Here is a 57,671-nt window from a genome sequence, read left to right as displayed (position 1 = left end):
TTCGGTCAAAGAGAGGAACGCAGTAATTGCCAACGTGCTTCAAGATGACGTATTCGCCTCGGAAGACCGATGTTGGACATTCCGCCATGGCGATGTCCAGAACGGCCCGTAACAGCCTGCTGGCCATATCGGGGGTTCTGGTGCTCGCAATCGCGGGCTGTCAGAGTTCTTCCATGCATACGGCATTGAGTTCCATCGATCGTGCGCAGGGCTCTACTGAAAATATCAGATCACTTACAAGCGTGATCCAGAGCAATCCGCGCGACCCGGAAGCCTATAATGTGCGTGGCTCGGCCTATGGCAGGGCAGGGCGTTATCGTGACGCACTCAAGGATTTCGATCAGGCCATCGCGCTTAATCCGAATTTCTATCAGGCTTATGCAAATCGCGCGCTGGTTGATCGCTATATGGGCGACAGCGGCAAGGCGGTGCAGGATTATAGCCGCGCGATCCAGATCAATCCGCAATATGACGCCGCCTATATCGGGCGCGGGAATGTCTATCGGTTGGCAGGGCGTCTGGATCAGGCGCTCAGCGACTTCAATCAAGCGATTGCGTTGCAAACCACCGATGGGCGTGCTTATCACAATCGCGGCCTGATTTATCAGGCCAAGGGGGACCATCGGCGGGCCATAGAGGATTTCTCCAAGGCAGCTTCTCTCAACTCAAATGCCCCCGAACCCTATAATGGCCGCGGCATTTCCTATGTCGCTCTGGGTGATTATGATAATGCCTTTGACGATTTCAACACGGCCATCAATCTTGACAAGAACCTCGCGGAAAGCTGGGCTAATCAGGCGCTTGTCTATGAGCAGCGCGGCGACAAGGCCAAGGCGGCCAAATCCTATTCACGCGCAGTACAACTCGATCCGAAATATCAGCCGGCAAAGGATGGCCTGGCGCGTACGCGAGGTTGAGCATCCCTACAAATACAGGGACGCGACTTTCCTTTATTGCGGCCCGACATATAATATATCTTATGTCGCTCTTCGATCATATCGGCTTTCAAAGCAGAGATTTGCGCCGCAGCCTTTCATTCTATGAAACCTGCATGCCCAAGCTTGGACTGGCGGTCATTGCCCATTCTGACAAGGGGTTCTTTGTCAGCGGCGGCGAAAGGGCTCCGGTGCCTTTTCTATGGGTTCATGGGAAATCGAAAGCTGGTGACAACGCGAGTGATGCAAAGCCGGGAAATCGCCTGCATCTGATGTTCACCGCTGGAAGCCGTGAGGCTGTGGAAGCGTTCCACCATGCCGCCCTTGATAGCGGCGGCAGGGAAAGCGATGCGCCCTCCTATCAGGGCCCCCCGGAAATGGGGTATTTTGCCGCTCTCGTATTCGACCCGGACGGCAACACGTTGGAGGCTGGTTTTCGCCAAAGGCAGCGCTGAGGCTTTTACGCGCGTAGGTTACGTTTGTCGAGGCGGCTCACAAGGCGGTCTCCCGCCCACTGTATGCCGCACACCATGATGATAAGAATGATGACCACGGCGATCATCACATTCGTTTCAAAGCGTTGATAGCCATAGCGTATTGCAAGATCGCCAAGACCGCCCGCGCCAATAGCGCCTGCCATGGCTGATGCGCCGACCAGCGTGATGACAGTGACGGTAAAGCCTGCGACGAGGCCGGGCAGCGCTTCGGGGACCAGGACTTCACGGATGATCGTCCAGCGGTTTGCGCCCATTGAGCGGGCAGCCTCAACGAGGCCATTATCCACTTCGCGCAACGAGACTTCTGCTATACGGGCATAATAGGGAATTGCGGCGATGGAAAGCGGCACAATCGAAGCCCATGTGCCGATTGACGTGCCGACGATGAAGCGCGTGACCGGAATAAGCGCCACGAGCAGGATGATGAACGGCACGGAACGGAAACCGTTGATGAGCGCGCCGAGAATATTATTGACTGCGAGATTTTGCGCAAGGCCGCCCCGTTCCGTCAGGATCATGATGAGCGCCAGCGGCAGGCCGACCACAAGCGAGATCAGGCTTGAGAAGCCTGTCATGATGATAGTCTCCCAGAAGGAGCGCCAGAGAAGATCAAGCATTGCCTGAGACATAGCCGAGTACCTCCGTGGCGTCTGCATGGGTATTGATATAGCCGATTGCGGCATCGAGTTTTGCGGCATCGCGCGCGGGCAATGCCACGAACAAGGTGCCAACCGGCTCGCCTTGGATTGTGTCCATGCCGCCGTGGATCAGTTGCACGTCAAGGCCGGTCGCAGCCGTTATGCCGTTGAAGAAAGCGTTTTTGGCGGATTGGCCCGAAAGCTTGATTCTGAGGATGGCCCGATCGCTTCTTTCACTCATGAGCCGTTCGCGCCATGAGGCAGGCAATCCCGGCGTCAGAACATGCAGCAGGCTTTGCGTCACCGGCGCTTGCGGGTTGGCGAAAACTTTCCACACCGGGCCTTCTTCGGCGATGCCGCCATGGTCAAGCACGATTACACGATCCGCAATGCGGCGGATCACGTCCATTTCGTGGGTGATCAGCAGAATAGTGAGGTCAAGCTTGGTGTTGATGTCCTTGAGCAGCGCCAGAATAGATTGCGTGGTTTCGGGGTCGAGCGCCGACGTTGCTTCGTCGGAAAGCAGGACTGCAGGTTCGGCTGCCAAGGCGCGTGCAATGCCGACGCGCTGTTTCTGTCCGCCTGAAAGCTGCGCCGGATAATGGTCAGTCTTGTCGGAAAGCCCGACCAGTTCGAGCAGTTCTGCTACGCGTTTTTTGCGTTCTGTCCTCGGCAGCCCTGCGATTTTCAGCGGCAGGGCAATGTTCTGTGCCACGGTTTTTGCGGATAGCAGGTTGAAGTGCTGAAACACCATGCCGATGCGGCGGCGCACTGGTTGCAGGCTATTTTCCGTAAGGCCGGTGATTTCCTGGCCCTCAATGCGGATGGACCCCGCGTCCGGTTTTTCCAGACCGTTGATGCAGCGGATCAGCGTGGATTTACCCGCGCCGCTGCGGCCTATGATGCCTAAAATTTCACCCCGTGCCACTGAGAGCGAAATGCCGTCGACCGCCGCTGTCTGCCCGAACATTCGGCACACGTCTTTCATTTCGACTATGGGGCCGGAGGCTATGGTGGGCGGTTGACTGGTCACGGTTTTTCTTCTGCTTTAATGAACGACAATGCCTTTATGGCTCCTCAAAGCTGTTGCCAGATTATTCGAAAGCCATGGGGGATGCTTTTGGGCAATTTTTATACATCCGTCAACAAAAGCCGCGCCGGAAATACTTTCCGGCGCGGCCTCGCAAGCATTAAGGATGCTTAGTTCCAGGCTGGAATGCCGGTGCCCTTGTAGGCGCGCTCGAGTTCTGCCTTGACGGCATCGTTCTGGAATGAGGCGACGAGGTTTTTCACCCATTCTTTATCGGCGTCTTCAGTGCGCACGGCGATGAAGTTGTTATAGGGATTGTTTTCGTTGGATTCCCAGCCAATGGCATCCGCCTTTTCAAGGCCGGCTTTGGCAGCCCAGTCATTGTTGACGATGGCGGCGTCCAGATCGTCGACGGAACGGCCAACCACGCCGGCGTCGAGTTCCTTCACCTCAAGTTTCTTGGGATTTTCGACAATATGGATCGGCGTTGCGAGAATGCCTGCATCGGGGCTGAGCTTGATGAGGCCCTTCTCTTCGAGAACGCGTAGCGCACGCCCTTCGTTGGATGGATCATTCGGTATGCCCACGACCGCGCCTTCCGGGAGTTCATCAAGGCTTTTTACCTTGCGTGAATAGATTCCGATCGGCCAAACGGCAGTGTAGCCGGCGACGCTGATCTTATAGCCATGCTGCTTGATCTGCTCGTCCAGATAGGGTTTGTGCTGGAACGCGTTGGCATCGATCTCCTTGCGTTCCAATGCTTCATTCGGCTGATTATAGTCATTAAAGATCACGCGCTCAATGTTGAGGCCATGCTTCTTGCCTTCTTCGGCAACGACTTTCCAGACTTCTTCGTCTTCGCCGCCCATGATGCCGACCTTGATGGTCTTGTCTTCCGCATGGCCCGGCACAGCGGCAAAGCCGACAGTCAGTGCAGCCGCCGTGAACAGAGCGGCCTTCAGGCCAGCGCGGCGGGTCAGTGAGTAACGGGAAAGGACTGACGACATTTCTTTTTCCTTGCATATAGAGAGCTGCTGGCAGGCCCTGAAAACGGATCGATGAAATGATCTTGCCCCGGTTCCCACCCTGTTGCCGATAATTCCCGTTTATAAACCAAGAAACAAGGAAAATTATTTCGCAAACCGGAAAGTATTGAATGTCAAATTGCGCCAGCTATCGCCAGAAGGGATGGAAATTTCACGGGTCCGGCTTGATGAAAATCCTGTTCCTCCCAGGATAGCCGGTCTCAATAATTGTCTGCCAAAATCATCACTGCCGCTTTTTCGGCGATCATCAGTGTGGGCGAATTGGTGTTGCCGGAAGTGATTGACGGCATAATGGAAGCATCGGCCACACGCAGCCCCCGAATGCCGTTCACGCGCAGGCGAGGATCGACCACGGCGTCCGGATCGCTGCCCATCCGGCAGGTGCCGACAGGATGGAAAATTGTGGTGCCGATATCGCCCGCCGCTTTTTCCAGTTGCTCCTGAGTCTCGTAATCCGGGCCGGGTTTGAATTCCTCGGGTCGATATTTCTGCAAGGGCGCCTGCGCCACAATATGGCGGGTGAGGCGAATAGCATCGGCAGCAACGCGGCGGTCACTTGTCGTGGCAAGGTAGTTCGGCCTGATTGCCGGTTGGGTGCGATGATCCGGCGATGCGGCATGGATGGAGCCGCGACTGTCGGGCCGCAGGTTGCAGACGCTGGCGGTGAAGGCCGGGAAGGGGTGAACCGCATCGCCGAATTTTTCGAGGCTGAGGGGCTGTACGTGATATTGCAGATTGGCGGTTTCGTAGGCCGGATCGGAGCGGGTGAAAACGCCCAGCTGGCTGGGAGCCATCGACATGGGACCGGAACGGCGCAGAAAATATTCAAGCCCGATCATCGCTTTGCCGACAAGCTTGCTCGCTTTCTCGTTGAGCGTGGGGATGCCTGTGACTTTATAGGCGCAGCGTAATTGCAGATGATCTTGCAGGTTCTCGCCGATCTGATTGCGCTCCAGGATGACCGCGATTCCGGCCTGTTGCAATATGTCGCCACGGCCAATTCCCGAAAGTTCGAGAATATGGGGGGAGCCGACACTGCCTGCGGCAAGGATGACTTCGCGACGGGCCTTTAGCGTATGCGTCGTTCCGTTCTGGTCGAAAGTGACGCCGGTTGCGCGCAGGTCCTCAATCTCTATACGGCGCACATGCGCGCCCGTTTCCACGCGCAGGTTTTTGCGTGCAATCGCCGGGCGAAGAAAAGCTTTGGCGCTGTTCCAGCGAATGCCGCGCTTCTGGTTGACCTTGAAATAGGACACACCTTCATTGTCGCCGCGATTGAAATCATCAATGGCTGGAATGCCGGCCGAGACTGCTGCATCGCGGAAAGCATCGAGAATATCCCAATGCAGTCGTGCCGTTTCCACGCGCCATTCGCCGCCCGTGCCATGTAATTCATCGGCTCCGGCGTAATAATCCTCCGATTTCTTGAAGTAAGGCAGCACATCGCCCCAGCCCCAGCCTTCGCAGCCTGCTTGCCGCCAAAGATCATAGTCGCGGGCCTGCCCACGCATATAGATCATGCCATTGATTGAGGAACAGCCGCCCAGAACCTTGCCGCGCGGATAGCCGAGCGCCCGGCCATTGAGACCGGGTTCGGCCTCTGTCGTGAAGCACCAGTCGGTGCGTGGATTGCCGATGCAGTAAAGATAGCCGACGGGAATATGAATCCAGGCGTAATTGTCTTTTCCTCCCGCTTCCAGCAGCAATACGGAGTGGTTGGGGTCGGCGGAAAGGCGGTTTGCAAGGGCGCAGCCCGCCGTACCCGCGCCAACGATGATGTAATCGTAGGTGTCGGTCATAAGTCTATATCCAGTAAAAGCGGGACCGTATCGAGCGTGCGAGCGGCTCCCGGAATATGGGTTAGCCGAACAGTTTCCTTCCAAGCCGCGATGCGTAAATCTCCCCTATGATTCCTCTTCGGAAGAGGAGAACGCATGCCATGAAGATCAGGCCAGTAACGATCGTGACCGGGAAATCGGAGGTTGCGAGGTAGTTTTGCAATGCAACAACGAAAGCTGCGCCGATAATTGGTCCGATCAGCGTGCTGATGCCGCCCAGAAGGGTCATAAGGATCACTTCGCCCGACATCTGCCAGCCGACATCGGTGAGGGTTGCAAACTGGAAGACGAGCGCTTTCATGCCACCCGCCAGACCGGAAAGCGCCGCCGACATGACGAAGGCCGCCAGCTTGTAATGGTTGACCGAATAGCCGAGAGAAATGGCGCGGTTCTCGTTTTCGCGTACCGATTTCATAATCATGCCGAAGGGCGAATTGATAATCCGCCAGATGGCGAAAATGCCTAGAACGAACAGGGCGAGGATCAGATAATACATATTCATCGGCTGGTTGAGATCGATGAAGCCGAAGAGATAACCTCGCGGCACGCCCTGCAAGCCGTCTTCGCCGTGGGTGAAAGGTGCTTGCAGGCAGAAGAAAAAGAACATCTGTGCCAGCGCCAGCGTAATCATGGTCGAATAGATGCCCTGGCGGCGAATGGCGAGATAGCCAATGACGAGGCCGAGAACTCCCGCGGCCAGCACGCCCAGAATTATGCCGATTTCAGGCGGGACACCCCATTCCTTGACCGCATGGGCTGTGACATAAGCGGCACCGCCAAAGAAGGCTGCGTGGCCGAATGAGAGAATGCCGGTATAGCCAAGCAGCAGGTTGAAGGCTGAGGCGAAGAGCGCAAAGCACAGCATTTTCATCAGGAAGATCGGATAGACCGCGAAGGGTGCTGCGATCAGCCCGATCACGGCGATACCGAGGATGACTGCCGACAGGCTGTTAATTGCCGGTTTTTTTTCCTCATGTCTGGTGCCGGTGGTATTGAGTGCCGTATCAGCCATGTCAGGCCTCCTTCCCGAACAGTCCGGCGGGTCGAACCAGAAGGACGATGGCCATGATGACGAAGATGACGATACTGGAGGCTTCCGGGTAGAAAACCTTGGTCAGACCTTCGGCGAGACCCAGCAGATAGCCGGTGATGATGGCGCCCAGAATCGATCCCATACCGCCCACCACGACCACGGCGAAGACGACGATGATGATGTTGGATCCCATGAGAGGGCTGACCTGATAGATCGGGGCGGCCAGAATACCGGCAAAACCAGCGAGGGCCGCACCGAGTGCATAGGTGAAGGTTAAAAGCAGCGGCACATTGATGCCGAACGCCTTGACCAGCGTTGGGTTTTCGGTAGCTGCACGCAGATAGGCGCCCAGCTTGGTCTTTTCGATGAGCAGCCAGGTGCCAATGCAGACGATCAGTGACGCGACGACCACCCAGCCGCGATAATTGGGTAGGAACATGAAACCGAGATTATGACCGCCCGCCAGCGAAGAGGGTACCGCATAGGGTTGGCCTGCGGCCCCATAATAATAGCGGAACGTACCTTCGATCACCAGCGCGAGACCGAAGGTGAACAGCAGGCCATAGAGTGGATCGAGATTGTAAAGCCTTGCGAGCGTGAGGCGCTCGATAATGGCGCTGCCCAGCCCGACGACAATCGGCGCGAGAATGAGCGCGGGCCAATAGCCGATGTTGAACCAGCTCAAAAGCAGATAGCCAACAAATGCGCCCAGCATATATTGCGCGCCATGGGCAAAATTGATGATGCGCAAAAGGCCAAAAATGATCGCAAGGCCAAGGCTCAATATTGCATAGAACGAGCCATTGATGAGACCGACAAGCAATTGCCCGAGCAGGGCCTGTACGGGAATGCCAAAGATCATCGTCATATCAAACCCCCAGCGCCTGGTTGAGCGCCGCCATGCGGACCGACAATTCTTCGGTTGGGAAACTCTCAGTCACCACGCCATGGTCCATGAGATAGAAGCGGTCGGCGACCTTCGCGGCAAAACGAAAGTTCTGCTCGACCAGAAGAACGGTCATGCCGCGCTTTTTAAGTTCCACCAGCACATCGCCGATCCTCTGGATGATGACGGGAGCAAGTCCTTCTGTCGGCTCGTCCAGCAGCAGCACCTTGACTCCGGTGCGCAGAACCCGCGCAATGGCGAGCATCTGTTGTTCACCGCCCGAAAGCTTTGTGCCGGGGCTGTTGCGCCGTTCATAAAGGTTGGGGAACAGGTCGTAAATTTCATCGAGCGTCATGCCTCCCTTTGAAACGACGGGCGGCAGGAGGAGGTTTTCATGCACGTTGAGCGTCGCGAATATCCCGCGTTCTTCCGGTACGAAGCCAAGCCCTGCATGGGCAATACGATGCAGGGGCAGATGTAGAATGTCGTGTCCGCCCAGCGTGATGGAGCCGCTGCGCTTGCGGATGATGCCTATGATGGCGCGCAGGGTCGTGGTCTTGCCCACGCCATTACGCCCGACGAGCGTGATTGTTTCTCCCGGCCAGATATCGAGATCAACACCATGCAGAGCGTGGCTTTCGCCATACCAGGCATTGAGCCCGCGCACCGATAGGAGTGGTTGGCCTTTATTCATGTTCAGTTCCCATATAGGCGATGCGCACGCGCTCATCCTGCGAGACGGTTGCATAATCGCCCGAGGCGAGAATCTCGCCGCGTTGCAGCACCGTGACGTGATGAGCGATATCGGCCACCACTTTGAGATTATGTTCCACCATCAGCACTGCGCGGTTGCGTGCCACATCGGAAATGAGCATGGCGATGGTGCGTACATCCTCGCTGCCCATGCCAGCCATGGGTTCATCCAGCAGCAGTACCTTGGGATCAAGCGCCAGCGTGGTGGCGATCTCCAGCGCGCGTTTACGGCCATAGGAAAGATCGGCGGCCTGCATATGGCGGGCATCGGCGAGGCCCACTCGCTCCAGAAGCTCAACGGCTTTCACATCCAGCCGGTCAAGCGCCGAAAGCGAGCGCCAGAACTGTGTGGCCAGGTCGTTCGTTCGTTGCAGCGCGATCTTGACGTTTTCGAGCACCGTCAGATGCGGGAAGGTGGCCGAGATCTGAAACGAACGGACAAGGCCCATCCGCGCCACTCTGGCCGGGTCGATTCTGGTAATGTTTTCGCCCAGAAACGTGATTTCCCCGCTGGTGGGTTGCAGGAATTTGGTGAGCAGATTGAAGACAGTCGTCTTTCCAGCCCCGTTTGGCCCGATCAGTGCATGGACCTGCGCGTGTTCAACATCCAGATCGACATTCTTGACAGCATCGAAGCCGCCAAAAGATTTGCCAAGTCCGCGCGCCGAAAGAACCACCTGTGCAGGTGGAGGAGCGGTGTGCGGCCCTGCTTCATGCAGAGCCGCCTTATGTGCTATTGCCGCGTTCATACGTCCGGCCTTATTGGCTGACCAGCGGGCAACCGCTTTCTTCAGGCTTGATATATGCGTCATCGCCGGAGATGGTCGCCAGAACCTTGTAATAATCCCACGGTGCCTTGCTCTCGTCGGGCTTCTTGACTTCCATCAGGTAGAGGTCCGTAATCATGCGCCCATTGGGGGTGACTTTGCCGGAGCGCGCGAAGACGTCTTCGACCGGCATTTCATGCATCTTCTTTGCAACGGCTTCGGTTTCATCCGTGCCTGCTTCCTTGATGGCCTTCAAATATTGCGTGACGGCGGAATAGGTGCCGGCCTGAATCATATTGGGCATACGACCGGTGCGATCAAAAAAGCGTTTGGCGAATTCGCGCGATTGATCGTCACGGTCCCAATAAAAGGATTCGGTCAGGGTCAGGCCCTGCGCTGCCTGAAGGCCCAGCCCGTGCACTTCAGAGAGGGTGAAGAGAAGGGCTGCCAGACGCTGGCCTCCGGCGACAATGCCGAATTCCGCAGCCTGCTTGATGGCGTTCGACGTGTCGAGACCGGCATTGGCGAGGCCCACGACTTTGGCGCCGGAAGCCTGTGCCTGCAACAGGAATGAAGAATAGTCGGTCGTCCCCAGCGGGTGGCGCACTGCGCCGAGAACCTTGCCGCCCTTGGATTCGACGAATTTCGATGTCTGTTCTTCGAGCGAATAGCCGAAGGCATAATCGGCGGTGAGGAAGAACCAGCTGTCGCCGCCCTGTTCGACCATCGCGCCTCCCGTACCGACCGCCAGAGCATGGGTGTCATAGGCCCAGTGGAAGCCGTAAGGCGTACATTGCTTGCCGGTCAGTTCGGTCGTTGCCGCGCCGGTATTGATGGTGATCTTTTTCTTGTCCTTGGATAGTGCCTGCACTGCGAGACCGACCGAAGACGTGGTCAATTCCATGATCGAATCGACCTGTTCGGTATCGTACCACTGCCGCGCAATATTGGACGCGACATCGGGCTTATTCTGATGATCTGCGGTGATGATCTCAATCGGCGCATCAAGCACCGTTCCGCCGAAATCCTCAGCGGCCATTTTTGCGGCCTCATAGGACCACTTACCGCCAAAATCAGCATAGACTCCCGACTGGTCGTTCAGAATGCCGATCTTGACCTTGCCATCCGAAATTTCTGCTGCTGACGATATGGCGGTTGCCGCAAAAAGTGCTGCCGTTGCAAGTGCGAGACATTTCATAAATTTTCCTCCCGGTAATTTTTTATCGCTGACACGTAAAACGTGCAGCGCCTTCCTGTGAAATTCAGTCTCCGCCTGACGCCCGGGACTTCCTCCTGCCGAGCATTTCAGAAGAAGCGTAGCATTGACAAATGCGTACAAGAATAACAATTTTTGAACACAGTCTGTGCGGAAATGTACAGGTTTACGGAGGAGGAAAAGAAAACCGTGCGGCAATTTACCTGGGACGACCTGCAATATTTTCTGGCGGTTGCGCGGACGGGCCAGCTTTCGAGTGCTGCCCGGCAATTGCGAACCAGCCATGTAACCGTGCTGCGCCGCATTGACCGGCTGGAGCAGGCGCTGGCGACGAAGCTCTTCGAGCGTAATCCGCGCGGTTATCTTCTGACCCCGATGGGAGAGCGGCTTGTGGGGCCTGCGGAAGTCATGGAACGGGAAGCCATGAAGTTCCGAACCGAGGCCACTGGCAATCTCTTGGCCCTTTCCGGGGTCGTGCGGTTATCGACGCTTGAAGGATTCGGCAATTTTTTTCTGGGCGAACGCCTGCCACTGCTGGCGCAGACCTATCCCGGCCTGTCCGTGGAAGTGGTGACGATCCAGCAGATTATGTCACTGTCAAAGCGCGAGGCGGAGTTGTCCATTACGTTGCATATGCCGCGAACGGGGCCATATCATAGTGAGAAGATCACGCCCTACCGACTTTTCATTTATGGGCATTGCGATTATCTCGCGCGCCATCCGCCCATCCGCTCGCGCGAGGACATGCTGGGACACCCGTTCATCGGCTATATCGACGACATGGTGTTTACGCCGGGCCTCGATTATATGCGCGAAATCCTGCCTGGACAGCGTTGTAACTATCAAAGCTCCAGCATTCATGCACAGTTGCATGCAACATTGGCGGGCTATGGCCTTTGCGTCCTGCCCTATTTCATTGCAGGCAAATATCCCGATCTCGTACCGGTTCTGCCTACAGAATTGCACCTTCTGCGCGAGTACTGGATGAGCTGCCATGTGGACGTCATGGCTGCGCCGCGCATAAGGGTAATCAGTGATTTCATGATACAGGCGGTGCGAGATTCTTCTTCGGCGTTTCTCGCGGAAGAGCTTTTGTAGTCCTTTGTCCTGCGCTTAGTACATATGACCGTAATAGGCGAATACGCAGCTTGTGGCCAATGCCAAAAAGCCGAAGCCGATTATCCATAAATTAAGAGATCTCAAGCCGTTTCCCCCGCTATAATTGGCGGGTGTTATCTTCGACTTGCAGTGGAATGTCTACCCTAAATTGTCTTGCCGGAAGAAATACACCCGGACACAGAAAAGAAATTTCTTCCTATTCTATTGTTTTAAATTATTTTTTCCCTTTCGCTTCTGCATGACGTTTATCTTCGATGAGAGTTGTAGAGAATGTAAACCCCGGTTTTTGCCGGGGTTTACATATCAGCGCTGCTTTGCAAGCCCTTGTTCGCGCATCTGGCTCAAGGTCATTTTGGGTGAAAGCGCTTCGGGGTCGATGCAGATTTCGATGAGGCCGGGCTTGCCGGATTTTTCGCAACGCTCAAAGGCGCTCGCGAAATCGGCAGTTTTTTCCACCGTTTCGCCATGGAGGCCATAGGCGCGCGCAAGGGCGGCGAAATCCGGGTTTGCAAGGCCGGTGCCGGAAACGCGGCCCGGATAGGTTCGCTCCTGATGCATGCGGATCGTGCCATACATGCCGTTATTGACCACGATGAAAATGGCGTTCGCGCCATATTGCGCAGCAGTCGCAAGTTCCTGGCCGTTCATGAGGAAGCAGCCATCGCCGGCAAAGGCCACGACCGCACGTTCAGGCGCGGTCAGTTTTGCCGCGACCGCCGCCGGTACGCCATAACCCATGGAGCCATTGGTCGGGGCCAATTGGCTGCGATAGGTGCGATATTGATAGAAGCGGTGCGGCCATGCGGAATAGTTGCCCGCGCCATTGGTGATGATGGCGTCGGCAGGCAGATGCGCGCGCAACCATTCCATGATCTCGCCCATCTGGACTGCACCGGGAATGGCGGACGTCTGCATATTGTCGCGATAATCGGCATTGGCGCTTTCGGCCCAATCCTTCCAGCGGGGGCTGGTGATCGGCGCAAGCGGCGCCGCAGCCTTGGCGAAGGCGGGCATACTGGCATTGATGGGGATATCGGCATGATAAACGCGCCCCAGTTCTTCTGCGCCGGAATGGATATGGACAAGCTTCTGTTTGGGAACCGGAATATCGATCAGTTCATAGCCTTGCGTGGTCATTTCGCCCAGACGCGCACCGACGACGACAAGTAGGTCGGCGTCTTTAACGCGGCCAGCCAGTTTCGGGCTGATCGATGTGCCCATCTCGCCGGCATACAGTGGATGGGCATTGTCGAAAATATCCTGACAGCGGAAGGAGGCTGCGACCGGAAGCGACATGTTTTCTGCAAATTTTTGCAGATCGCGGGCTGCATCCGCTGTCCAGCCGCCGCCGCCGACAATCATCAGCGGGCGCTCGGCTTGTTCGACGAGGACTTTCATCTGCTGCAACTGGTCTGCGCCCGGATGCATCTCGACCTGCTTATAGGCGGGGGCATCGCTGACTGTAGAGTGATCGGTGAGCATGTCTTCAGGCAGGGCAATCACCACAGGACCGGGACGGCCATTGACGGCGCGGTGGAATGCCTGGCTGACCAGTTCGGGGATGCGTGCGACGTCATCGATCTGCACCACCCATTTGGCCATCTGGCCATACATGCGGCGATAGTCGACTTCCTGAAAAGCTTCACGCTCGACCTGATCGCTGGCGACCTGGCCGATGAAGAGCAGCATCGGCGTGGAATCTTGAAAGGCGGTATGAACGCCGACCGAAGCATTGGTCGCGCCGGGCCCGCGCGTGACGAAGCAGATACCGGGCTTTCCGGTCAGTTTGCCATAAGCGTCGGCCATATAGGCAGCGCCGCCTTCCTGACGGCAGACAATGAGGTCGATCTCATCGCTTACGTCGTGAAAAGCATCGAGTGCGGCGAGATAGCTCTCGCCGGGTACGCAAAAAACGCGATCCACGCCATGGATGCGCAGCGCATCCACCAATATCTGGCCTCCGGTGCGCATATTGCCGTTTCTTGTCATCTTGTGCATTCCTGTTTTCAATCCCCCTGACGGCAGCGCCGCCGCTTCAAGCTGGTTTATTCCCCGTCACAGCGCTTCGAGCGCTACTGCGGTGGCTTCGCCGCCGCCGATACAGATGGAAGCCATGCCGCGTTTGAGGCCGTTCTGTTGCATGGCATGAAGCAGCGTGGTGACGATGCGTGTGCCGGAGCAGCCGATCGGATGGCCAACCGCGCAAGCTCCGCCGTGAATGTTGACCTTATCGGCCGGCAGATCAAGTTCGCGCATCGCGGCCATGACGACCACGGCAAAAGCTTCATTGATTTCAAAAAGGTCGATATCGCTCGCAGCCCATCCCGTTTTCTCGAAAAGCTTGGTCATGGCGGCAACCGGGGCGGTGGTGAACCATGCGGGCTGTTGCGCGTGGCTTGAATGACCGCGGATGATTGCAAGCGGCTCGGCACCAATCTTTTCAGCGGTGGAAAGCCGCATCAGCGTGATTGCCGCAGCTCCATCGGAAATGGAAGAGGAATTGGCTGCCGTAACTGTACCACTCTCGCGGAAGGCAGGCTTGAGCAAGGGGATTTTTTCGGGCTTGGCGCGGGTCGGCTGTTCGTCGCGGTCGAGATCGCCGATAGGGATCATTTCGTTGCGGAACCGGCCTTGCTCGGTGGCCTTGAGCGCGCGCGAAAGGGAGCGTAATGCAAATTCATCCTGCTGCTCGCGGGCGAACTGATAGTGCTGCGCGGTTTCTTCCGCGAAAGTTCCCATGGCGCGGCCCTTGTCATAGGCGTCTTCGAGGCCGTCAAGGAACATATGATCGTAAATCTGCCCATGTCCGGCCCGATAGCCGCCGCGCGCCTTATCGAGGAGGTAAGGGGCATTGGTCATACTTTCCATGCCGCCCGCAACCACGATATTCGCGCTTCCGGCAGCAATGAGATCAGTTCCGAACATGATAGTTTTCATACCGGAACCGCAGACCTTGTTCACCGTGGAGCAGGGAGTATCGATCGGAAGGCCCGCATGAATCGCGGCCTGTCGGGCGGGGGCCTGGCCAAGTCCTGCGGGCAACACGCAGCCCATGATGACTTCATCGATCTGGTCGGGGGTGAGTTTTGCCCGCGCGACCGCGTGCCTGATGGCAACCGCGCCGAGCGCCGTTGCGGCTTCGGATTTGAGTGCGCCCTGAAAACTGCCGATCGGCGTGCGGACCGCGCTGGCGATCACAACGGGATCTTTTGTTTCCGTCATGTGTTTACTCCTCCGGTAAAACATACCGATAACAGCATAGCGGACAGAATGAATACAGCTTAAACATGATGAACAAAGCTAATGAACTCATGTCGTGGGGGTATGGAGAGAGAAATGAGCGACAAGAAAACCGGCAATAGGCTGATAGGCATTGGCGGCTGGGCCTATGAGCCGTGGGACAAGAGCTTTTATCCTGAAAAACTCTCCAAGAAGCGGCAGCTCGAATATGCATCCGGCAAGCTGGCCTCCATTGAGGTCAACAGCACCTATTACGGGCCGCAAAAGCCGCAGACTTTTGCGCGATGGCGCGACGAGACACCAGACGGTTTTGTCTTTTCGCTCAAGGCACCGCGCTTTTCGACAAATCGCCGCGTGCTTGCGGAAGCGGGTGAGGGAATCGAGCGTTTCATGACCGGCGGGCTGATGGAGTTGAAGGACAAGCTCGGTGTCATCAACTGGCAGTTCATGGCGACAAAGAAATTTGATCCTGACGATTTTGAAGCTTTTCTCAAGCTTTTGCCCAAAAGCATTGAGGGACGTGCAGTCCGCCATGCGGTGGAGGTGCGCCATGAAAGTTTCGGCTCACCCGAGTTCATTGCGCTGCTACGCGAACATGAAGTGGCAATGGTTATTGCGGGTGATAGTAAATTTCCGCAATTTGCCGACATGACGGCGTCCTTTGCCTATCTGCGCATCATGGGCACAAAGGAAAGCGAACCGCTCGGCTATAGTGACAAGCAACTGGATCAATGGGCCGGATGTGTCAGGTCTATTAGTGCAGGAGATGCGCCGGAAGGGTTGAAGACGGTAACGCCGCCCGTTTCGGATAATGTTGCGCGCGATGTCTATCTTTATGTCATCAGCGGCTATAAGGCGCATAACCCGCACGCGGCGATGGCCTTGATCGATCGGCTGAAATAATGCCTCGTGGCGACTGATTAATGTCAACTGAGTCGCCCGGGTCTGTAATGAGCCAATCTGATCTTTCCGCCGTTGAAGCTTTTGTCCGCACCATTCCGCAGCAATATAAGGGACCGGGCGGCGCGGTAGCAGTGGTGAAGGATGGCGAAGTGGTCCTGCGTCATGCATGGGGCTATGCCGATCTGGCGGCGCGCACGCCGATGACGGCGCAGACGCGAATGCCGATCTGTTCAATCAGCAAGCAGTTCACCTGCGCGGTCCTGCTGGATGCTATCGGTGCGCCGGAGGAACTGGATGATGCGCTGGCGGCTTATCTGGACAGATTTGTCGATGAACTCCCGAGTGTGCGTGACCTTTGCAACAATCAGTCTGGCCTTCGAGATTACTGGGCGCTGACGGTTCTGTGCGGCGCCGATCCGCAAGGCGTGTTCTTGCCGGAAGAGGCGCAAAGCCTGCTGCGGCGCTTGCAAACCACGCATTTTGCCCCCGGAACGCATTACTCCTACTCCAATGGCAATTTCCGTATTCTGGCTGATCTGATCGAGCAGCATACGGGCCGGTCGCTGGTTGAGCTTCTATCCGAGCGTATTTTTGCGCCTGCGGAGATGAAAACAGCGGAACTGATCCCCGACACTGCGCTGTTTACCGAATGCACCGGCTATGAAGGCGATACGCTGCGCGGCTTTCTGCCCGCCATAAACCGGATTCATTGGGCGGGGGATGCCGGTATTTGCGCTTCACTCGATGACATGATCGCCTGGGAGTGGTTTATCGATGCCACGCGCGATGAGGAGAATGGGATTTACCGGCGATTGAGCGGCCCACAAACTTTTCGGGACGGTATGCCCGCGTCCTATGGCTTCGGCCTGAAATTCGAGCAGGCTGGCGACGCCCGGCTGACCGGTCATGGCGGGGCGCTGCGCGGCTGGCGCTGCCAGCGCTGGCATTGCGCGGACGAACGCATATCGACCATCGCCATGTTCAATTTTGAAGGCGGAGCCTCCGATGCTGCGCTGAAAATGATGAAGATCGCTCTTGGGACAAAGTGCGATGAAGTGCATCGGGCCGAGGCCGATGCGGGCTGGTTCGGCTCGTGGCTGGATGAGAAAACCGGGCTGGTTTTGACACTGGACGATGCCGGACGGGGACAAATCAGGGCGCGGTTCGGCACCAGTCCTGAAACTCTGGATGTGACTGGCAAGGACATGGCTGGTTCGGAACTCACCCGAATCAGACGCAAGGGCGATCTGATTTACCTGGAGCGCGAAAGCGAGAACCTGAAACTCGACATGAAGCGCCTTGCTGGTGATGTGCGGCAGGATATTGCAGGGCGCTATCATTGCAGCGAGCTTGAGACCGATCTCCTTCTGGTAGCGCAGGGGGGAGCATTCTACGGAGCGTTTGAAGGTTTTTTAGGCAAAAGCGATATGCATCCGCTTTACAGCGCCGGTCCGGATGTCTGGCTGCTGCCGGTTCAGCGTTCGATGGACGCACCCTCTCCCGGCGAATGGAAGCTTGTATTCCATCGCAACGAGGCTGGCGAAATTACAGGATTGAAGCTAGGTTGCTGGCTTGCACGCAATATGGATTATGTAAAAATCGCTTGAATTGACTGGTTTTGGGCGATCTTATGCGCGTGGCGCGTGGCGCGTGGCGCTTTTAGGAGGTTTGATGTTACGTCTGGTACAGTTTCGCGATGAGAGCGGTGAAGCGCGTGTGGCCGCGTGTGGGGACGATGGCGTTGCCCATGTCGTAAAGAATGCTGCGACAACTTATGAGCTGGCTATGGCCGCGATCACCGCCGGCATCAGCCTCGCCGAACAGGTAGCACGCAACGGCAAGGGCGAAACTGTCGATCTGGATGCAGCGATTGCCTCTGGCCGTGTCGGCCTGCCTGTCACCCATGGCGATCCGGCCCATATGATCGTCGCCGGTACGGGGCTGACCCATCTGGGTTCCGCTGATGGCCGCGACAAGATGCACAAGGCGGCACAGGCTGCTGAAAAGCCGACTGATTCCATGCGCATGTTCCTGATGGGGGTTGAGGGCGGCAAGCCCAAGCCCGGCGAAACCGGCGTGCAGCCGGAATGGTTCTACAAGGGCGATGGCTCGGCGCTGGTCGCAACGGGCGAAGAATTTCTCTCGCCGTCATTTGCGGAGGATGGCGGCGAGGAGCCGGAACTGGCCGGCATCTATCTGATCGGCCCTGACGGGACGCCTTTCCGGCTGGGTTTCTGCCTTGCCAACGAGTTTTCCGACCATGTGACGGAAAAGCAGAATTATCTCTGGCTGGCCCATTCCAAACTGCGGCAGGCATCGCTTGGGGCGGAGCTTTATGTCGGTGAACTGCCTGAACATGTGGAAGGTGTCTCGCGCATCCGCCGCGGTGACGAGGTGATTTTTGAGAAGCCGTTCCTTTCGGGCGAGGCAAACATGTCGCACACCATCGCCAATCTGGAACACCATCATTTCAAATACGAACTCTTCCGCCGTCCGGGCGATATTCATGTCCATTTCTTCGGGACGGCGACACTGTCCTTCTCCGAAGGGGTGAAGACCGGGCCAGGCGACCAGTTCGAGATTTCCGCAAACCCGTTCCATTATCCGCTTATCAACCGGCTCGGACAGGCGGCAGAGGAAAAGATCGTCATACGCGCATTGTAATGGCAACAATCAGGCACCGGGGCCATCATATGGCGGTCCCTTACCCAACAGGACGCTGATATGAACAAGCCCGTTTCTCCAAAACTGCCAAAACTGCGCTCGCGCGCATGGTTCGATAATCCGGATAATGTCGATATGACTGCGCTCTATCTGGAGCGCTATATGAATTACGGTCTCAGCCAGGAAGAGCTGCAATCAGGCCGTCCGATCATTGGCATTGCGCAAACGGGTTCAGATCTTTCGCCCTGTAACCGTCATCATCTGGAACTGGCCAAACGGGTGCGCGAAGGCGTGCGCGAGGCAGGCGGCATCGTTATCGAATTTCCGGTCCATCCCATTCAGGAAACCGGCAAGCGGCCGACCGCCGGGCTTGACCGCAATCTTGCCTATCTGGGCCTCGTGGAAGTGCTTTATGGCTATCCGCTTGATGGCGTCGTGCTTACCATCGGCTGTGACAAGACTACGCCCGCCTGCCTGATGGCAGCCGCTACGGTCAATATTCCAGCCATCGCGCTTTCGGTCGGGCCGATGCTCAATGGCTGGTTCCGGGGCGAGCGCACAGGGTCAGGCACCATCGTCTGGAAAGCGCGCGAGCTGCTTGCCAAGGGCGAGATCGATTATCAGGGCTTCGTCAAGCTGGTCGCTTCTTCAGCCCCCTCTACCGGCTATTGCAATACGATGGGCACGGCTACGACCATGAATTCGCTGGCCGAAGCGCTGGGCATGCAACTGCCGGGGTCGGCGGCGATTCCGGCTCCGTATCGCGACCGTCAGGAAATAGCTTATCTTACCGGACGCCGCATTGTCGAAATGGTGCATGAAGATCTGAAGCCTTCCGATATTCTAACCAAAGAAGCCTTCATCAATGCGGTTAGGGTCAATTCCGCCATTGGCGGCTCGACCAATGCGCCGATCCATCTCAATGCGCTGGCGCGGCATGTGGGTGTCGAACTGACAGTTGATGACTGGCAGAAATATGGCGAGGAAATTCCGCTTCTCGTCAATCTTCAGCCGGCGGGCGAGTATCTTGGCGAGGATTATTATCATGCGGGCGGCGTGCCTGCGGTGGTCAATCAATTGATGGGGCAGGGCCTCATCAACGAAGATGCCATCACCGTCAACGGCAAGACGATCGGCGAAAACTGCAAGGCGGCGACCATCGAAGATCATAACGTCATCAAGACTTATGACCAGCCCTTGAAGAAACATGCCGGTTTCCGTGTTTTGCGCGGCAATCTTTTCTCCTCGGCGATCATGAAACTCAGTGTCATTTCGCAAGAGTTTCGCGAGCGCTATCTTTCCGATGTGAAAGACCCCGATGCCTTTGAGGGCAAGGCAGTGGTGTTCGACGGACCGGAAGACTATCATGAGCGCATCGACGATCCGACGCTTGAGATCGACGAGCACACGGTGCTTTTCATGCGTGGCGCGGGTCCGATCGGCTATCCGGGGGCAGCGGAAGTCGTCAATATGCGCGCGCCGGACTATCTTCTGAAAAGGGGTATCACGTCGCTGCCCTGCATCGGCGATGGCCGCCAGTCCGGCACGTCCGGTTCGCCCTCCATCCTCAACGCTTCGCCCGAAGCCGCTGCGGGAGGCGGTCTGGCACTGCTTAAAACCGGCGACCGGGTACGGATCGATATTGGTCGCGGCACGGCGGATATTCTGATTTCGGACGAGGAACTGGCCGCACGCCGCATGGAGCTGGAAGCTGCTGGTGGCTTTAAATATCCTGAAAGCCAGACGCCGTGGCAGGAAATCCAGCGTGCCGTGGTTGGCCAGATGGAGACCGGCGCGGTGCTGGAAAATGCGGTTAAATATCAGGATATTGCGCATCTTCGCGGGTTGCCGCGCGACAATCACTAAACAAAATTCGCGGCACCGCTGTCGTTTCAGATGGCGGTGCGTCGCGCATAATCGAGATAGATTTCGCCTAGCCGCTTCGCTACCAGACCGGGCTTTCCGTCATTCACCGGCTTGCCGTCGATCTGCGTTACGGGCGTGACAAAAGAACTGGCGCTGGTGAGGAACGCTTCCTTGGCCGCATAAGCCTCATCAAGCGTAAAAGCGCGCTCTTCCAGCTTTATGCCGGTTTCGGTAATGAGTTGCAGCAGGGAATGACGGGTGCAGCCGGGCAGGACCAGATTGCTGTTCGGGCGCGTGACGATCACATCATCTCGCGTGAGTATATAAGCCGTCGAGGATGCACCTTCGGTGACATAGCCGTCCTCGATCATCCAGGCTTCCTCGCAGCCGGCATTTTTGGCGATTTCCTTGGCCCGCGCCTGAGGCAGGAGGCAGACGGTCTTGATGTCGCGGCGCTTCCAGCGCAAATCGTCCAGCGAAAGCACACTTATGCCGGTTGTCATTTGCGGCTTGCCGACAAGATTTTTCGACTGAGTAAAGAGAATGATTGAAGGCCGTACGTCGTTCTGAGCGACGAAATCGCGGTCGCGCCCGTCGCCGCGTGTTACCTGAAGATAGATGAGACCTTCGGTCAGGTCATTGCGGCGGATCAACTCATGTTCGATGGTGACGAGTTCTTCTTCGCTCCAGGGGATGGAAATGCCGATTTCGCCAGTGGAGCGGCGCAGGCGCGCCATATGGGCGGGGCTGTCCACCAGCTTGCCGTCCAGAACGGCGGTAACTTCGTAAATTCCGTCGCCAAACAGAAAACCGCGGTCGAAGATGGAAATGCGTGCGTCGCGTGCGGCGATATATTCGCCATTCACATAGGTAATGCGGCTTTCGATATCATGAGAAGAAACGGACATGATGGGTTAATCCTGAAATGAAAGGCTGTGCAGACCATTACTGCCTCCATATGAGCGCAGCAATGGAAAGGAACAGTTAATTTCATCTGCCGTTTCAAATCCGGCCCACGATTCGCGAGCCGGAATGGCCATCAGGCTCAAGGTTTTACAGTCAGTTGGCCGGTCATGTCGGGATGGAAACGGCAGTAATAATTGACTGTCTGGGCGGAGTCGAGCACCTGCTTAGTGACCTTTTTTGCTGGCAGCAGAATGTCCCATCCTCCCTTCACGGTCGCACTGTGCTGCATGGGATCCTTATTGTTCCACTCGATCACATCACCCACATTTGCTTCGATATTCTGAGGGGAGAAGCTGAGATTTTCGATTGTAATCTGGATCGTTTTCGCTTCTGCCGGGGCGAGGCCGATCAATAGCCCGGCCAGTATTAGAAAAGACCGAATATTGCGCATCGAATTGCTCCTATTTCAAAGATGCGGCGATATGCTCGGCATGTTGCTGGTGGCTCTGAAACAGTTTCAGGCCGGTTTCGAGCAAGGTTTTCAATTCGGCATTGCTGGCGGAGGGAATGAGCGTCGTTTCAAGCGCTTCATTGACCTGCCTATGATAGGCGACCTCGTTGTCGACATAGGCCTTGTCGAATGCCGCGCCATCAAGCTTGCCCAGCTTTGTCAGTTCCTCGGACGCTGTTTTCGACAGGGTCTTGCTAGTGTCATTGTCTTCCGGCGTGACGTTGAGCTTTTTGAGAAGATCGAGCGCCTGCTGGTTGACGGCCTCATGGTCGCGCACCATGGTTTCGGCGAATTCGCGCACCGTCTTGTTCTTGGTTTTTTCAAGCGCCTGTTTGGCGGCCGTTACGTCAAGGGCGCCGGCCGTATAGGCGATATGCGCGATTGCCGGATCGTGCAGCTTTCCATCCTGGGCCTGTGCAAACGACAGGCTCGCGCAGAGGCAAATTGCTGCCAATGATATGATTGAACGCCTGGACATGAAACTCTCCCTTGATTGCTATCGGATGGCGGAAGCCGCTCCGGTTGTTTTCGCGTATCTTCCGACGCAAAGCGCTTCGCACTTTTGCTGGAATGCTTATTGGATGCGGGAGAGCAGAAAAGGTTCCGGTTCAGAGAGATATATTCAGGCGCTCAAAAACGGCGGCTATGATCCGCTCGCAGCGCTTGCCGGCAAAAGGAAAAGCATCGAGCAGCACGGGGCCGATTTTTTCATCGAGCTGCTTGCGTATGAGATAACGGGCGCGGTGAAGCCTGGTTTTCACGGTTTCGGGGCGCAGGGCGAGAAGTTCGGCGGTCTCGTCCACACTCAGCCCTTCTATGACGCGCGCGATGAAGACGAGGCGGAAAGTCTCCGGCAGATTGTCTGTGGCCCGCTCGATAAGCTGCAATATTTCTCGCTGGGCCAGCCTATGTTCCGGATTGTCGCTATTCATATTGACTGGAAACTGAATCACATTTGTTGAGAGGGCGTCGGATGCGGATTTGAGAAATTTTTGCGTTCGTTTGTTCTTTCGCAGCCGTCCGAGGGCCTCATTGATGGCAATGCGCGAAAGCCAGGTCGTCAGGCTGGATTGGCCGCGAAAACGCTCAAGGCTTCTGAAGGCCAGAAGATAGGTTTCCTGAACCACATCTTCTGCTTCGGCCTCATTGCCGACGATACCCCGCGCCAGACGATACAGCCTGCGATTATTGGTCTGCATGATTTTTCTCAGCGCCTGCGCGTCATGCATGATCGCGCAGCGGGCGAGAGCGATGTCGTCCTGAAAGAGAAGGGAAGCGGCTGGATCCGCCAGTTTAGCGCACATGACTTATATCCCTATGAAGCTTCCATGGCCTGTAATTTTCCATGGAGTGCATTGGATGTCTGCGAGATAAAAAGGTTCCCGAAAAAGGGAATTTTATCATAGCGCAACCACATCACATCCGGTAGGGCGGTCCATCTATGCCTTTATATAGATATAAAATTGCCGCCGCAGGGGAAGCGCGGCGGCAAGGTGAGCATGATCGGGTGGCGATCAGGCTACGCGTTTGAGAGCATCGCCAAGAATGGAAACGATCGTATCGATCTGCTCCTTTTCGATGATAAGCGGCGGCGACAGGGCGATGACATCGCCGGTGACGCGGATCAGAAGGCCCTTCTTGAAGCAGTCGACAAAGACGTCGTAGGCGCGCGCGCCCGGTGTGCCGTCACGCGATGAAAGCTCGATTGCGCCGACAAGGCCGAGGTTGCGAATATCGATGACGTTCGACATGCCCTTAAGCGAGTGCAATGCTTCCTGCCAATGATCCGCCAGCGCAGCTCCGCGGGTCAGAAGACCATCTTCGGCATAGATTTCAAGCGTTGCCAGCCCGGCGGCGCAAGCGACCGGATGGCCGGAATAGGTATAGCCATGGAACAGTTCAATGGCGTTTTCCGGTCCGGTCATCAGGCCATCATGCACCTTGCGGTTTGCAAAGACGGCGCCCATCGGGATCGCACCATTGGTCAGACCTTTGGCAGCGGTGATGAGATCGGGAACCACGCCGAAATAATCGACCGCGAATGGCGTGCCCAGACGGCCAAAACCGGTGATCACTTCATCGAAAATAAGCAGGATGCCGTGCTTGTCTGCGGTTGCACGCAGGCGCTCAAGATAGCCCTTGGGCGGCAGAATCACGCCAGCCGAACCCGACATCGGCTCGACGATGACCGCTGCGATTTTTTCCGCACCGTGAAGCTGGACGAGACGTTCGAGATCGTCGGCCAGTTCGATGCCGTGCGCGGGCAGGCCCTTGGAAAAGGCGTTGCGTTCAATATCGAGCGTATGGCGCAGATGGTCCGCAGGAATTTGCGGGAAGGCACGGCGGTTATTGACCAGACCGCCGACAGAAATGCCGCCGAAGCCAACGCCGTGATAGCCTTTTTCACGGCCTAGCACCATCGTGCGGGTGCCTTGTCCGATGGCGCGCTGATAGGCAATGGCGATTTTGAGCGCTGTATCGACCGATTCCGAACCAGAGTTGGTGAAAAATACGCGGTCAAGCTTTGCATCGGGACCGCCCGGCGCGATAGCCGCGAGCTTTTCGGCAAAGTCGAAGGCGACATTATGGCCCATTTGGAAGGTGGGTGCGAAATCCAGCGTCGAAATCTGGCGCTCGACCGCTTCCGTGATCCGCTTGTGGCCATGGCCGGCATTGCAGCACCAAAGACCTGCCGTGCCGTCAAGAACCTGATTGCCATCGACATCGGTGTAATACATGCCCGACGCGCTGGCGAGCATGCGCGGAGCGGCCTTGAATTGCCGATTGGCCGTAAACGGCATCCAGAAGTTTTCAAGGCTGGGCGCATTGGTTCTGGTAAGCATTTGTTCCTCCTGTTTCCAAGCAGGAGGGCACGCTTTCCGCAAAGCAACAAGTCCTTTTCTTCTCTATATTAACCCATTGAAATCATGTCGATGGTTCTTAAAAGTTATGCTATATCAAACATCATAAACAGCAGGGAGATGGCTCGATGAATGTCGACATAGGAGGGCGGCTTCGTTATGTCCGTTTGCGGCAGAATCTGTCACAGCGGGAGCTTGCCAAACGAGCGGGCGTCACCAACTCGACCATATCCTTGATCGAAGCCAATCAGTCCAATCCATCCGTGGGGGCATTAAAGCGTATTCTGGATGGGATTCCTATCGGTATGGCCGAGTTTTTCGCGCTCGAGCCCGATGCGCCGCACAAGGTATTCTATCAGGCGGAAGAGCTGGTGGAAATCGGAAAAGGGCCGATTTCCTACCGACAGGTGGGCGACCATCTGTTTGCGCGGGCGTTGCAAATTCTGAAAGAACGCTATGAACCCGGATCCGATACCGGCAAGGTGCTGCTCATGCATGAAGGTGAGGAGGGCGGCATCGTCATCGCGGGGCGTATCGAAGTGACTGTCGGCAGCGAGCGGCGCATTCTTGGGCCCGGAGACGCATATTATTTCTCAAGCAAGCTGCCGCATCGTTTCCGCTGTGTCGGGCCGGTGGCTTGCGAAGTCGTCAGCGCCTGCACGCCTCCGAGTTTCTAATATGAATAGTTATTCAATGACCTGAATCGCTTTGCTGCGAAAGCGATTCAGGTCCTGATTCTTTATAACATTATTCGTAACGCGAAATGCCCAGATCGTCGGCGCGAATATCGGGTGTATTACCTGATACGAGATCGGCCAGCAGCTTGCCGGAGCCGCAGGCCATGGTCCAGCCGAGCGTGCCGTGTCCGGCATTGATGTAAACATTGTCGTGGCGGGTCGCGCCGACGATTGGCGTGGAATCCGGCGTCATCGGGCGCAGGCCCGACCAGAAGGTTGCGGCCTTGAGATCGCCGCCGGGGAACAGATCGCTCACCGAAAGATCGAGCGTGGCGCGGCGCGCGGCGGGCAGATCCTTGGTGAAGCCGGACACTTCCGCCATGCCACCGACGCGGATGCGGTCGCCAAGCCGGGTGATTGCGATCTTGTAGCTTTCATCCATGACGGTCGAGACGGGCGCGCGCGCTTCATCGATAATCGGCGCGGTAAGCGAATAGCCCTTGACCGGATAAATCGGCGCATTGAGGCCGAGCGACTTCACCAAAGCAGGCGTGTAGCTGCCGAGCGCTATAACATAACGGTCAGAAGTGATTATGCCTTCCGATGTCTCGACGCCCGAAACCTTGCCGCCCGTCATGAGCAATGATTTTATATCGACGCCGAAGCGGAATTTCACGCCCAGACCTTCGGCGATTTTCGCAAGCGCATTGGTGAATTTGAAGCAGTCGCCGGTTTCGTCATTGGGCAGGCGCAGGCCACCCACGAATTTATCCCGGACGCGCGCAAGCGCAGGTTCCACCTTGATGCAGCCTTCGGGGTCGAGCACTTCAAAGGGCACGCCGTCCTGCCGCAGCACTTCGACGTCCTTGCCGATGCCATCAAGCTGGTATTGCTCACGGAAAAGCTGCAGCGTTCCCTGCGTACGCTGGTCATATTCGATGCCCGTATCCGCCCGCAGCGCAATCAGGCAATCGCGGCTATATTCGGAAATACGTACCATGCGGGACTTGTTGACCTTGTAGCGGCCTTCCGTGCAATTGGCGAGCATCTGCAAAAGCCATGCATATTGCTTGGGGTCCGTGGTCAGGCGCAGGACGAGCGGCGCATGTTTTTGAAACAGCCATTTGGCGGCTTTCAGCGGAATGCCGGGCGCTGCCCATGGCGAGGCATAACCGGGCGAAACCTGGCCGGCATTGGCAAAGCTGGTTTCAAGTCCGGGAGCTTCCTCGCGGTCGATGACAGTCACTTCATGGCCAAGCTTCGCCAGATAATATGCCGTCGTTACACCGATAACGCCGCTGCCCAATACGGTAATCTGCATTTTCGCCTCTGTTGTTACGATTGCCGGTCGGCGGTGCTTCTATCCACATAGATGCGAGCATAACGGTCGCCGAGCGCAGTCAGGATTTCGTAGGGTATGGTGTCGCAATCGCGGGCTACATCTTCAAGCCGCTGATGCGGCCCGATCAATTCCACGAGACTGCCGAGCTTTAGCGTATCTTCGGGCAGCGCCGTCACGTCGAGAGTGATCGAATCCATCGAAACGCGCCCGACGACAGGCAGGCGCGTATCGCCGAAAAATGCGCAGCCCTTATTGCTCAGCGAGCGGAACCAGCCATCGGCATAGCCCACCGCAATGGTGGCGATCCGCATGGGTCGGGGGGCGATAAAGGTGCCGCCATAACCGATGGCAGCGCCCTCATCAACATCGCGCACTTGAATGACGCGCGCTGAAAGAGTGAGCACGGGCCGGATCGGATTTTCGAAATCGTGCCTGGGGGCCGGGCCGACGCCGTATAGGGCGACGCCGGGCCGGGCGAGATCGAAATAGTAAGTCTTTTCAAGAAAGCAGCCGCCGGAATTGGAAAAAGCCACGGGAAGCTTTGGCAGACGGGCGAGCGCCGCCGTCAGCGTTGCAAGTTGCGCGGCATTGGCGGGATTTTCCGGCTCGTCGCCGCTGGCCAGATGGCTGATGACGAATTTAATGTCGATCCCGTCGAGCAGTGAGGGTTCATCGATGATCCGGTCCAGCTCCTTGGCTGAAAGGCCAAGACGGGCCATGCCGGTATCAATCTGCAACAGGGCAGGCAGCTTGCTGCCAATAGTTCTCGCCAGCCTGGCCCAGTTTTCGATCTGTTCAAGCGAATTGAGGACAGGCAGCAGGTTCTCGCGCGCGCAGGCAGCCTCGCTGCCGGGCTGAAGGCCGTTGAGCACGTAGATGGTCGCGTCAGGGTTGAGATGAGGCTTGAGTGCTATGGCTTCGCCCAGATGCGCGACGAAGAAATCGCGGCATCCCGCTTCATAGAAAGCAGGGGCGACGCGGCTGGCGCCAAGGCCATAAGCGTTCGCCTTCACTACGGCTGCGGCGCGCGTGGGGGCAATTCGCTGTGTTATGACAGAATAATTATGGCGCAGGGCGGCGAGGTCGATGGTCAATACGCCACCCGCTGCCAGATCGCGTTCGGTTTGGGAAAAATGTAGCGACATCTCAACCATTTCCACTGCATTAACCGGTTTCGTACGGTGGAACTGGAATTATGCTCCCTTTCCTCCCTCAATCATGTGACTTCGTCTTCATAGCGATGATTGCCTGCTCCACGAAGTGATGGGGCTATATTAGTCGAATACTATTCGAATGTTTTTGCTATTTTTCGTTAATTATGCGAATTTTGGCAAGAAATACGCACATTTTAGCTTTTTGGTTGAATAATCTGCATGGCGACACTCGATAATATCGACCGGAATATAATCCGCTATCTGCGCCGAGAAGGGCGCATGACCAACAGCCAGCTTGCCGCCGAGGTCGGGCTGTCGCAGTCCGCATGCCTGCGACGAGTGCAGATATTGGAAGAAAGCGGCGTCATTCGTGGCTACACCGCCATCGTTGGTTCGTCGGGCGGCGATGAACGGCTGGCTGCAATCGTCCGCATCACGCTAGACAGGCAGACGGAAGAATATCTCAACCGTTTTGAAGAAGCCGTGCGCAGGCACCCGGAAGTGCAGGAGTGCTATCTGATGACGGGCGACGCCGATTATATCCTGCGTGTCGAGGCGGAGGATGCGGCTTCCTATGAAATCATTCATAAGGAGATCCTGTCGCGCCTGCCCGGCGTGGCGCGCATTCATTCGAGCTTCGCTATCCGTACAGTGCTGTTATCGAAAGCGCCGGTGTCGCGGGCTTGAAATGCAAAAGACCCGGATGATCCGGGCCTTTTCAGAATAGGAAGATATTTTAACGGAACTCGTAGCGAAGACCCGCGCGAACCGTGTGCATGTTGAAGCCATTATCCTTTGCCTGCGTACCGGTTGCGCCGGGACCTTCGCCCCAGGCGGTGTGGCTGGCGCGGTCCATCGCATCATAGCCATAGGCCTTGCCGCCATTGATGCGCAGATAGCGATAGCCGACATCCAGCTTGAGTTGCTCGGTCAGATCGTAGCTCACGCCCGCCATGAGCGCCATTGCGAAGCGCCAGCTATCGAGACCTTCCTTGTCGCTTCGATAGGGATCGGTGCAAACCGAGCATATCTCGCTGGTCTTCCACGTATCGTAGTTGACATAAGCCGCACCGAGACCGGCACCCAGATAAGGCGTGAAGCTGCCCATCTTGGGAAGATCGATATAGGCATTAGCCATGGCTGTCCAGATGTTTGCTGTCGAATTGTCCTCGTAATGGCAGTCGTCAACTACGGGATTCAAGCCATGCTGGTGGCTTTTGACATAGCTGGTGCAGTTGGTGCGCCCATTGATGCCCGCCCGGAAGAAATCCAGCGTGGCGTCGGCACGGAACATATCATTGAAGCGATAGCCCACACCTACACCGTAATTTGCACCGCCTTTGAGCTTAAAGTCGTCGTAGTGCAATGTATCATCGATACCGCGATAAGGCGCGCCGGCAATGTTCCAGAAATTCCAGTTGCCATCCGTGCTGGATTTGAACGAATAGCCGATATCGCCGCGTATGTACCAGCCGGAAGAATTGAGCAGTGGCGGTGCGATTGCAACCGGCTCTTCGAAGATAATGTCGGCGGCCTGCGTGGCAGATGCACTGAATAATGCAGCGCAAGTCATGAGCGCCACGGCGGAAATATACTTCATCTCATTCCACTCCAACCGTCAATAGAACGAATTTTGTTCATGTAGCGAGGATGGTAAATGAATATGCTTAAATTACAGTTACTTTAAATAAGTATTTACTAACATAATTCTGTTTTGTGCATTTCCGGACGCAAGATCGCTTCACATTTTTGCAGGAAATGCTCTAAAAGAAACCCGGCGGGGCCGGGTTCCTTGAAGTTCTCAGAGATCGACCGAATGAAGGATCGACTGGTCGATATCGTTGATGTCGCGTTTTCCGCAGAGCGCCATGGTGATGTCGAGTTCCCGGCGGATGATGTCAAGCGCTAGCGTGACACCGTCCTTGCCCATGGCGCCCAGTCCATAAAGGAAGGGACGCCCGATGAAGACGCCCTGTGCGCCGAGCGCACGGGCTTTCAGCACATCCTGTCCCGAACGAATGCCGCCATCCATATGGATCTCGATTTTGTCGCCGACCGCATCCACGATGGGCTTGAGCATCGAGATTGATGATGGTGCGCCATCGAGCTGACGACCTCCATGATTGGAAACGATGATCGCATCTGCGCCGGCTTTTGCGGCCATTCTGGCGTCTTCTGTGTCAAGAATGCCTTTGAGGATGAGCTTGCCACCCCATTGCTCCTTGATCCACTCCACATCTTTCCAGTTGAGTTGCGGATCAAACTGTTCGGCGGTCCACGAGGCGAGCGAAGATAAGTCGGTTACGTTTTTGGCGTGGCCGGCAATATTCCGGAAGGTACGGCGCTGCGTGCCGAGCATTCCCATGCACCAGCCGGGGCGCGTCGCCATCTGCCAGATGTGTTTGGGTGTGAACTTGGGAGGCGTGGAGAGCCCGTTGCGCAAATCCTTGTGGCGCTGGCCGAGGATTTGCAGGTCAAGCGTCAGCACCAATGCCGAGCATCCTGCTACCTTCGCCCGGCCAATGAGGCTTTTTATGAAATCACGATCCTTCATAACATAGAGCTGAAACCAGAAGGGCTTTTTGGTGACGGAGGCGACGTCCTCGATTGAACAGATGCTCATGGTCGAAAGCGTGAACGGAACTCCAAACGCTTCGGCGGCCTGTGCGGCGAGCATTTCGCCGTCCGCATGCTGCATGCCTGTGAGGCCGGTTGGCGCAAGGGCAACAGGCATCGTAACCTTCTCGCCGATCATCGTCGATTCAAGTGAGCGATTGGTCATATCGACCAGGATGCGCTGGCGCAGCTTGATCTTTTTGAAGTCGCCCTCGTTAGCCCGGTATGTTGATTCCGTCCATGCGCCTGAATCCGCATAATCGAAGAACATTTTCGGGACACGGCGCCGGGCAAGCCGCTTCAAATCGGCGATCTCAAGAATATCGGGCATTCTTCACCCCTTGTGGTCAGTTTTCTTTACCATTCGCATGACGGATCGCGCGGCTGAAATCAAGAGCGAAGGGGCAATGGATGATAAATGGTTTGCGCTTAATTGAAGCATTGGGCGATTGAGCCTATGCTGCCAGCCTGACGGATTTGAAGAATAATGCGGTAGGGTGACGAGATGAGCAAGGGTTCCAAAACCGGATTTATCGGCAAGCGCTCCAGAGCTGCTGGCGGATGGGGCGCGTTGAAAAGCAGTGGCAAGCAATTGCTTGCCAGCGGCGCGCCATTATCGAGCGCGCGCACCATGCTCAAGGCCAATCAGCCGGATGGCTTCGATTGTCCCGGTTGTGCATGGGGCGATCCTGAGCATGGTTCCTCGTTCGAGTTTTGCGAGAATGGTGTTAAGGCTGTGGCCTGGGAAGCCACGGAAAGGCGAACGACACCGGCATTTTTCACCGACCACACTGTTTCTGAATTGCGCTCCTGGACCGATTACGACCTCGAACATAGTGGCCGTTTAACTCACCCGATGCGTTACAATCGGGAAGCCGATAAATATGAAACCGTGGAATGGGACGAGGCTTTCAGTGCCATTGGCGATATTCTGAAAAGCTTCGACACTCCGGATCGGACTGAATTCTATACGTCGGGGCGAGCCTCCAACGAGGCGGCTTTTCTCTATCAGTTATTTGTGCGGGCCTATGGTACGAATAATTTTCCTGATTGCTCCAATATGTGCCACGAAGCCAGCGGCGTCGCGCTCAAGCAGTCAATTGGCGTGGGCAAGGGTACTGTGCTTCTGGAGGATTTCGAGCAGGCCGACGCAATTTTCGTGGTGGGTCAGAATCCGGGTACCAACCATCCCCGCATGCTGGGCGATCTGCGTCGTGCGGCGGAACGCGGCGCGCATATCGTGGTTTTCAACCCGGTTCGCGAGCGCGGGCTGGAACGGTTTGCGGACCCGCAGAACAAGCTCGAAATGCTGCATGGCGGCAGCGAAGCCGTTGCCAGCGAATATTACCAGCCGCGTCTTGGCGGCGACCTCGCTGCATTTCGCGGCATGTCAAAGGCGGTCTTTGCCGCCGATGATGCAGCGCTTGCGTCGGGCAACCCCTCGGTGTTGGATCGGAAGTTTCTGGCCGAACATACGGCGGAATTCGAGGCCTACCGGCGGGCGGTGGACGACACTTCCTGGGAAGAGATCGAAGACCAGTCGGGCCTGACGCGGCAAGAACTGGAACGCGCTGCGCGCATTTACATGCAGGCGCGCCGGGTCATATGCACTTGGGCAATGGGCATCACGCAGCATCGCCACTCGGTTATCATGATCCGCGAGATTACCAATTTCATGCTGCTACGCGGCAATATTGGCAGGCCCGGCGCCGGTCTTTGCCCTGTGCGCGGTCATTCCAACGTGCAGGGCGATCGCACGGTTGGCATTAATGAGCGTCCGCCAGCGGCGTTTCTCGACGCGCTGGAAAAGGAATTCGGCTTTAAGGTTCCGCGCGAGCCGGGGCATAATGTGCTTGGCGCAATCGGCGCCATGCTGGATGGATCGGCCAAAGCCTTTATCGGGCTGGGTGGCAATTTTGCCCGCGCCACGCCCGATAGCCCGATGATTTCCAAGGCGCTTTCAGGCCAGAGACTGACAGTGCATATTGCGACCAAGCTCAATCATTCGCATCTGGTGCCGGGGGAGGATTCCTTCATCCTGCCCTGTCTTGGACGCACAGAGATTGATCTGAATTCCAAAGGCGTCGCGCAGATCGTGACCGTGGAGGATTCGATGAGCATGGTGCACGGATCGGGCGGTATAAATCCGCCGGCCTCAGTGCATCTGCGCTCGGAAGTGGCGATCGTTGCTGGTATCGCACAGGCTACTCTCGGGCCGAAGCCGGTCGATTGGCTTGCACTGGCCGACGATTATGATCTTATTCGCGAGCATATTGCGCGCGTTTTGCCGGATTTTTACGATTATAATCGCCGTGTGCGGATTCCGCGTGGCTTCCACTTGCGCAACAGCGCACGCGAACTCGAATGGGCGACACCAAAGGCCAAAGCCACTTTCTGGACCGGCGCGATGCCGGAAGCGGTCGAGCACCAGCAGGCGCGCGATAAACCAGGGCGCTATGTCTTGCAGACTTTCCGTAGCCATGACCAGTATAATACGACGATTTACGGCATGGACGACCGCTATCGCGGCGTCTACGGCGAACGGCAGGTCGTGTTCATGAATGCGGCCGATATGGCGGATATCGGCGTCGAGGCTGGCGACCGGACGGATGTTATCGGTGAATTCGAAGATGGCGTGGAGCGTGTGGCGCGCAATTTCCGCTTCGTACCCTATGATATTCCGCGCGGTTGCATCGCTGGTTATTATCCGGAAATGAATGTCTTGGTGCCGCTGGGCAGCGCGGGGGATGAAAGTTATACACCGACGTCAAAATCGGTCATCGTATCCTTCCGGCCTGTGCAAAAGACAGCGGCCTGATGGAAGAAGCTGAATATATGGCGCTGGTTGATCTGCTTGAGGCCGCGTCGGGAAAAATCTCCCGGCTGGGGGCAGGAATTATAGCGGCTCTTGCACTGGACATTGCGTCCGACAGCCGCAGTTTCGCGCGACTCCTGGGCGTTGCTCACGCTCTCGTTCTGCGAGAAGTCGCTCTGCTTGGCGAAGAAGGCAGTTATATCGCTATCAGACAACGCGACGCGCGGACACAACGTATACGCTATGAATTGAGTAGGGCTGGCGAGCGGCTTCTTGAAGAGGCGGGGTAATAAGCATATCCTCCGGAAGGGAAGTGCTTTGGGGTAAGTTGTTTTGATTGCTTGGAATTTTTAAGGGGCAATCGTGATTCATTATGTCTTGAATACATGCTTTCCCCGCAAGTCTTTTGGTTGCATTCTGCTGGTAATTAAACCAGAGAGAATCATGTTAATGGCGACTGGGTTGCATCTCTTTATGTTGCGGGTGGGAAAGTGTGTGCTTTGGTGCGCGATGACTGTCCTGTTGCTGTGTATTCCGGCGCGCGCGGAGTCTCTCAATATTGTCCCTGTCGCTGTGATGGAGAGCAAGTTCGGTGATTATCAGCCGAAACTGACACTATCGGGTTTCATTGCCGCACGTTCTCTCGTCAATACATCGTTCCGTATCAACGGGCAGGTGGTGGAGCGCATGGTAGAAGTTGGCCAGCATGTCGAAAAGGGACAATTGCTGGCACGACTCGATAATCTTGAGCAGCGAGCGAATATGCGTGTAGCGCAGGCATCGCAGGATGCAGCGCGCGCCCAGATCGTGCAGGCGCAGGCCAGTTTTGGGCGCCAGAAGGCGTTGCTGGCACAGGGCTTCACGACCCGCAGCCAGTATGATCAGGCGGAGCAGATACTACGTACCGCGCAAAGCGGGCTTACCAATGCCCAAAGCCAGCTTGGCAATGCGCGTGACGAACTTTCCTATACCGAACTGCATGCGCCGGTATCCGGTGTTGTCACGGCGCGCAATATCGAAACCGGTCAGATCGTGCAGGCCGCGCAAACAGCATTTTCGATCGCTGAGGATGGCTCGCGCGATGCGATTTTCGACGTGCAGGAAACGCTCGTCAGTCACGCCAGAATCGGCATGGGTGTAACTTTGGGCCTGCTGGCAGACGGAGCGATAAAGGTGGACGGCAGAATCCGCGAAATCTCGCCGGTGGTGGACGCGCAGACCGGCACGGTCCGCGTCAAGGTCGGCGTTGCCGAAACGCCTGTCCTGATGGCGCTTGGTGCCACGGTGACGGGTACGGTCCATATGGATCGGCAGAAGGTCATGATCGTACCGTGGAGTGCAATGACATCGGATTATGGACGCACGGCGGTATGGCGCGTGGCAAAGGATACCCATGTGGCAACGCTCGTGCCGGTGAGGGTTCTGGCTTATGAGAACGAGCGGGTCATCATCGTAGCCGGGCTTGACGAGGGAGAGCTTATCGTAACCCAGGGCGCGCAGATGCTGCGCTCGGGCGAGCCGACCGAGATCGTGCGGGGTCCGCGAGAGGCGGGCAGCCAATGAAGCGGGTGATTTCATTATGGCGGTGGTGCGCCGTTCTGGCCGCGCTCACGATGCTGGCCGCATGCGGCAAGGAGCAGGAAGCTGTTGCCGAAGTTGAGCCTGTTCGTCCGGTCCTCTATGTCATAGTCGCGCCTGAGCCGGTAAAGCAGGCGGGTTTTGCCGGGACAATCGAGCCGCGCTATTCGACCGATCTGGCTTTCCGGGTGCTCGGACGCATCATCGCTCGTCCAGTGAATGCCGGCGATCTGGTCAAGGAGGGCGATATGGTAGCCATGCTCGATCCTTCCGCGCTCGATCTTGCGGTGCAATCGGCCAAGGCCGATCTTGCCAGCGCCGAAGCGCAATATGCCAATGCGTCGGGGAGCGAAGAGCGTCAGCGCATCCTGCTCAAAGGCAGCAATATCTCTCAGGCCAATTATGACGCGGCAAGGCAGGCGCGCGATAGCGCGCATGCCAATCTGGAAAAGGCTCAGGCCGGATTGCGCAAGGCTCAAAACCAGCGTAGCTACGCTATTTTGAGCCCGGATTATGATGGTGTTGTGTCTGCGATCAATGCCGAAGTCGGGCAGGTGGTTGCCGCAGGGCAGGCTGTGATGACCGTTGCAAGGCCGGATATTCGTGAAGCGGTGATCGATATACCCGACAGCATGACCGAATATTTCGTGGCCGGAACGCCGTTCAATGTCCAGTTGCAGGCAGACTCCACGGTCACGGGTCATGGGCAAGTGCGTGAGGTTGCGCCACAGGCGGATGCGCAGACGCGAACGCGGCGTGTGCGTATTGCGCTCGATAATGCACCAGAAGGCTTCAGGCTTGGCGCGACCATTAAGGCAGTATTGGCTATACCCGAAAAGGACAATGTGCTGCTGCCTATGCAGGCTTTGCTTGAAAAGGACGGCAAGGCGGCGATCTGGGTCATCGATCCGAAAACGCAGACTGTAAAACTACGGGATATTCAGGTTATCGAGCAACGAGGCGATAGTTTTGTCGCTGGCGATGTAGAGGTCGGCAGCTATGTGGCGGTAGCTGGAGTTCACGAGCTTGAGGAAGGGCAGAAAGTCCGCCTGGATGTGAAAGGAAGCAGCCTGTGAAAAAGGGTTTCAACCTGTCCGACTGGGCTTTGAATCACCGGTCGTTGGTTTGGTATTTCATGCTTGTCTTTCTGGTGGCTGGTTTTGTGTCCTATCTGGATCTGGGTCGCGCGGAAGATCCGGAATTTACTGTCAAGACGATGGTGGTCCAGGCCAACTGGCCCGGCGCGTCCATTGATGAAACAACAAATCAGGTGACTGACCGGATTGAGAAGAAGCTCGAAGAACTCGATATGCTCGACTATACGCGCAGCATAACGACGGCGGGCAAGTCGATTGTCTTCGTATTTCTCAAGAATACGGTTCGCAAGGAACAGGTAACGAAAGCCTGGATCGACGTGCGCCACATGCTTGACGATATCAGGCCAAATCTGCCGGAAGGTGTTTATGGCCCCTATTATAATGACAAGTTCGGCGATGTTTTCGGTAATATCTATGCATTTTCCGCCGATGGGCTGTCGATGCGGCAGTTGCGCGATTATGCGGAGGATGTGCGCACCAAAATCCTGACGATACCCAATGCAGGCAAGGTGGAACTGATTGGCGCGCAGGACGAGGCGATCTATCTGGAGTTTTCTACCCGACAGGTAGCAGCGCTCGGCCTCGACCAGCAGGCGATCCTCAAAGCCTTGCAAGACCAGAATGCCATCACGCCTTCGGGAGTTGTGCAGGCGGGGCCGGAACGTATCAGTGTGCGCGTGAGCGGTCAGTTCAATTCGGAAGAGGATCTGCGTGCCGTCAATCTGCGTGTGAACGATCGCTTCTTCCGCCTCTCGGATGTCGCCGCCATCACACGCGGTTATGCCGACCCACCCGTATCGTTATTTCGGGTCAACGGCCGTAATGCGATCGGGTTGGGCATTGGCATGAAGCCAAACGGCAATCTGCTCGACTTCGGGCAGGCGCTGGACAAGATGATGCAGCAGGTGACAGCGGAACTGCCGGTGGGGCTTGATGTGTTCAAAGTGGCGGATCAGCCGGAAGTGGTTCAGGATGCTGTCTCCGGCTTCACAAGGGCGCTGTTTGAGGCGGTAGCCATCGTTCTGGCGGTCAGTTTCATCAGCCTTGGGCTGCGAGCGGGCTTTGTCGTGTCGCTTTCGATTCCGCTCGTTCTGGCGATCACCTTCCTTGCGATGTCGCTCATGGATATTTCGCTGCAACGGGTTTCTCTAGGGGCGCTTATCATTGCGCTGGGACTTCTGGTGGACGATGCGATGATCGCGGTTGAGATGATGGTCGCCCGGCTGGAGCAGGGCGATCCCATCAACACGGCAGCCACCTATGTCTATTCGCATACCGCATTTCCCATGCTGACCGGAACGCTGGTCACTATTGCCGGCTTCATTCCTATCGGCCTGAATTCAAGCCAGGCGGGCGAATATACCTATACGTTATTCGTGGTCATTGCCGTGTCGCTGATTGTGTCCTGGGTGGTGGCTGTGCTGTTCGCTCCGCTGCTCGGCGTCACGGTGCTGCCGAAGACGATGAAGCATCATACGGAAAAACGCAGCCGTTTCTTCGAGGCATTCTCGCGGACATTGCTTCTGGCGATGCGGCATAAATGGATCACCATCGTCACGACGATTGCGCTGTTTGCTGTTTCGGTTTTCGGTATGGGTTTTATCGAGCAGCAGTTCTTTCCTGAATCGGACCGACCGGAACTCGTACTGGATTGGACCCTGCCGCAGAACAGCTCCATTGCCGAAACCAGGGCGCAGATGGAGCAGTTTGAAGAAACAATGCTCAAGGATAATCCTGATGTGGAACATTGGAGCACCTATATCGGGCAGGGTGCCATCCGCTTTGTGCTTTCCTTCGATGTCCAGCCAGCCAATCCTTATTTCGGTCAGATGGTGGTGGTTGCAAAGGATGTGGCGGCGCGCGACCGCTTGAAAGAAAAATTCAAAACGGTTTTTCGCAAGGATTATGTCGGTATCGACGTCTATATGAAATTCCTTGAACTTGGACCGCCGGTGGGGCGTCCGGTGCAATATCGTATCGCCGGCCCCGATATCCAGAAGCTGCGCGGTATCGCGCAGGATTTCGCCGGCATCATGAGCGCGGACACGCGCCTTGGTGTCGTGAACTATAACTGGAACGAGCCGGGCCGGGTTATCCGTGTCGACGTGATGCAGGACAAGGCGCGCAAGCTCGGCATATCTTCAAAGGATATTGCGACGACGCTGAACGGAGTCGTGGGGGGCATCCCCATTACGCAGGTGCGCGATTCGATCTACCTGATCGATGTGATCGTGCGTGCGCAGAAGCATGAGCGCGATTCCATCGATACATTGCAGAGCCTGCAAATTGCAACTGGCAGCGGTACGTCTGTTCCACTCGTAGCGATTGCCAATTTCCGCTACGAACTGGAACAGCCGGTGATCTACCGCCGGTCCCGCATTCCAACGATAACGGTTGGAGCCGGCATTATCGACACAACCATGCCCGCTACGATCGTCAAGGATATCGAACCATCGGTGGCAATGTTCGCCGATAAACTGCCTGCTGGCTACTCCATCAAGACCGCCGGAACAGTTGAAGAAAGCAGCAAGAGCCAAGGCCCGATTGCTGCCGTCGTTCCACTGATGCTGTTCGTCATGGCGACGATACTCATGCTGCAATTGCAGAGTTTCCAGCGGCTGTTCCTCGTGGTGGCTGTGGCACCACTGGGCCTGATCGGTGTGGTGGCGGCGCTGCTTCCGAGCGGCAAGCCGCTTGGTTTTGTCGCCATATTGGGCGTGCTGGCGCTGGTCGGGATACTCATCCGTAACTCCGTTATTCTGATCGTTCAGATCGAGGAACATATAAGGGAAGGAATGAAACCGTGGGACGCGGTTGTCATTGCCAGCCAGCATCGCATGAGACCGATTGCGCTGACGGCGGCTGCGGCAAGCCTGGCGCTGATTCCGATTGCGCGCGAGGTATTCTGGGGCCCGATGGCTTATGCCATGATGGGAGGTATCATTGCCGGTACGGCCATCACCTTGCTGTTTCTGCCAGCGCTCTATGTGGCATGGTTCCGTATCAAGGAGCCTCAACCCGATGAGGCCACGGTGTAGTATGAAAGACAAGACCGCAATCACAGGCGCGCGCATTTTCGATGGCGAACGGTTCCATGATGCAAGCGCGCTTATGTTCAGCGAGGGCCGGGTCGAGGCGATCGTGCCGGAAACAGCCATTGGCAAAGGCTATGATGTGCTGCGGCTTGACGGCGGTGTCCTGGCTCCGGGCTTTATCGACGCGCAGGTCAATGGCGGTGGCGGATTCATGCTCAACGATCTGCCCACGCCCGAGACAATGTTTGCGATGGCGCAAGCGCATCGTAAATATGGCACGACGGGTCTCCTGCCTACGCTGATTACCGATACGGGGCCGGTTCGGGACCGGACCATTGAAGCAGCGGTCGAGGCCGTGAAAACAGATAATGGCATCATTGGCCTGCATCTGGAGGGACCGCATCTGGCGCCTGCGCGTAAAGGTGCGCATCTGGCAGAATTGATGCGGCCTGTCGATGAGGCTGATATTGCGCTTTATATCCATACGGTCGAACAGATTGGCACATTGCTTCTCACGATCGCAGCGGAACAGGTGACACCGGAACAGGTGCGCCGTCTGTCTGACGCGGGAGTGATCGTCAGTATCGGCCACAGTGATGCGACGGCGGAACAGGCAATCAAACTGTTCGATGCGGGCGCGCGCAGTGTGACGCATCTTTTCAATGCGATGAGCCAGATCGGCCATCGCGCGCCGGGACTGGCCGGGGCTGCGCTCGATCATCCGGGTGTCTGGTGCGGTATTATTGCCGATGGCCATCATGTCGATCCGATGGTGCTGCGGCTTGCGCTGCGTGCCAAACGCGGCGGTGCGCATCTGTTCTTCGTCACTGACGCCATGGCGCTGGTCGGCTCCGATACGGCAGGTTTTCAAATCAATGGCCGTTCGGTCCTGCGCGTTCCGGGTGGTGTTTGTTCCAAGCTGATACTTTCGGACGGCACTATTGCCGGTTCCGATCTCGATATGGCATCCGCCGTGCGTTTCGGGGTTGCCGAACTGGAACTGACGCTCCCCGAAGCCGTGCGAATGGCAAGCCTTTATCCGGCGCGGTATCTGCGCCTTGAGGACCGCGGCCTGTTGCGATCCGGGATGCGGATGGACGCGGTGCATCTCGATGATGGTCTGTTTGTCAGGGCGACGTGGCTTTCGGGAGCGAAACAGGCCGCCTGCTAAGAAAAGCCGGACATTTTCCTAATTTGGGTATCTTTCTTGCAATCCAACTTGATAGCGCAATCCGGTCAGTGCATTACGCATTCTGGCATGGCTGGCGCCGCGTCGTGCAGTAGAAAGCGCAATGTGGTTGTGCCTGCGAAATAGAGGAAGTCCGATGCATAACTTTGTCCTGACCGTCACCTGCAAGTCCACGCGCGGTATTGTCGCCGCCATTTCCGGTTATCTGGCCGGGAAAGGTTGCAATATTGTCGACAGCGCCCAGTTTGACGATCTGGATACGGGCCGCTTTTTCATGCGCGTCAGTTTCATTTCCGAAGAGGGGGTGGCGCTGGATGTCCTGCGCGAAGGTTTTACACCTGTCGCAGCTCCCTTCGAGATGGAATTCGATTTCCATGACAGTGCCCATCGCACCAAGACGCTTTTGATGGTGTCACGCTTCGGGCATTGCCTCAACGATCTGCTCTATCGCTGGAAGATCGGCGCACTGCCCATTGATATCGTCGGTGTGGTGTCTAATCATTTCGATTACCAGAAGGTCGTGGTGAACCACGATATTCCATTTCATCATATCGCCGTGACCAAGGCCAACAAGCCGGAAGCCGAGCAGCGGCTACTGGATATCGTCGACCAAACAGATACGGAACTGGTGGTGCTGGCGCGTTACATGCAGGTTCTCTCCGACCAGCTTTGCCAGAAAATGTCGGGTCGCATCATCAATATACATCACTCTTTCCTGCCGTCCTTCAAGGGTGCCAATCCCTATAAGCAAGCCTATGAGCGCGGCGTGAAACTGATTGGCGCGACAGCCCATTACGTCACCGCCGATCTTGATGAAGGCCCGATTATCGAGCAGGATGTTGCGCGCGTCACCCATGCGCAGAGCGCTGCCGATTATGTTTCCATCGGTCGCGACGTCGAAGCGCAGGTGCTCGCGCGTGCCGTCCATGCTCATATTCACCATCGCTCATTCGTCAATGGCAATCGGACGGTCGTATTTCCCGCTTCACCCGGTTCGTTCGCCTCCGAACGCATGGGCTGAAATAGCGGTCACAAAAAAACCCCGCAGATCGCGGGGTTTTTCTTTGGTCTTATGACGATCAATCAATGTCGAAGGATACGCCCTGAGCGAGCGGCAGGGCCTTGGAATAGTTGATTGTATTGGTTGCGCGGCGCATATAGCCCTTCCACGCATCCGAGCCTGATTCACGACCGCCGCCCGTTTCTTTTTCTCCGCCGAACGCGCCGCCGATTTCAGCGCCGGAAGTACCGATATTGACATTGGCTATGCCGCAGTCCGAACCTTCAACCGACAGGAAACGCTCCGCTTCCTGAAGGTTAAGAGTGAAGATAGAGGATGAAAGACCCGCGCCAACAGCATTGTGTTGCGCCAGAACGTCATCAAAATTGGAATATTTCATAACGTAGAGAATTGGCGCGAAGGTTTCTTCGAGAACAGGGCCTTCCTGCTTTGGCATTTCCACGATGGCCGGGCGCACATAATAGGCGTTTTCATAGCCGGCATCAACGCGCTCGCCGCCCTGAACCTTGCCGCCGTGAGCCGAAGCATCTTGCAAAGCCTTCTGCATATTGTCGAAAGCGGCCTTGTCGATCAGTGGGCCGACCAGAGCGCTGGTTTCAAGCGGCGAGCCGATGGAAACGCTGGCATAGGCTTTTTGTAGGCGCGGAACCAGCGCGTCATAGACGCTCTCATGTACGAAAAGACGGCGCATCGTGGTGCAGCGCTGACCAGCAGTTCCCATGGCACCGAAGGCAATCGCACGCAGCGCCATGTCGAGATCGGCTGACGGGCAGACGATACCGGCATTGTTGCCGCCCAGTTCGAGAATCGCCCGAGCGAAACGCCTGGCAATGCGTGGGCCGACTTCGCGCCCCATGCGGGTCGAACCAGTGGCCGAAACCAGCGGTACTTTCGGGCTGTCAACCAGCACTTCACCAATTTCGCGGTCGCCGAGAAGAACCTGCGAAATGGCTTCCGGCGCATCGCCGAAGCGCTTGAGCGCACGCTTGAAGATCGCATCGCAGGCAAGAGCTGTCAGCAGCGACTTCTCTGATGGCTTCCAGACGACCGTATTGCCGCAGACGATTGCAAGTGCGGTGTTCCACGACCAAACGGCGACGGGGAAGTTGAATGCCGAGATCACGCCGACCACGCCCAGCGGATGCCAGGTTTCCATCATGCGGTGGCCGGGGCGTTCGGTTGCGATGGTGAGACCGTAAAGCTGGCGGGAAAGACCGACTGCGAAATCGCAGATATCGATCATTTCCTGGACTTCGCCTAAACCTTCCGACGGAATCTTGCCTGCTTCGAGCGAAACAAGGCGGCCAAGATCGTCCTTGGAGGCCCGCAGTTCTTCACCGAGCAGGCGAATGAGTTCACCGCGCCTTGGTGCCGGAACGGTGCGCCATGTGCGGAAAGCTTCATCAGCCTTCGCGATGATCTTTTCTGCGTCGTCTTTGCTGTGCGATTTGATCGCCGCGATCTGTTCGCCCGAAACCGGGCTGAAACCGGCGAGATCACCGCCCGTATAGATGGCAGCATCGACGCCGAGCTTCGTAAGAAGCTCTGCGGCTTCCTTCTTCACATCGATTTTTCTGACAGCAGTGTTCATGACTTTCCTCTCTGCTTTTAGAGTGTCGATCTGGTTGAATCAGATCGACACTCTACCTTTTTGTTTAATGCGCATCTTATCCGAAAACCGCTTCACACTTTTCGGGATGCGCTCTAATTTATTCAGCGGCTTCAAGCCCGCTCATACGGAACTGTACGGCTTCTATCGATTCGCGTTCGATGCGGGCATAGTGCTCAAATTCATTGAGCACCCTAACGCCGAGATTCTCCTCGAAACGCTTTTGGTTAGGGCTTTCGACAAAATCCTGTGCATCGTTATCGCCCAGATTGGACTGGAATATACCGGCAGCACTGACCGGCAGAAAGTCTTCATAAGTTATGGGATCGAACTGGACGGCACCCGCTTCTATCAGAGTTTCAATATTGGTATTGGGCTTGAAAGCTGCAAGCATGGTGGCATTTTTCACTGAATAGGCAAAATAGCCAAGACCTTGCACGCGAATATCGGCCCAATTATCCGGGAACGCCGAGAAAGTGTCGCCAAGCGCCTTCACATATTGGCTCGCGTTGGAGCCGTCGGGGGCCGGGCGGAGGATGGCGCGCGTGTCGTTGAGAAGCTTGTCATAAAGTGCGCGGCCCTTGGGCGTAAGCGCTACGCCGCGCTGTTCGATTTCGCCAAAACGGGCCGTATGCGAGCCGGGCACCCACTGGCCATCTTCGCCGATGAAGGATACTTCTTCTTCGAGCGCCTTGAAAGAGGTCTGACGCAGAAGGATCGGGCATTTGCGAGTTGGCGGGCCTTCGACGACAGCCTTTGGATTGATGTCGCGTTCCGGCATTTGCGCCTGAACGGCGTCGATATCGAGGGTGCGCGGGGTCAGATGATTGATGTGCGGCCCCTTGAACGAGACAACATCAGCAATCAGGCGGTGCGCATCGTGCAGGCGATGATAGAGATCCGTACTGACATTAGCACGATCATGCCAGCGGAAGGTTTCCAGAACTTCTGCGACGAAGGCTCTGGCGTCTTCCTCGCCAAGACCGCCTGCGGCTTCCGCCTTCTCGACCAGCGTAATCGCGCCCGGCGTAAAAATATTGCGCTGGGAAAGGACTTCTTCCGATTCCCTGCGCAGTTTTTCATCAGTGATCAGATCAAGACGCAGAAGCGACGTGAAAACGCGGAACGGATTGCGTTTCAGTGCGGCGTCGTCAACCGGGCGGAATGCGGTGGAATGAACCGGAACACCGGCTGCACTCAGATCGTAATAGCCGACCGGGAACATGCCCATCACGGCAAAAACGCGGCGCATCATGGCAAGTTCCGCTGCTGTGCCAAGGCGGATTGCGCCATGGCGTTCTTCGGAGATGCGCTCAAGCGAATCAGTCTCCGACAGGCGCTCATGCAGATAGCTGTCTTCTTGCAGCACTCTGGTATTTACATCCGCGACGAGGCCCATCAATGTGCCATAGGCGGGTACTTCCTGTTTGTACATGGCCGACATTGCTGCCGAAAAAGCAGAGCGAATGGCGTCGGGCGAAACGAATTTATGCGCGTTCATTGCGAAAGCTTTCGTAGAATTTTGTTCATCTTGAGGATGGCATGCCATTTGCGGGGAGGAACATACCTAGATTATGATGAAAATGTATCATATCAGCGGTTTTGCGATTATGATCGCGACGAACGCAACTATGTTAATGCGAGAATGGAATGAAGCTGAGCAGGAGACTGATCCCGGATATCGCCACGCTACAGGCATTTGAATGTGCCGCACGCCATGGCAGCTTCACGCAGGCAGCTCATGAGCTCAATCTTACCCAGAGCGCCGTCAGCCGCCAGATCAAGGACCTTGAAAGTCAGCTCGGCGTGCTGCTTTTCGAGCGCATTCGCCAGCGCATCCTTTTGTCTGATGCGGGCCGCAAGTTCCTGCCGGAAGTTCGCCGCCTTCTCAACCAGACAGAAGATACGATGTTGCGCGCCATGGCGTCCGCGCAATCGACATCGTCTTTCAGCATCGCGACATTGCCAACTTTCGGCACACGCTGGCTGATGCCGCGCATTCCGGATTTTGTCGACAAACATCCCGGCACAGCGCTCAATGTCGCCTCACGCTCAGGCGTGTTCGACTTTGAGGAGCAGCCTTTCGATCTTGCCATTCACTATGGACAGCCGGTCTGGGCGCATGCGACCTGCACCTTCTTATGCAGTGAAGTGATTGTGCCGGTGGCAAGCCCAAACCTATTGAAGACACAGCAACCGTCGCAGCCTGATGAGCTTGAGGACCAGCCGCTGCTGCATTTGGCGACGCGTCCGAAAATGTGGGCGCAATGGTTTGAAAGCTGCGGCGTGGAAGGAAAATCCGCTTATCGCGGCCATCGTTTTGAGCAGTTTTCCATGGTAATCGGGGCGACTGTCGCGGGCCTCGGCTTTGCTCTCTTGCCGCTTTACCTGATCGAGCAGGAATTGCGTAATGGCGAATTGGTGCGGCTGTTTGAGAAGCCCATGCGTACCGAGAATGATTATTATCTTGTCGTGCCGGAAGGAAAGCTTGAAAATCCGTTGACACAGGTATTCTGCCAATGGATTGCCGGACAGGTGGGCAATACGGACTATTTCGGGCTGGTTCATTCCGAACCGGAATGAGCTGTTGCGCAAATATTGCTGTCCAAGCCGATGGAGCAACGTGAAATAGATATGACGCCGACATGATCGGTCCTTTGCCAATAAAATATGAAGTGATTGCTGACGATGTTGAATGATCCGCGTTCTCACGGCCTTTGGGAAAAGACCGCACCCGCCGCCCCAAACACAGCTGCACTGCAAGGCGACATGACAGGGGATGTCGTGATTGTCGGCGGCGGCTTCACGGGCCTTTCCACCGCGCTGCATCTGGCGGAAAAGGGTGTGAAGGCCATTGTTCTGGAAGGTATTGAGATCGGCTATGGCGGATCGGGGCGCAATGTCGGCCTCGTCAATGCAGGCATGTGGGTCATGCCCGACGATCTGCCGGGAGTGCTCGGTCAGAAATATGGCGACCGTCTTCTCGATGTGCTCGGCAATGCGCCGAAGCTGGTTTTCGAGATTATCGAGAAGCACAAGATTGCCTGCGAAGTGGAAAAGCAAGGTACGCTGCATTGCGCGGTCGGTGCGAAGGGCGTGAAGGATATTGAAAATCGCTACGAGCAGTGGGCGCGGCGCGGCGCCGATGTGAAGCTGCTCGATGCGAGGGAAACCGAAGCCAAGTTGGGTACGAAAGCCTATACCGGCTCGCTGCTTGATTTGCGCGCCGGTACGATCCAGCCGCTGGCCTATGTACGCGGTCTGGCCCATGCCGCCATTGCGGCAGGCGCGCAGGTTTATACCGGCAGCCCCGTCGTCGGCGCGAGCGAGGAAAATGGCAAATGGGTGGTAAAGACTGCTAGGGGATCGGTGCGCGCTGACTGGGTTGTCGTTGCGACCAATGCCTATACCAATGCGCCCTGGGCAGAGGTGCGTGCTGAATTGGTGCATCTGCCTTATTTCAACATGGCGACAAAGCCGCTTTCTGACAATCTGAAAAGAAGTATTCTGCCGGAACGTCAGGGCGTTTGGGACACCAAGGAAGTCCTGTCTTCCTTCCGGTTTGACCAACAGGGCCGTCTGGTTTTCGGAAGTGTTGGCGCGCTGCGCAATACCGGCGCGGGCGTGCATCGCGCATGGGCAAAGAAATCGCTCAAACGCCTGTTTCCGCAGATGGGCAATGTGGAATTTGAAGCCGAATGGTATGGCAAGATTGGCATGACCAATGACAGCCTGCCCAAATACCACCGGCTGGGGCGCAATGTGGTTGGCTTTTCCGGCTATAACGGGCGCGGCATCGCGCCTGGCACGGTATTCGGCAAGTATCTGGCGCAACTGGTTTCCGGCGAGATCACAGAAGCCGATCTGCCCTTGCCTGTGAGCGATCCCAAAGAGCAGAATTTGCGCGGTTTACGCGAGGCCTATTATGAAGTGGGTGCGCAGATCGCGCATGTAGCCGAAATTATTATCTGACGTTCCTGCCCCTGTCATATAACTGAAGCTCAGTTCCGTTATGGCATCCGCATCTCATCGGACGATCCGGAGAGATGCGGCGGGCTGGCATATCATCCAGTGAGTTGATAAGTGCCTTTCCGCAGAAGCGTGGTTCTGCCGGAAGGGCATTTCTTTCTGGCGCCAGGCTGGATTTTGGGCGTGGCGTCTGCGGGAAATCCGATCTGTGATTTTCAGCAACGCTCACACGAGAGATGTTTGACAGGTGGGCCATGAACAGGAATGATCGTGCTTCTCGTTATGACAGCATTTGCACCCTTTCGGTTCGCATGCAGCACAGTCATGCCGGTGCAGCAGAGCACGTTACGCGCAATTACAAAGACATTCGAGGAGTAAATCCCATGAACAAGATGCTCAAGAAGGCCGGTGCCATTTCCGCACTGCTTGCGCTGTCCGTTGCCGTAGCGCAGGCCGATACGCTGATGCTGTATACCTCGCAGCCCGAAGCCGATGCGACCAGGACCGTCGAGGCTTTCCGCAAGGTAAATCCCGATACCGAAGTACAGATTTTCCGCTCCGGCACCAGCGATCTGCTTACCAAGCTCGCCGCCGAATTCTCCGCCGGTGCGCCGCAGCCGGATGTGCTGCTCATTGCCGATGCGGTGACGATGGAAGGGCTCAAGAAAGACAAGCGCCTGCTTGCCTATCCGGAAGCCAATCTGGACGGTTTTGCTGCTGATTCCTATGATGCAGACAAGACCTATTTCGGCTCCAAGCTCATCACCACAGGCATTGCCTATAATACGGCTGCCGAGCAGAAGCCCGAACATTGGGCTGATCTCACCAAGGCCGAATATAAGGGACAGGTTGTAATGCCGAGCCCGCTTTATTCGGGCGCTGCCGCCTATCTTCTGAGCGGCTTTGCACTCAATGCCGATCTGGGCTGGGATTACTTCAAGCAGTTGAAAGAAAACGAGCTTGCCAGCGTGCGCGGCAATGGCGCGGTGCTGAAATCCGTTGCCAGCGGCGAAAAGCCTTACGGAATCCTTGTGGATTTCATGGCGCTTAATGCCAAGGCCAAGGGTTCGCCGGTCGAGTTCGTGTTCCCGACAGAAGGCGTGCCTGCCGTCACCGAGCCGGTCGCCATCATGGCAACCGCCAAAAATGTCGAGGGCGCGAAGAAGTTCGTTGATTTCATCCTTTCCGATGACGGCCAGAAGCTGGCGCTCGAACAGGGCTATCTGCCGGCCAAGGAAAGCGTGGGCCGTCCGAGCTGGTTGCCGGAAGGCACCAAAATCAAGATCATGCCGATCGATACGCAGAAGGTCTTGCAGGAAACGGACGCGGACAAGAAGCAGTTTTCTGAAGTCTTCGGCGGATAATGCAAGGCGTTTTGATGCGCATGTTTCGAGATGTTCAGGGCCGCGATGCGGCCCTGATTATTGGTGTAACCCTGGTCGTGGCCGTGTTGTCGCTGTTGCCGATGGTGCGGCTGCTCGTCGAGCTTGTGGCACCGCAGGGCAAGCCCTCTGCTTCGGTTCTGGTAGAGACGCTGGGCAGCCGCTCGACATGGGTGGCGACATGGCATTCCTTGCAGATCGGGATCGGCGGTACCTTGCTGGCGCTGGCGTTCGGGATCGCGGCAGCGCTGCTGGTCGGTCTTACCGATATGCGCGGGCGTAATGCCTTCGTTCTGTTCTACGTCGTGCCGCTCATGATCGCGCCTCAGGTGACGGCGCTGGCATGGCTTCAACTTTTTGGGCCTTCAAGCCAGTTTCTGAAGCTTCTTGGCATGGCCCCACCGCTTGGCAGCCGCAATCCGCTTTATTCGGTCTGGGGCATTATCCTGTTGCTGGGCGTGCAATATGGACCGCTGGTCTTTCTGATCGTCCGGGCAGGGCTGCGCAAGCTGCCGCGAGAACTGGTCGAGGCTGGCCTGAGCGCTGGCGCCGGCAAATGGACGGTGCTGCGTACGATCATTTTGCCTTTGATGACACCTTCCATCATCGGTGCGGCGGCATTGGCTTTCGTTTCCTGTGTTGGCAATTTCGGCATTCCGGCTTTCCTTGGTATCCCGTCGAATTATCTGGTTCTGCCGACATTGATTTACCAGCGGCTCGCGGGCGGCGGGCCGACGGTGCTTTCGAGCGTCGCGGTACTATCGGTGTTGATCGGACTTATCGCCATGGCGGGTATTGCGGCACAGGATTTCATTGCGCGCAGACGCGATTTTCGTATCGTATCCACTTCATTGCCTGCGGCGCCTTTTGCGCTTGGCCGCTTTCGGCTGGTGGCGGAAGCTGCGGCTTGGCTCCTGATCGTGATCGTGCTGGTATTGCCTGTTATCGGGCTCACGCTTTCGGCGCTGGTTCCTGCCTATGGCGTACCGCTGAATTTCGCCACCGCGACGCTTGAAAATTTTCGCTTCGTGCTTCTGGAGCATGGAGCTTCCGCGCGTGCTTTCAGCAACAGCATCATGCTTTCTTTGGCAGCCGCACTCTTTGCGAGCCTGCTTGCCGTTCCGCTGGCCTATATGCTGGCCTGGCGCAAGCGGCGCTGGACCCCCATCTTCAATTTTGCCGTGGAACTGCCCTATGCTTTGCCGGGTGTTGTTTTGGCGATTGCCTGCCTGCTGATGTTCTTAAAACCGCTGCCGGTTCTGGGTGTCAGCCTATACAATACGATCTGGATCATCCTGTTTGCCTATCTGGCCCGGTTTTTCGTGCTGGCACTGCGGCCGACAGTTGCTGCTCTTCATCAGATCGACCGTGCGATGGAAGAAGCGGCGCGGATTGCGGGGGCTGGTCTTTTCTATCGGTTGCGCACCATTATATTTCCACTGGTCGCGCCAGCGACGCTTGCAGGTGGGGTCTTGATTTTCATGACCGCCTTCTGCGAACTTACCGTTTCGGCCCTGTTATGGGCGTCGGGTTCGGAAACGCTGGGCGTCGTGATGTTTTCGTTCGAACAGGCGGGTGATTCCGCCTATGCGGCGGCCATATCGATTCTGGTCGTCGCCATGACATTTGCACTGATGCTTGCAACAAATCTGTTTGCGCGGCGTCTGCCAAACGGAGTCCTGCCATGGCGAGACTAAAAATCGATGGTGTGTCCAAGAGCTTCAACGGCTTTGCCGCCTTGTCCGAAGTGTCGCTCGATGTGAAAGACGGCGAATTCGTCGCCATTCTGGGCCCTTCCGGATGCGGCAAGACTACGCTTTTGCGCTTGATCGCCGGTTTTGAAGAACTGGATGGCGGCGAAATCCATATTGGCGAGGCGCGCGTTTCTCATGCACAGGGCAATGTGCCACCAGAAAAGCGGCATGTGGGCATTGTCTTTCAGAATTATGCTCTCTGGCCGCATATGAGCGTTGCCGAGAATATCGGCTACAGCTTGCGTGTCGCGAAAGTAGCAAAAGCCGAGCGCGAACGTCGTGTGAACGAAGCGCTGGCGCTGGTCGATCTCGAAGGCTTCGGCGAACGCCGTCCGGCCAATCTTTCCGGCGGACAGCGCCAGCGCGTGGCGCTTGCACGCTGTCTGGTGGCCGCACCCTCGCTGGTATTGTTCGATGAACCGCTCGCCAATCTCGATGTGCATCTGCGCGCATCGATGGAAGATGAATTTGCCGCTTTCCACAAGCGCACCGGCACGACCATCATCTACATCACCCACGATCAGGCGGAAGCTATGGCGCTTGCTGACCGCATCGCGGTACTCGACCATGGCAGGCTTCAACAGTTCGATACGCCGCGCAAACTCTATGAAGAACCGGCCAGCGAAATGGTCGCGTCTTTTATCGCGCATGGCATGGTGCTGCCAGCCGAGGTGCTGTCTTTTGCCGAGCGCGGCCATTGCGAAGCACTGGTGCTGGGAAGCCGTGCGCAGGTGCGCTGTTCAGGGGTGGAAATGCCACGCGCCAATGCCAAACTGTGCCTGCGGGCGGATGATCTGCAATTGATCGAAACCGGCGGAATCCCCGTGCGCGTGAAGCGAGCCGTTTATCGCGGCGGCGGTTCGCGCATCGAAGCCGCGCCGATAGCAAAGCCGGATATTCATCTGCATTTCGATGTGCGCGATCCCATGCGGCTGGAAGAGGGCGAGGAAGTGCGCCTCGCCATTCGCAACGGCTGGATTATCCCCACCGAGGAAATGCCGACACGAAAAGTTTCGACCGGCTTTCCCATCGGCAACAAGATTTAGAGCGATTCCGTTCAAGTGAAGTCATCGGAACTGCTCTATTTCTTCTTCATTGCTTCGAGCAAGACCGCGCCCAATCCACCCGTTGCCGGCTGTTCCTGCTTGCGCTGGGGCATGAAGGTTTTCGCCGAGCGCTGATCGCGGGTTGCAGGTCCACGCGCGGGAGCGGGTTCGGCATCCTTGCGCATGGAAAGGCCGATGCGCTTGCGCGGCACGTCAACTTCCATCACACGCACCTTCACCACATCACCAGCTTTCACCACTTCATGCGGGTCCTTGATGAAGCGGTCGGCGAGTTGCGAGACATGGACGAGGCCGTCCTGATGTACGCCGATATCCACGAAGGCACCGAAGGCTGCGACATTGGTCACGGTTCCTTCCAGCATCATGCCGGGTTTGAGATCCTTGATGTCGTCAATGCCATCGGCAAAGGTGGCAGTCTTGAAACCCGGTCGCGGATCACGTCCCGGTTTTTCAAGTTCCGCAATAATGTCACGCACGGTCGGCAGGCCGAAACGTTCATCGACAAAGACGCGCGGATCAAGCGCCTTGAGCGCCGCGCTGTCGCCCATGAGCGCGCGCAGATCACGCCCGCAGGCGCTGACAATCTTCTTGGCCACGCCATAGGCTTCGGGGTGAACGGACGAGGCATCGAGCGGTTCGATGCCATTGGCGATGCGCAGGAAGCCCGCGCATTGCTCGAAGGTGCGATTGCCAAGGCGCGCGACTTTCAACAATTCCTTGCGGTTTTTGAACGCGCCTGCCTCATTGCGATGAGCGACGATGGCTTCGGCCAGTGATTGCCCAAGGCCTGATACGCGCGCCAGCAGGGGAGCGGATGCCGTATTGAGATCGACGCCGACGGCATTCACTGCGTCTTCGACCACGGCGTCGAGCGAACGCGCGAGTCGCACCTGGTCCACATCGTGCTGATACTGGCCGACACCGATGGATTTTGGTTCGATCTTGACGAGTTCCGCCAATGGGTCCTGCAAGCGGCGAGCGATGGAAACCGCCCCGCGCAGCGACACATCGAGCTGTGGAAATTCCGCCGCCGCCGTTTCAGAAGCTGAATATACCGATGCGCCCGCTTCCGATACGATTACCTTCAAGGGCTTCGGCGCGGGCATATCGGAAAGCATGTCGATGACAAGGCGTTCCGTCTCACGGCTGCCGGTGCCGTTGCCGATGGCGATAAGCTCGATCTTGTGCTTGCGCACAAGGCTTGCAAGTTCCGCCTGCGTGCCGCGAAGATCGTTGCGGGGCGGAAAGGGATAGACGGTCGTGGTATCGAGCAGCTTGCCGGTGCCGTCCACGATAGCGACCTTGACGCCGGTGCGGATGCCCGGATCCAGCCCCATAGTAGCGCGCGAACCGGCGGGAGCTGCCAGCAACAGGTCCTTGAGATTGCGGGCGAAGACATTGATCGCTTCTTCTTCAGCGCGTTCGCGCAGATCGCGCATCAGGTCGAGCGACAATGAAAGGGACAGCTTCACGCGCCATGCCCAGCCTGCAACTTCCATCAGCCAGCGGTCGCCGGGAAGCGTCGCCCCTATATTATAGGCGGCGGCAATCTTGCGCTCTACGGGTTTGACGGGGGAGGCGTCGTCAGCATCCACCTCGATATCGAGCGACAGGAAATCCTCATTGCGTCCGCGCAGCATGGCAAGCGCGCGATGACCGGCGACGGTGGCCCAGCGTTCGGAATGGTCGAAATAATCGGAGAATTTTGCGCCGGCCTCCTGCTTGCCCTCGACCACGCGTGAGCGCAGCACGGCTCTGTCTTTGAGATGGCTGCGCAGATTTCCAAGAAGTTCGGCATTTTCTGAGAAGCCTTCGGCGATGATGTCGCGCGCGCCGTCGAGGGCGGCTTTCACATCGGCTACATCGGTGGTTACATATTGCGCGGCAAGCCCGGTCGGGACAAGCTTGCGGTCGGCGAGGATCGCTTCGGCCAGCGGTCCAAGGCCGCGTTCGCGGGCGATTTGCGCGCGTGTTCGGCGCTTGGGCTTATAGGGCAGATAAAGATCTTCAAGCTCCGCCTTGGTTGCGGTGCTTGCGATTTTCAGTTCCAGTTCGGGCGTGAGCTTTCCCTGTCCGCGGATGGATTCGAGAATGGAAGTGCGACGCGCTTCAAGCTCGCGCAGATAGGAAAGGCGCTCGGAAAGCTGGCGCAACTGCGTGTCGTCCAATCCGCCGGTCACTTCCTTGCGGTAGCGTGCGACGAAGGGCACGGTCGCGCCTTCATCCAGCAGGCCGATTGCCGCCATGGCCTGATCGGGCTTTGCGTTGATTTCCGCCGCGATTATCCCGGCAATGCGCTTGGTGTCGTCCGCCATGTATCTTCCCGTCCTGCAATCACTATGGCGAACATAGTCGGATGCCCGTAGGGCGCAATCAAGGCATAAAGGGTGTTCCACAGAAAGCTTGCAGATCATCGTTCACGCGGATGTGAATGTGCGAGTGGTTTAATCGGATTCAAGCGATACATATATCGGAAATTAACGATGTATCAGTTGGGAGCAGCGAGGGCGGCGATGTCGAAAGAACAATCCAGAATAGCCAGAGACGAGGTGCTTAAAGCTCTCGCCAATCCGGTACGTCTGGATATTCTCAACTGGCTCAAGAACCCTGAGAAACACTTTTCGGCCCAGCACATTTCCGTGGAGAGGGGCGTGTGCGCAGGCCAGTTCGAGCGATGCGGACTCTCGCAATCGACGGTTTCCGGTCATCTTTCCGTACTGGTGAAAGCCGGGCTGATTGTGCCCCATCGCGTCGGACAATGGACATTCTATAAACGTGATGAAGAGGCGATAGCCGCCTTCCTGAATTCACTTTCCGAACTTTAATCAGCCTTGCAACCCGAAGGAAAATACCATGACCACATTATTCGATCCCGTCACACTGGGCGAACTGAAGCTTGCGAATCGTATCGTCATGGCTCCCTTGACGCGCAACCGCTCCCCCAAGGCGGTGCCGAACGATCTCAATGTCGCTTATTATGAACAGCGTGCGAGTGCTGGCCTGATCATTACGGAGGCCACCGCGATCAGCCATCAGGGGCAAGGCTATGCCGATGTGCCCGGTCTCTATTCGCCGGAACAACTGGCCGGATGGAAACGCGTGACCGACGCCGTGCACAAGGCTGGCGGCAAGATCGTCGCGCAGATGTGGCATGTGGGTCGTATCTCGCATTATTCCTTGCAGCCAAATGGTGAGAAGCCGGTCGCTCCTTCGGCTATCACGGCCAAAGCCAAGACCTATCTGGTGCATGAAGACGGAACTGGTGAATTTGTCCCGACATCGGAGCCGCGCGCGCTTGAAAAGAGCGAGATCGGAGAAATCGTTGCAACCTATGCCAGGGCGGCCAGGGATGCAGTCGAGACTGCCGGTTTTGATGGCATCGAAATCCATGCCGCCAATGGCTATCTGATCGATCAGTTCCTGCGTTCGGACAGCAATCTGCGCGACGACGAATATGGCGGTTCGATCAAAAACCGCGCCCGCTTCCTGTTTGAGGTGATGGAGGCAGTCATCAAGGCAGTCGGTGCTGGAAAGGTCGGCATTCGTCTTTCGCCAGTCACGCCTGCCAATGACGCTTCCGACCCCGACCCGCAGCCGCTCTTCGATTATGTGGTGGAAAAGCTGGCCGGATATGATCTGGCCTATGTGCACATCGTCGAAGGTGCCACGGGCGGCGCGCGCGATTTCCAGCAAGGGCCGCAGCCTTTCGACTATGCGCATCTCAAGCGGACCTATCGCGACGCGGGCGGGGAAGGCGCATGGATGGTCAATAATGGCTATGACCGTGAATTGGCGGAAGAGGCTGTCGCCAGTTCAGAAGCCGATGTGGTTGCCTTCGGCAAGCCGTTCATCGCGAACCCCGATCTGGTGAGACGCCTCAAGGAAAATGCGCCCCTGAACGAGCTTGACCAGCAGAATATGTATGGCGGCGGCGCTAAAGGCTATACGGACTATCCAATGCTCGCATAATGCAATGGAGGCCGGATTTTTCCGGCCTTTTCTTCTGATTTTAGAGCCGCGCTCGTGTTGAGCGCGGCGTGGCGAGCAGCAGATGGGTTTCACTGGCCTTGATGCCCGACACCAGACGTATGCGCCGCAGCACGGCGTCAAAATCGGGAAGTGTCGCAGCCCCCAGTTCCACCACCAGATCGAAGCGGCCATTGGTGGTGTGGATCGCCGAAATTTCAGAAAAGCCCCCCAGCGCCTTGACCACACGGTCGGCGACATGTCCTTCTATCTCGATCATCATGATACCGCGCACCGGCAGGTCTACCGCGTCTGAACGCAGGATAACCGTATAGCCGAGAATATCGCTGCTTTTCTCAAGCCGTTCCATACGCGCACGCACGGTTGCGCGCGATACGCCAAGATCTATGGCCATATCCGAAATGCTGCGGCGGCCATTATGGCGCAGGATGGTGATCAGCTTCTCATCGAGAGAATCCATGTTTTCTCCAGTTTGAAATATAAATCTGCCACTTTGATAAAGTAAATTGATAAAGTTGCCAATCCGTATGGTTCACATCGCCAAGGGTAAATGGTCAATCTTGTCCAATAGTTCAAAGGAGCCGTATTTGATGCATTGCAAGATTCTGGGATTGCCGGTTCAGGAAGGCACTGGCCGTTTGGGCTGTAATATGGGGCCTGATGGTTATCGCGCTGCCGGCATTGCGCAGGCAATCCGCGAGCTTGGCCACGCATTTACGGATCTTGGCAATCTGGCCCCCGCGGCCGAACGCCCGCAAAGCCACCCCAACTCCGCAATCAAGTCACTGCCCGAAGCGGTCGCATGGATCGAGGCGATCAGCGAGGCAGCCTACCGCGAAAGCGAAGAAGGTTTCCCCATTTTCCTCGGCGGCGATCATCTGCTGGCGGCTGGCACCGTTCCCGGAATTGCGCGGCGCGCGGCAGATAAAGGCCGCAAGCAGTTTATTCTGTGGCTCGACGCGCATACGGATTTCCATACGCTGGAAACAACCGCCAGCGGCAATCTGCACGGTACGCCGGTCGCCTATTTCACCGGCCAGAAAGGGTTCGAGGGGTATTTCCCGCCTCTCGTCGCCGCCGTTGACCCGCATAATGTCTGCATGATGGGCATTCGCAGCGTTGATCCTGCGGAACGCGCGGCAATCCAGAAAACGAAAGTGTCGGTTTGCGATATGCGCCTGATCGATGAGCACGGCGTCGGGGCGTTGCTGCGGCGTTTTCTGGAACGTGTGCAGACCGAGAACGGGCTGCTGCATGTCAGCCTTGATGTTGATTTTCTCGACCCCTCCATCGCTCCGGCCGTGGGCACGACTGTTCCGGGCGGCGCAACTTTCCGCGAGGCGCATCTTATCATGGAAATGCTGCACGACAGCAAACTGGTGACGAGCCTCGATCTGGTAGAACTCAATCCATTTCTGGATGAACGTGGACGCACCGCATCCATCATGGTCGACCTGATGGCGAGCCTTCTGGGTCGCAGTGTCATGGATCGTCCGACACGCAGCTATTAAAGAAGCGGCTTCAGCTTAACACAGCCGTTTATCGATTTGTTTTCACGCATTGNTGGGTCGCAGTGTCATGGATCGTCCGACACGCAGCTATTAAAGAAGCGGCTTCAGCTTAACACAGCCGTTTATCGATTTGTTTTCACGCATTGTCCTGACGCAAAACCGTTTCACGCTTTTGCGGGAAATGCTCTAGGAGAAATCATGACCGAGCCCAATCTCAATATTGTTCCCTTTGTCAGTGTCGATCATATGATGAAGCTGGTCCTTTCCATTGGCGTCGAGACCTTTTTGAAGGAACTTGCCGAATATGTGGAAGAGGATTTCCGCCGCTGGGAAAGCTTTGACAAGACACCGCGCGTCGCATCCCACTCGAAGGAAGGCGTGATTGAACTGATGCCGACGAGCGACGGCACACTTTATGGCTTCAAGTATGTGAACGGCCATCCGAAGAATACGCGTGAAGGTTTGCAGACCGTTACGGCCTTTGGCGTTCTGGCCGATGTCGGCAGCGGCTATCCGATGCTGCTCACCGAAATGACCATTCTGACTGCCTTGCGCACCGCCGCCACTTCTGCTGTCGCGGCCAAATATCTGGCACCGAAGAATGCGCGCACCATGGCGCTCATCGGCAATGGCGCGCAGAGCGAGTTTCAGGCGCTGGCTTTCAAGGCTCTTCTGGGGGTAGACAGGCTGCGTCTTTACGACATCGACAGGCAGGCGTCGGAAAAATGCGTTCGCAATCTTGAGGGCGCGGGTTTCAATATTGTAATCTGCAAGAATGTCGAAGAAGTGGTTGAAGGCGCGGAAATTATCACGACGGTGACGGCGGACAAGCTCAATGCGACTATTCTGACCGACAATATGGTCGGCGCAGGCGTTCATATCAACGCAATCGGTGGAGATTGTCCGGGCAAGACTGAATTGCACAGCGATATTCTGCGGCGTTCGGATATTTTTGTCGAATATCCGCCGCAGACCCGTATCGAAGGCGAAATCCAGCAATTGCCGGAAGATTATCCGGTCAACGAGCTTTGGCAGGTCATCACCGGTCAAGCCGAAGGCCGCAAGGATGTGCGCCAGATCACTCTGTTCGATTCCGTTGGCTTTGCTACGGAAGATTTTTCGGCGCTTCGCTATGTTCGCGACAAGCTGAAGGATACCG

The 57,671-nt window shown here is 56.6% G+C and carries 49 protein-coding genes (1 of these 49 running past the window's edge); 25 read left to right on the top strand and 24 right to left on the bottom strand.

Going from position 1 to position 57,671, the window contains the following annotated elements; all coding sequences use genetic code 11:
- Positions 1–86 precede the first annotated feature (86 nt).
- Both KUG47_RS11540 and KUG47_RS11535 read left to right on the top strand, forming a co-directional pair.
- Entirely contained in the window at positions 87–917 is an 831-nt protein-coding gene (locus tag KUG47_RS11540; RefSeq protein WP_254799513.1) for a tetratricopeptide repeat protein, read from the top strand.
- 62 nt (positions 918–979) lie between these two features.
- Positions 980–1,390 carry a VOC family protein gene (locus KUG47_RS11535; protein ID WP_217678107.1) on the top strand — a complete coding sequence of 137 codons (411 nt, stop codon included), beginning with the start codon at positions 980–982 and terminating at the stop codon, positions 1,388–1,390.
- A 5-nt stretch (positions 1,391–1,395) separates the two neighbouring features.
- Here the strand turns inward: KUG47_RS11535 and KUG47_RS11530 are convergent, their stop codons facing one another.
- The 9 genes from KUG47_RS11530 to KUG47_RS11490 all read right to left on the bottom strand — a co-directional run bounded on the left by KUG47_RS11530 (position 1,396) and on the right by KUG47_RS11490 (position 10,621).
- The gene (locus KUG47_RS11530; protein WP_217678106.1) at positions 1,396–2,061 is read right to left on the bottom strand and encodes a methionine ABC transporter permease; all 666 of its coding nucleotides are present in this window, start codon (positions 2,059–2,061) and stop codon (positions 1,396–1,398) included.
- The gene (locus tag KUG47_RS11525) at positions 2,042–3,058 is read right to left on the bottom strand and encodes a methionine ABC transporter ATP-binding protein (RefSeq protein ID WP_217678183.1); all 1,017 of its coding nucleotides are present in this window, start codon (positions 3,056–3,058) and stop codon (positions 2,042–2,044) included. Before KUG47_RS11525 ends, KUG47_RS11530 begins: the two co-directional genes overlap by 20 nt.
- A 212-nt stretch (positions 3,059–3,270) precedes the next feature.
- Positions 3,271–4,107, bottom strand: coding sequence for a MetQ/NlpA family ABC transporter substrate-binding protein (locus KUG47_RS11520; RefSeq protein WP_217678105.1), 837 nt, complete (start codon positions 4,105–4,107; stop codon positions 3,271–3,273).
- A gap of 239 nt (positions 4,108–4,346) precedes the next feature.
- Positions 4,347–5,945, bottom strand: a complete 1,599-nt coding sequence (locus tag KUG47_RS11515; protein ID WP_217678104.1) for a GMC family oxidoreductase — start codon at positions 5,943–5,945, stop codon at positions 4,347–4,349.
- A gap of 61 nt (positions 5,946–6,006) precedes the next feature.
- Complete coding sequence (locus KUG47_RS11510) at positions 6,007–6,996, bottom strand: branched-chain amino acid ABC transporter permease (protein WP_217678103.1); 990 nt, start codon at positions 6,994–6,996, stop codon at positions 6,007–6,009.
- A gap of 1 nt (position 6,997) precedes the next feature.
- Positions 6,998–7,885 (bottom strand): branched-chain amino acid ABC transporter permease, encoded by an 888-nt coding sequence (locus tag KUG47_RS11505; RefSeq protein ID WP_217678102.1) that lies wholly within the window; start codon positions 7,883–7,885, stop codon positions 6,998–7,000.
- Between the two features lies 1 nt (position 7,886).
- A complete protein-coding gene (locus KUG47_RS11500; protein ID WP_217678101.1) occupies positions 7,887–8,597 on the bottom strand; it encodes an ABC transporter ATP-binding protein in 711 nt (236 codons plus the stop codon).
- Positions 8,590–9,405, bottom strand: coding sequence for an ABC transporter ATP-binding protein (locus KUG47_RS11495; RefSeq protein ID WP_217678100.1), 816 nt, complete (start codon positions 9,403–9,405; stop codon positions 8,590–8,592). The genes KUG47_RS11500 and KUG47_RS11495 overlap by 8 nt, the downstream gene beginning before the upstream one ends.
- 10 nt (positions 9,406–9,415) lie before the next feature.
- A complete protein-coding gene (locus KUG47_RS11490) occupies positions 9,416–10,621 on the bottom strand; it encodes an ABC transporter substrate-binding protein (RefSeq protein ID WP_217678099.1) in 1,206 nt (401 codons plus the stop codon).
- A gap of 207 nt (positions 10,622–10,828) precedes the next feature.
- On the opposite strand from KUG47_RS11490, the gene KUG47_RS11485 reads away from it, so the two are divergent.
- Positions 10,829–11,737 (top strand): LysR family transcriptional regulator, encoded by a 909-nt coding sequence (locus tag KUG47_RS11485; protein ID WP_217678098.1) that lies wholly within the window; start codon positions 10,829–10,831, stop codon positions 11,735–11,737.
- 324 nt (positions 11,738–12,061) lie between these two features.
- On the opposite strand, the gene KUG47_RS11480 is transcribed toward KUG47_RS11485, so the two are convergent.
- Entirely contained in the window at positions 12,062–13,747 is a 1,686-nt protein-coding gene (locus tag KUG47_RS11480; RefSeq protein ID WP_217678097.1) for a thiamine pyrophosphate-binding protein, read from the bottom strand.
- A gap of 66 nt (positions 13,748–13,813) precedes the next feature.
- On the bottom strand, positions 13,814–14,980 hold the full coding sequence (locus KUG47_RS11475; protein WP_217678096.1) for an acetyl-CoA C-acyltransferase: 1,167 nt from the start codon (positions 14,978–14,980) through the stop codon (positions 13,814–13,816).
- A 114-nt stretch (positions 14,981–15,094) separates the two neighbouring features.
- On the opposite strand from KUG47_RS11475, the gene KUG47_RS11470 reads away from it, so the two are divergent.
- The 4 genes from KUG47_RS11470 (at position 15,095) to KUG47_RS11455 (ending at position 20,431) form a co-directional block, all read left to right on the top strand.
- Positions 15,095–15,901 (top strand): DUF72 domain-containing protein, encoded by an 807-nt coding sequence (locus tag KUG47_RS11470; RefSeq protein WP_217678095.1) that lies wholly within the window; start codon positions 15,095–15,097, stop codon positions 15,899–15,901.
- 47 nt (positions 15,902–15,948) lie between these two features.
- Positions 15,949–17,508 (top strand): D-aminopeptidase, encoded by a 1,560-nt coding sequence (locus KUG47_RS11465; RefSeq protein ID WP_217678094.1) that lies wholly within the window; start codon positions 15,949–15,951, stop codon positions 17,506–17,508.
- 64 nt (positions 17,509–17,572) lie between these two features.
- Positions 17,573–18,565, top strand: coding sequence for an AraD1 family protein (gene araD1 / locus KUG47_RS11460; RefSeq protein WP_217678093.1), 993 nt, complete (start codon positions 17,573–17,575; stop codon positions 18,563–18,565).
- A 60-nt stretch (positions 18,566–18,625) separates the two neighbouring features.
- A complete protein-coding gene (locus tag KUG47_RS11455) occupies positions 18,626–20,431 on the top strand; it encodes an IlvD/Edd family dehydratase (protein WP_217678092.1) in 1,806 nt (601 codons plus the stop codon).
- 26 nt (positions 20,432–20,457) lie between these two features.
- Here the strand turns inward: KUG47_RS11455 and KUG47_RS11450 are convergent, their stop codons facing one another.
- From KUG47_RS11450 to aptA, 5 genes are all read right to left on the bottom strand, one after another.
- Entirely contained in the window at positions 20,458–21,339 is an 882-nt protein-coding gene (locus KUG47_RS11450; RefSeq protein ID WP_217678091.1) for a D-amino-acid transaminase, read from the bottom strand.
- A gap of 137 nt (positions 21,340–21,476) precedes the next feature.
- Positions 21,477–21,788, bottom strand: a complete 312-nt coding sequence (locus KUG47_RS11445; RefSeq protein WP_217678090.1) for a cupredoxin domain-containing protein — start codon at positions 21,786–21,788, stop codon at positions 21,477–21,479.
- Positions 21,789–21,798: 10 nt separating this feature from the next.
- On the bottom strand, positions 21,799–22,326 hold the full coding sequence (locus KUG47_RS11440) for a DUF4142 domain-containing protein (protein WP_217678089.1): 528 nt from the start codon (positions 22,324–22,326) through the stop codon (positions 21,799–21,801).
- A 130-nt stretch (positions 22,327–22,456) separates the two neighbouring features.
- Positions 22,457–23,152, bottom strand: a complete 696-nt coding sequence (locus tag KUG47_RS11435; protein ID WP_217678088.1) for an RNA polymerase sigma factor — start codon at positions 23,150–23,152, stop codon at positions 22,457–22,459.
- Positions 23,153–23,362: 210 nt separating this feature from the next.
- A complete protein-coding gene (gene aptA / locus KUG47_RS11430; RefSeq protein WP_217678087.1) occupies positions 23,363–24,691 on the bottom strand; it encodes an omega-aminotransferase AptA in 1,329 nt (442 codons plus the stop codon).
- Positions 24,692–24,837: 146 nt separating this feature from the next.
- Here aptA and KUG47_RS11425 point away from each other — a divergent pair, with 146 nt between their 5' ends.
- Entirely contained in the window at positions 24,838–25,386 is a 549-nt protein-coding gene (locus tag KUG47_RS11425; RefSeq protein WP_217678086.1) for a cupin domain-containing protein, read from the top strand.
- A 70-nt stretch (positions 25,387–25,456) separates the two neighbouring features.
- Here KUG47_RS11425 and KUG47_RS11420 read toward each other — a convergent pair whose 3' ends face one another.
- On the bottom strand, positions 25,457–26,707 hold the full coding sequence (locus tag KUG47_RS11420; protein WP_217678085.1) for a D-amino acid dehydrogenase: 1,251 nt from the start codon (positions 26,705–26,707) through the stop codon (positions 25,457–25,459).
- A gap of 14 nt (positions 26,708–26,721) precedes the next feature.
- A complete protein-coding gene (alr, locus tag KUG47_RS11415; RefSeq protein WP_217678084.1) occupies positions 26,722–27,882 on the bottom strand; it encodes an alanine racemase in 1,161 nt (386 codons plus the stop codon).
- Between the two features lie 219 nt (positions 27,883–28,101).
- Here alr and KUG47_RS11410 point away from each other — a divergent pair, with 219 nt between their 5' ends.
- Positions 28,102–28,569: an Lrp/AsnC family transcriptional regulator gene (locus KUG47_RS11410; protein WP_217678083.1), complete on the top strand. Its 468-nt coding sequence runs from the start codon at positions 28,102–28,104 to the stop codon at positions 28,567–28,569.
- Between the two features lie 49 nt (positions 28,570–28,618).
- Here the strand turns inward: KUG47_RS11410 and KUG47_RS11405 are convergent, their stop codons facing one another.
- Together KUG47_RS11405 and KUG47_RS11400 are read right to left on the bottom strand one after the other, a co-directional pair.
- The gene (locus KUG47_RS11405; protein ID WP_217678082.1) at positions 28,619–29,482 is read right to left on the bottom strand and encodes an outer membrane protein; all 864 of its coding nucleotides are present in this window, start codon (positions 29,480–29,482) and stop codon (positions 28,619–28,621) included.
- A 201-nt stretch (positions 29,483–29,683) separates the two neighbouring features.
- On the bottom strand, positions 29,684–30,829 hold the full coding sequence (locus KUG47_RS11400; RefSeq protein WP_217678081.1) for an alpha-hydroxy acid oxidase: 1,146 nt from the start codon (positions 30,827–30,829) through the stop codon (positions 29,684–29,686).
- Positions 30,830–31,003: 174 nt separating this feature from the next.
- Between KUG47_RS11400 and KUG47_RS11395 the strand changes: the two genes are divergently transcribed.
- The 7 genes from KUG47_RS11395 to purU all read left to right on the top strand — a co-directional run bounded on the left by KUG47_RS11395 (position 31,004) and on the right by purU (position 41,233).
- On the top strand, positions 31,004–33,316 hold the full coding sequence (locus KUG47_RS11395) for an FdhF/YdeP family oxidoreductase (RefSeq protein ID WP_217678080.1): 2,313 nt from the start codon (positions 31,004–31,006) through the stop codon (positions 33,314–33,316).
- Entirely contained in the window at positions 33,316–33,603 is a 288-nt protein-coding gene (locus tag KUG47_RS11390) for a hypothetical protein (RefSeq protein ID WP_422718082.1), read from the top strand. Before KUG47_RS11395 ends, KUG47_RS11390 begins: the two co-directional genes overlap by 1 nt.
- A 184-nt stretch (positions 33,604–33,787) precedes the next feature.
- Positions 33,788–34,876: an efflux RND transporter periplasmic adaptor subunit gene (locus tag KUG47_RS11385; protein ID WP_422718085.1), complete on the top strand. Its 1,089-nt coding sequence runs from the start codon at positions 33,788–33,790 to the stop codon at positions 34,874–34,876.
- Complete coding sequence (locus tag KUG47_RS11380) at positions 34,873–35,967, top strand: efflux RND transporter periplasmic adaptor subunit (protein WP_217678078.1); 1,095 nt, start codon at positions 34,873–34,875, stop codon at positions 35,965–35,967. Before KUG47_RS11385 ends, KUG47_RS11380 begins: the two co-directional genes overlap by 4 nt.
- On the top strand, positions 35,964–39,026 hold the full coding sequence (locus KUG47_RS11375; RefSeq protein ID WP_217678077.1) for an efflux RND transporter permease subunit: 3,063 nt from the start codon (positions 35,964–35,966) through the stop codon (positions 39,024–39,026). The genes KUG47_RS11380 and KUG47_RS11375 overlap by 4 nt, the downstream gene beginning before the upstream one ends.
- A gap of 1 nt (position 39,027) precedes the next feature.
- Entirely contained in the window at positions 39,028–40,194 is a 1,167-nt protein-coding gene (nagA, locus tag KUG47_RS11370; RefSeq protein WP_217678076.1) for an N-acetylglucosamine-6-phosphate deacetylase, read from the top strand.
- 154 nt (positions 40,195–40,348) lie between these two features.
- Positions 40,349–41,233 carry a formyltetrahydrofolate deformylase gene (purU, locus tag KUG47_RS11365; RefSeq protein WP_217678075.1) on the top strand — a complete coding sequence of 295 codons (885 nt, stop codon included), beginning with the start codon at positions 40,349–40,351 and terminating at the stop codon, positions 41,231–41,233.
- A gap of 58 nt (positions 41,234–41,291) precedes the next feature.
- Here the strand turns inward: purU and amaB are convergent, their stop codons facing one another.
- Together amaB and hglS are read right to left on the bottom strand one after the other, a co-directional pair.
- Positions 41,292–42,824: an L-piperidine-6-carboxylate dehydrogenase gene (gene amaB, locus KUG47_RS11360; RefSeq protein ID WP_217678074.1), complete on the bottom strand. Its 1,533-nt coding sequence runs from the start codon at positions 42,822–42,824 to the stop codon at positions 41,292–41,294.
- Between the two features lie 118 nt (positions 42,825–42,942).
- Positions 42,943–44,343, bottom strand: coding sequence for a 2-oxoadipate dioxygenase/decarboxylase HglS (hglS, locus tag KUG47_RS11355; RefSeq protein ID WP_217678073.1), 1,401 nt, complete (start codon positions 44,341–44,343; stop codon positions 42,943–42,945).
- A gap of 149 nt (positions 44,344–44,492) precedes the next feature.
- Here hglS and KUG47_RS11350 point away from each other — a divergent pair, with 149 nt between their 5' ends.
- The 5 genes from KUG47_RS11350 (at position 44,493) to KUG47_RS11330 (ending at position 50,993) form a co-directional block, all read left to right on the top strand.
- The gene (locus KUG47_RS11350; protein WP_217678072.1) at positions 44,493–45,425 is read left to right on the top strand and encodes a LysR family transcriptional regulator; all 933 of its coding nucleotides are present in this window, start codon (positions 44,493–44,495) and stop codon (positions 45,423–45,425) included.
- A 105-nt stretch (positions 45,426–45,530) separates the two neighbouring features.
- On the top strand, positions 45,531–46,814 hold the full coding sequence (locus KUG47_RS11345; RefSeq protein WP_217678071.1) for an NAD(P)/FAD-dependent oxidoreductase: 1,284 nt from the start codon (positions 45,531–45,533) through the stop codon (positions 46,812–46,814).
- Positions 46,815–47,194: 380 nt separating this feature from the next.
- Positions 47,195–48,175, top strand: coding sequence for an ABC transporter substrate-binding protein (locus KUG47_RS11340; protein ID WP_217678070.1), 981 nt, complete (start codon positions 47,195–47,197; stop codon positions 48,173–48,175).
- A 14-nt stretch (positions 48,176–48,189) separates the two neighbouring features.
- Positions 48,190–49,890 (top strand): ABC transporter permease, encoded by a 1,701-nt coding sequence (locus KUG47_RS11335; protein WP_217678069.1) that lies wholly within the window; start codon positions 48,190–48,192, stop codon positions 49,888–49,890.
- Complete coding sequence (locus KUG47_RS11330) at positions 49,878–50,993, top strand: ABC transporter ATP-binding protein (protein ID WP_217678068.1); 1,116 nt, start codon at positions 49,878–49,880, stop codon at positions 50,991–50,993. The genes KUG47_RS11335 and KUG47_RS11330 overlap by 13 nt, the downstream gene beginning before the upstream one ends.
- A 35-nt stretch (positions 50,994–51,028) precedes the next feature.
- On the opposite strand, the gene KUG47_RS11325 is transcribed toward KUG47_RS11330, so the two are convergent.
- Positions 51,029–53,329 (bottom strand): Tex family protein, encoded by a 2,301-nt coding sequence (locus KUG47_RS11325; RefSeq protein ID WP_217678067.1) that lies wholly within the window; start codon positions 53,327–53,329, stop codon positions 51,029–51,031.
- A gap of 198 nt (positions 53,330–53,527) precedes the next feature.
- Between KUG47_RS11325 and KUG47_RS11320 the strand changes: the two genes are divergently transcribed.
- On the top strand, positions 53,528–53,839 hold the full coding sequence (locus KUG47_RS11320; RefSeq protein ID WP_217678181.1) for an ArsR/SmtB family transcription factor: 312 nt from the start codon (positions 53,528–53,530) through the stop codon (positions 53,837–53,839).
- A 28-nt stretch (positions 53,840–53,867) separates the two neighbouring features.
- The gene (locus KUG47_RS11315) at positions 53,868–54,983 is read left to right on the top strand and encodes an alkene reductase (protein ID WP_217678066.1); all 1,116 of its coding nucleotides are present in this window, start codon (positions 53,868–53,870) and stop codon (positions 54,981–54,983) included.
- Between the two features lie 40 nt (positions 54,984–55,023).
- Here the strand turns inward: KUG47_RS11315 and KUG47_RS11310 are convergent, their stop codons facing one another.
- Positions 55,024–55,461, bottom strand: a complete 438-nt coding sequence (locus tag KUG47_RS11310; RefSeq protein WP_217678065.1) for an Lrp/AsnC family transcriptional regulator — start codon at positions 55,459–55,461, stop codon at positions 55,024–55,026.
- A 130-nt stretch (positions 55,462–55,591) separates the two neighbouring features.
- Between KUG47_RS11310 and rocF the strand changes: the two genes are divergently transcribed.
- Positions 55,592–56,512, top strand: coding sequence for an arginase (gene rocF, locus KUG47_RS11305; RefSeq protein ID WP_217678064.1), 921 nt, complete (start codon positions 55,592–55,594; stop codon positions 56,510–56,512).
- A gap of 198 nt (positions 56,513–56,710) precedes the next feature.
- A protein-coding gene (locus KUG47_RS11300; RefSeq protein ID WP_217678063.1) for an ornithine cyclodeaminase crosses the window boundary here: on the top strand, positions 56,711–57,671 show its 5' portion. It continues 116 nt past the right edge of the window; the window shows 961 of its 1,077 coding nt (coding positions 1–961); it begins with the start codon at positions 56,711–56,713; the stop codon falls past the right edge of the window.

Source organism: Falsochrobactrum tianjinense, assembly GCF_019100495.1.
GTDB lineage: Bacteria > Pseudomonadota > Alphaproteobacteria > Rhizobiales > Rhizobiaceae > Brucella > Brucella tianjinense.
This window is presented reverse-complemented; position numbering and strand designations above follow the sequence as displayed.

Bases quoted from the DNA above. Each gene is read 5' to 3' on its own strand.
- KUG47_RS11405 (WP_217678082.1), bottom strand. From the start codon at position 29,482: ATGAAGTATATTTCCGCCGTGGCGCTCATGACTTGCGCTGCATTATTC.
- KUG47_RS11480 (WP_217678097.1), bottom strand. From the start codon at position 13,747: ATGACAAGAAACGGCAATATGCGCACCGGAGGCCAGATATTGGTGGAT.
- araD1 (WP_217678093.1), top strand. From the start codon at position 17,573: ATGTTACGTCTGGTACAGTTTCGCGATGAGAGCGGTGAAGCGCGTGTG.
- KUG47_RS11325 (WP_217678067.1), bottom strand. From the start codon at position 53,329: ATGGCGGACGACACCAAGCGCATTGCCGGGATAATCGCGGCGGAAATC.
- aptA (WP_217678087.1), bottom strand. From the start codon at position 24,691: ATGCTTACCAGAACCAATGCGCCCAGCCTTGAAAACTTCTGGATGCCG.
- KUG47_RS11350 (WP_217678072.1), top strand. From the start codon at position 44,493: ATGAAGCTGAGCAGGAGACTGATCCCGGATATCGCCACGCTACAGGCA.
- alr (WP_217678084.1), bottom strand. From the start codon at position 27,882: ATGGTTGAGATGTCGCTACATTTTTCCCAAACCGAACGCGATCTGGCA.
- KUG47_RS11330 (WP_217678068.1), top strand. From the start codon at position 49,878: ATGGCGAGACTAAAAATCGATGGTGTGTCCAAGAGCTTCAACGGCTTT.
- KUG47_RS11530 (WP_217678106.1), bottom strand. From the start codon at position 2,061: ATGTCTCAGGCAATGCTTGATCTTCTCTGGCGCTCCTTCTGGGAGACT.
- purU (WP_217678075.1), top strand. From the start codon at position 40,349: ATGCATAACTTTGTCCTGACCGTCACCTGCAAGTCCACGCGCGGTATT.
- KUG47_RS11525 (WP_217678183.1), bottom strand. From the start codon at position 3,058: ATGAAAGACGTGTGCCGAATGTTCGGGCAGACAGCGGCGGTCGACGGC.
- KUG47_RS11535 (WP_217678107.1), top strand. From the start codon at position 980: ATGTCGCTCTTCGATCATATCGGCTTTCAAAGCAGAGATTTGCGCCGC.
- KUG47_RS11505 (WP_217678102.1), bottom strand. From the start codon at position 7,885: ATGACGATGATCTTTGGCATTCCCGTACAGGCCCTGCTCGGGCAATTG.
- KUG47_RS11320 (WP_217678181.1), top strand. From the start codon at position 53,528: ATGTCGAAAGAACAATCCAGAATAGCCAGAGACGAGGTGCTTAAAGCT.
- KUG47_RS11335 (WP_217678069.1), top strand. From the start codon at position 48,190: ATGCGCATGTTTCGAGATGTTCAGGGCCGCGATGCGGCCCTGATTATT.
- KUG47_RS11470 (WP_217678095.1), top strand. From the start codon at position 15,095: ATGAGCGACAAGAAAACCGGCAATAGGCTGATAGGCATTGGCGGCTGG.
- KUG47_RS11455 (WP_217678092.1), top strand. From the start codon at position 18,626: ATGAACAAGCCCGTTTCTCCAAAACTGCCAAAACTGCGCTCGCGCGCA.
- KUG47_RS11510 (WP_217678103.1), bottom strand. From the start codon at position 6,996: ATGGCTGATACGGCACTCAATACCACCGGCACCAGACATGAGGAAAAA.
- KUG47_RS11475 (WP_217678096.1), bottom strand. From the start codon at position 14,980: ATGACGGAAACAAAAGATCCCGTTGTGATCGCCAGCGCGGTCCGCACG.
- KUG47_RS11445 (WP_217678090.1), bottom strand. From the start codon at position 21,788: ATGCGCAATATTCGGTCTTTTCTAATACTGGCCGGGCTATTGATCGGC.
- KUG47_RS11390 (WP_422718082.1), top strand. From the start codon at position 33,316: ATGGAAGAAGCTGAATATATGGCGCTGGTTGATCTGCTTGAGGCCGCG.
- KUG47_RS11540 (WP_254799513.1), top strand. From the start codon at position 87: ATGGCGATGTCCAGAACGGCCCGTAACAGCCTGCTGGCCATATCGGGG.
- KUG47_RS11395 (WP_217678080.1), top strand. From the start codon at position 31,004: ATGAGCAAGGGTTCCAAAACCGGATTTATCGGCAAGCGCTCCAGAGCT.
- KUG47_RS11385 (WP_422718085.1), top strand. From the start codon at position 33,788: ATGTTGCGGGTGGGAAAGTGTGTGCTTTGGTGCGCGATGACTGTCCTG.
- nagA (WP_217678076.1), top strand. From the start codon at position 39,028: ATGAAAGACAAGACCGCAATCACAGGCGCGCGCATTTTCGATGGCGAA.
- KUG47_RS11425 (WP_217678086.1), top strand. From the start codon at position 24,838: ATGAATGTCGACATAGGAGGGCGGCTTCGTTATGTCCGTTTGCGGCAG.
- KUG47_RS11515 (WP_217678104.1), bottom strand. From the start codon at position 5,945: ATGACCGACACCTACGATTACATCATCGTTGGCGCGGGTACGGCGGGC.
- amaB (WP_217678074.1), bottom strand. From the start codon at position 42,824: ATGAACACTGCTGTCAGAAAAATCGATGTGAAGAAGGAAGCCGCAGAG.
- KUG47_RS11380 (WP_217678078.1), top strand. From the start codon at position 34,873: ATGAAGCGGGTGATTTCATTATGGCGGTGGTGCGCCGTTCTGGCCGCG.
- KUG47_RS11400 (WP_217678081.1), bottom strand. From the start codon at position 30,829: ATGCCCGATATTCTTGAGATCGCCGATTTGAAGCGGCTTGCCCGGCGC.
- KUG47_RS11465 (WP_217678094.1), top strand. From the start codon at position 15,949: ATGAGCCAATCTGATCTTTCCGCCGTTGAAGCTTTTGTCCGCACCATT.
- KUG47_RS11410 (WP_217678083.1), top strand. From the start codon at position 28,102: ATGGCGACACTCGATAATATCGACCGGAATATAATCCGCTATCTGCGC.
- KUG47_RS11420 (WP_217678085.1), bottom strand. From the start codon at position 26,707: ATGCAGATTACCGTATTGGGCAGCGGCGTTATCGGTGTAACGACGGCA.
- KUG47_RS11450 (WP_217678091.1), bottom strand. From the start codon at position 21,339: ATGTCCGTTTCTTCTCATGATATCGAAAGCCGCATTACCTATGTGAAT.
- KUG47_RS11435 (WP_217678088.1), bottom strand. From the start codon at position 23,152: ATGTGCGCTAAACTGGCGGATCCAGCCGCTTCCCTTCTCTTTCAGGAC.
- hglS (WP_217678073.1), bottom strand. From the start codon at position 44,343: ATGAACGCGCATAAATTCGTTTCGCCCGACGCCATTCGCTCTGCTTTT.
- KUG47_RS11340 (WP_217678070.1), top strand. From the start codon at position 47,195: ATGAACAAGATGCTCAAGAAGGCCGGTGCCATTTCCGCACTGCTTGCG.
- KUG47_RS11500 (WP_217678101.1), bottom strand. From the start codon at position 8,597: ATGAATAAAGGCCAACCACTCCTATCGGTGCGCGGGCTCAATGCCTGG.
- KUG47_RS11495 (WP_217678100.1), bottom strand. From the start codon at position 9,405: ATGAACGCGGCAATAGCACATAAGGCGGCTCTGCATGAAGCAGGGCCG.
- KUG47_RS11345 (WP_217678071.1), top strand. From the start codon at position 45,531: ATGTTGAATGATCCGCGTTCTCACGGCCTTTGGGAAAAGACCGCACCC.
- KUG47_RS11520 (WP_217678105.1), bottom strand. From the start codon at position 4,107: ATGTCGTCAGTCCTTTCCCGTTACTCACTGACCCGCCGCGCTGGCCTG.
- KUG47_RS11490 (WP_217678099.1), bottom strand. From the start codon at position 10,621: ATGAAATGTCTCGCACTTGCAACGGCAGCACTTTTTGCGGCAACCGCC.
- rocF (WP_217678064.1), top strand. From the start codon at position 55,592: ATGCATTGCAAGATTCTGGGATTGCCGGTTCAGGAAGGCACTGGCCGT.
- KUG47_RS11315 (WP_217678066.1), top strand. From the start codon at position 53,868: ATGACCACATTATTCGATCCCGTCACACTGGGCGAACTGAAGCTTGCG.
- KUG47_RS11310 (WP_217678065.1), bottom strand. From the start codon at position 55,461: ATGGATTCTCTCGATGAGAAGCTGATCACCATCCTGCGCCATAATGGC.
- KUG47_RS11440 (WP_217678089.1), bottom strand. From the start codon at position 22,326: ATGTCCAGGCGTTCAATCATATCATTGGCAGCAATTTGCCTCTGCGCG.